55 protein-coding genes (2 of these 55 only partly in view) are annotated in these 56601 nt (G+C 68.4%); 32 read left to right on the top strand and 23 right to left on the bottom strand.

The window, feature by feature from the left end:
• The 3 genes in view from EV652_RS20385 to EV652_RS20375 are tightly spaced (at most 57 nt apart) and all read left to right on the top strand, a layout consistent with a single transcriptional unit that may run on beyond the window.
• On the top strand, positions 1–581 hold the final stretch of the coding sequence (locus EV652_RS20385) for an FtsX-like permease family protein (protein ID WP_158441200.1). 1060 nt of this gene lie to the left of the window's left edge; the window shows 581 of its 1641 coding nt (coding positions 1061–1641); the start codon falls outside the window, past its left edge; its stop codon occupies positions 579–581.
• Between the two features lie 57 nt (positions 582–638).
• Positions 639–1250, top strand: coding sequence for a DUF5998 family protein (locus tag EV652_RS20380; protein WP_132210742.1), 612 nt, complete (start codon positions 639–641; stop codon positions 1248–1250).
• A gap of 5 nt (positions 1251–1255) precedes the next feature.
• A complete protein-coding gene (locus EV652_RS20375) occupies positions 1256–2380 on the top strand; it encodes an alkaline phosphatase family protein (protein WP_132210741.1) in 1125 nt (374 codons plus the stop codon).
• Here EV652_RS20375 and EV652_RS20370 read toward each other — a convergent pair.
• Positions 2377–4038 carry a S8 family peptidase gene (locus tag EV652_RS20370; RefSeq protein WP_242001879.1) on the bottom strand — a complete coding sequence of 554 codons (1662 nt, stop codon included), beginning with the start codon at positions 4036–4038 and terminating at the stop codon, positions 2377–2379. The genes EV652_RS20375 and EV652_RS20370 overlap by 4 nt on opposite strands.
• 121 nt (positions 4039–4159) lie before the next feature.
• Here EV652_RS20370 and EV652_RS20365 point away from each other — a divergent pair, with 121 nt between their 5' ends.
• Together EV652_RS20365 and EV652_RS20360 are read left to right on the top strand one after the other, a co-directional pair.
• Entirely contained in the window at positions 4160–4813 is a 654-nt protein-coding gene (locus EV652_RS20365; RefSeq protein WP_132210740.1) for a thymidine kinase, read from the top strand.
• On the top strand, positions 4810–5628 hold the full coding sequence (locus EV652_RS20360; RefSeq protein WP_132210739.1) for a sulfurtransferase: 819 nt from the start codon (positions 4810–4812) through the stop codon (positions 5626–5628). The genes EV652_RS20365 and EV652_RS20360 overlap by 4 nt, the downstream gene beginning before the upstream one ends.
• Here EV652_RS20360 and EV652_RS20355 read toward each other — a convergent pair.
• Entirely contained in the window at positions 5625–6608 is a 984-nt protein-coding gene (locus tag EV652_RS20355; protein WP_132210738.1) for a zinc-binding dehydrogenase, read from the bottom strand. The genes EV652_RS20360 and EV652_RS20355 overlap by 4 nt on opposite strands.
• A 165-nt stretch (positions 6609–6773) precedes the next feature.
• On the opposite strand from EV652_RS20355, the gene EV652_RS20350 reads away from it, so the two are divergent.
• Entirely contained in the window at positions 6774–7424 is a 651-nt protein-coding gene (locus tag EV652_RS20350; protein WP_242001878.1) for a helix-turn-helix transcriptional regulator, read from the top strand.
• A 66-nt stretch (positions 7425–7490) separates the two neighbouring features.
• Positions 7491–8546, top strand: coding sequence for a glycoside hydrolase family 183 protein (locus EV652_RS20345; RefSeq protein ID WP_132210737.1), 1056 nt, complete (start codon positions 7491–7493; stop codon positions 8544–8546).
• Positions 8547–8558: 12 nt separating this feature from the next.
• On the opposite strand, the gene EV652_RS20340 is transcribed toward EV652_RS20345, so the two are convergent.
• On the bottom strand, positions 8559–9038 hold the full coding sequence (locus EV652_RS20340) for a GNAT family N-acetyltransferase (RefSeq protein WP_132210736.1): 480 nt from the start codon (positions 9036–9038) through the stop codon (positions 8559–8561).
• Positions 9039–9078: 40 nt separating this feature from the next.
• Positions 9079–10992: a YncE family protein gene (locus EV652_RS20335; RefSeq protein ID WP_132210735.1), complete on the bottom strand. Its 1914-nt coding sequence runs from the start codon at positions 10990–10992 to the stop codon at positions 9079–9081.
• Positions 10993–11101: 109 nt separating this feature from the next.
• Between EV652_RS20335 and EV652_RS20330 the strand changes: the two genes are divergently transcribed.
• The 8 genes from EV652_RS20330 to EV652_RS20295 all read left to right on the top strand — a co-directional run bounded on the left by EV652_RS20330 (position 11102) and on the right by EV652_RS20295 (position 19200).
• Entirely contained in the window at positions 11102–11884 is a 783-nt protein-coding gene (locus EV652_RS20330) for an alpha/beta fold hydrolase (protein WP_132210734.1), read from the top strand.
• Between the two features lie 131 nt (positions 11885–12015).
• On the top strand, positions 12016–13395 hold the full coding sequence (locus EV652_RS20325) for an ABC transporter substrate-binding protein (RefSeq protein ID WP_132210733.1): 1380 nt from the start codon (positions 12016–12018) through the stop codon (positions 13393–13395).
• Between the two features lie 4 nt (positions 13396–13399).
• On the top strand, positions 13400–14314 hold the full coding sequence (locus tag EV652_RS20320) for a carbohydrate ABC transporter permease (protein WP_132210732.1): 915 nt from the start codon (positions 13400–13402) through the stop codon (positions 14312–14314).
• On the top strand, positions 14311–15192 hold the full coding sequence (locus tag EV652_RS20315; RefSeq protein ID WP_132210731.1) for a carbohydrate ABC transporter permease: 882 nt from the start codon (positions 14311–14313) through the stop codon (positions 15190–15192). The genes EV652_RS20320 and EV652_RS20315 overlap by 4 nt, the downstream gene beginning before the upstream one ends.
• Positions 15189–16064: an NAD-dependent epimerase/dehydratase family protein gene (locus EV652_RS20310; protein WP_242001877.1), complete on the top strand. Its 876-nt coding sequence runs from the start codon at positions 15189–15191 to the stop codon at positions 16062–16064. Before EV652_RS20315 ends, EV652_RS20310 begins: the two co-directional genes overlap by 4 nt.
• Entirely contained in the window at positions 16065–17318 is a 1254-nt protein-coding gene (locus tag EV652_RS20305) for an enolase C-terminal domain-like protein (protein WP_132210730.1), read from the top strand. It abuts the gene before it with no gap.
• 74 nt (positions 17319–17392) lie between these two features.
• Positions 17393–18646: an ROK family transcriptional regulator gene (locus tag EV652_RS20300; RefSeq protein ID WP_132210729.1), complete on the top strand. Its 1254-nt coding sequence runs from the start codon at positions 17393–17395 to the stop codon at positions 18644–18646.
• Positions 18643–19200, top strand: coding sequence for a GNAT family N-acetyltransferase (locus tag EV652_RS20295; protein ID WP_132210728.1), 558 nt, complete (start codon positions 18643–18645; stop codon positions 19198–19200). The genes EV652_RS20300 and EV652_RS20295 overlap by 4 nt, the downstream gene beginning before the upstream one ends.
• Here the strand turns inward: EV652_RS20295 and EV652_RS20290 are convergent.
• The 3 genes from EV652_RS20290 to EV652_RS20280 all read right to left on the bottom strand — a co-directional run bounded on the left by EV652_RS20290 (position 19197) and on the right by EV652_RS20280 (position 25159).
• Positions 19197–20288 (bottom strand): Gfo/Idh/MocA family protein, encoded by a 1092-nt coding sequence (locus tag EV652_RS20290; RefSeq protein WP_132210727.1) that lies wholly within the window; start codon positions 20286–20288, stop codon positions 19197–19199. The two genes, EV652_RS20295 and EV652_RS20290, sit on opposite strands and share 4 nt — an antisense overlap.
• Before the next feature lie 7 nt (positions 20289–20295).
• Positions 20296–24111, bottom strand: a complete 3816-nt coding sequence (locus EV652_RS20285; protein ID WP_132210726.1) for a discoidin domain-containing protein — start codon at positions 24109–24111, stop codon at positions 20296–20298.
• 175 nt (positions 24112–24286) lie between these two features.
• Positions 24287–25159: a LysR family transcriptional regulator gene (locus EV652_RS20280; RefSeq protein ID WP_132210725.1), complete on the bottom strand. Its 873-nt coding sequence runs from the start codon at positions 25157–25159 to the stop codon at positions 24287–24289.
• 114 nt (positions 25160–25273) lie between these two features.
• On the opposite strand from EV652_RS20280, the gene EV652_RS20275 reads away from it, so the two are divergent.
• Positions 25274–25921: a dihydrofolate reductase family protein gene (locus tag EV652_RS20275; RefSeq protein ID WP_132210724.1), complete on the top strand. Its 648-nt coding sequence runs from the start codon at positions 25274–25276 to the stop codon at positions 25919–25921.
• 1 nt (position 25922) lies between these two features.
• Positions 25923–26894: an EamA family transporter RarD gene (gene rarD, locus EV652_RS20270; protein ID WP_132210723.1), complete on the top strand. Its 972-nt coding sequence runs from the start codon at positions 25923–25925 to the stop codon at positions 26892–26894.
• Between the two features lies 1 nt (position 26895).
• Here the strand turns inward: rarD and EV652_RS20265 are convergent, their stop codons facing one another.
• On the bottom strand, positions 26896–27720 hold the full coding sequence (locus EV652_RS20265; RefSeq protein ID WP_132210722.1) for an NAD(P)H-binding protein: 825 nt from the start codon (positions 27718–27720) through the stop codon (positions 26896–26898).
• Between the two features lie 101 nt (positions 27721–27821).
• On the opposite strand from EV652_RS20265, the gene EV652_RS20260 reads away from it, so the two are divergent.
• Positions 27822–28232: a winged helix-turn-helix transcriptional regulator gene (locus tag EV652_RS20260; protein WP_242001876.1), complete on the top strand. Its 411-nt coding sequence runs from the start codon at positions 27822–27824 to the stop codon at positions 28230–28232.
• 74 nt (positions 28233–28306) lie between these two features.
• Here EV652_RS20260 and EV652_RS20255 read toward each other — a convergent pair whose 3' ends face one another.
• From EV652_RS20255 to pepN, 3 genes are all read right to left on the bottom strand, one after another.
• Positions 28307–28720 (bottom strand): hypothetical protein, encoded by a 414-nt coding sequence (locus tag EV652_RS20255; protein WP_132210721.1) that lies wholly within the window; start codon positions 28718–28720, stop codon positions 28307–28309.
• 273 nt (positions 28721–28993) lie between these two features.
• Positions 28994–30367 carry a septation protein SepH gene (gene sepH, locus EV652_RS20250; RefSeq protein WP_132210720.1) on the bottom strand — a complete coding sequence of 458 codons (1374 nt, stop codon included), beginning with the start codon at positions 30365–30367 and terminating at the stop codon, positions 28994–28996.
• Between the two features lie 188 nt (positions 30368–30555).
• Positions 30556–33012: an aminopeptidase N gene (gene pepN, locus EV652_RS20245; protein ID WP_132210719.1), complete on the bottom strand. Its 2457-nt coding sequence runs from the start codon at positions 33010–33012 to the stop codon at positions 30556–30558.
• Positions 33013–33046: 34 nt separating this feature from the next.
• Here pepN and EV652_RS20240 point away from each other — a divergent pair, with 34 nt between their 5' ends.
• Both EV652_RS20240 and EV652_RS20235 read left to right on the top strand, forming a co-directional pair.
• Positions 33047–33991, top strand: coding sequence for an aldo/keto reductase (locus EV652_RS20240; RefSeq protein WP_199238285.1), 945 nt, complete (start codon positions 33047–33049; stop codon positions 33989–33991).
• Between the two features lie 115 nt (positions 33992–34106).
• Entirely contained in the window at positions 34107–34868 is a 762-nt protein-coding gene (locus EV652_RS20235) for a YaaA family protein (RefSeq protein ID WP_132210718.1), read from the top strand.
• A 394-nt stretch (positions 34869–35262) separates the two neighbouring features.
• Here EV652_RS20235 and EV652_RS20230 read toward each other — a convergent pair whose 3' ends face one another.
• Positions 35263–36591, bottom strand: a complete 1329-nt coding sequence (locus EV652_RS20230) for an acetamidase/formamidase family protein (protein ID WP_132210717.1) — start codon at positions 36589–36591, stop codon at positions 35263–35265.
• A 182-nt stretch (positions 36592–36773) separates the two neighbouring features.
• Here EV652_RS20230 and EV652_RS20225 point away from each other — a divergent pair, with 182 nt between their 5' ends.
• On the top strand, positions 36774–37589 hold the full coding sequence (locus EV652_RS20225) for an oxygen-binding di-iron domain-containing protein (RefSeq protein WP_132210716.1): 816 nt from the start codon (positions 36774–36776) through the stop codon (positions 37587–37589).
• Between the two features lie 113 nt (positions 37590–37702).
• On the top strand, positions 37703–38332 hold the full coding sequence (locus EV652_RS20220) for an HNH endonuclease family protein (protein ID WP_132210715.1): 630 nt from the start codon (positions 37703–37705) through the stop codon (positions 38330–38332).
• 1 nt (position 38333) lies between these two features.
• Here EV652_RS20220 and EV652_RS20215 read toward each other — a convergent pair whose 3' ends face one another.
• On the bottom strand, positions 38334–39290 hold the full coding sequence (locus EV652_RS20215; RefSeq protein ID WP_132210714.1) for an HVO_A0114 family putative DNA-binding protein: 957 nt from the start codon (positions 39288–39290) through the stop codon (positions 38334–38336).
• Between the two features lie 218 nt (positions 39291–39508).
• Positions 39509–40441, bottom strand: coding sequence for a DUF389 domain-containing protein (locus EV652_RS20210; RefSeq protein ID WP_132210787.1), 933 nt, complete (start codon positions 40439–40441; stop codon positions 39509–39511).
• 122 nt (positions 40442–40563) lie between these two features.
• Here EV652_RS20210 and EV652_RS20205 point away from each other — a divergent pair, with 122 nt between their 5' ends.
• Entirely contained in the window at positions 40564–41985 is a 1422-nt protein-coding gene (locus EV652_RS20205) for an APC family permease (RefSeq protein WP_132210713.1), read from the top strand.
• Here the strand turns inward: EV652_RS20205 and EV652_RS20200 are convergent.
• Positions 41927–43126, bottom strand: a complete 1200-nt coding sequence (locus tag EV652_RS20200; protein ID WP_132210712.1) for a Cmx/CmrA family chloramphenicol efflux MFS transporter — start codon at positions 43124–43126, stop codon at positions 41927–41929. The two genes, EV652_RS20205 and EV652_RS20200, sit on opposite strands and share 59 nt — an antisense overlap.
• A gap of 228 nt (positions 43127–43354) precedes the next feature.
• On the opposite strand from EV652_RS20200, the gene EV652_RS20195 reads away from it, so the two are divergent.
• On the top strand, positions 43355–43969 hold the full coding sequence (locus EV652_RS20195) for a rhomboid family intramembrane serine protease (protein ID WP_132210711.1): 615 nt from the start codon (positions 43355–43357) through the stop codon (positions 43967–43969).
• 9 nt (positions 43970–43978) lie between these two features.
• Here EV652_RS20195 and EV652_RS20190 read toward each other — a convergent pair whose 3' ends face one another.
• Entirely contained in the window at positions 43979–44899 is a 921-nt protein-coding gene (locus EV652_RS20190; RefSeq protein WP_132210710.1) for a threonine/serine dehydratase, read from the bottom strand.
• Positions 44900–44916: 17 nt separating this feature from the next.
• Between EV652_RS20190 and EV652_RS20185 the strand changes: the two genes are divergently transcribed.
• Positions 44917–46830 (top strand): propionyl-CoA synthetase, encoded by a 1914-nt coding sequence (locus tag EV652_RS20185; protein ID WP_255512611.1) that lies wholly within the window; start codon positions 44917–44919, stop codon positions 46828–46830.
• Between the two features lie 6 nt (positions 46831–46836).
• On the opposite strand, the gene EV652_RS20180 is transcribed toward EV652_RS20185, so the two are convergent.
• Entirely contained in the window at positions 46837–47613 is a 777-nt protein-coding gene (locus tag EV652_RS20180; RefSeq protein ID WP_242001875.1) for an alpha/beta fold hydrolase, read from the bottom strand.
• A 42-nt stretch (positions 47614–47655) separates the two neighbouring features.
• On the opposite strand from EV652_RS20180, the gene EV652_RS20175 reads away from it, so the two are divergent.
• Both EV652_RS20175 and EV652_RS20170 read left to right on the top strand, forming a co-directional pair.
• Positions 47656–48306: an SDR family oxidoreductase gene (locus EV652_RS20175; protein ID WP_132210708.1), complete on the top strand. Its 651-nt coding sequence runs from the start codon at positions 47656–47658 to the stop codon at positions 48304–48306.
• 30 nt (positions 48307–48336) lie between these two features.
• A complete protein-coding gene (locus EV652_RS20170) occupies positions 48337–48771 on the top strand; it encodes an OsmC family protein (RefSeq protein WP_132210707.1) in 435 nt (144 codons plus the stop codon).
• Positions 48772–48793: 22 nt separating this feature from the next.
• Here the strand turns inward: EV652_RS20170 and EV652_RS20165 are convergent, their stop codons facing one another.
• The 3 genes from EV652_RS20165 to EV652_RS20155 are packed head-to-tail and all read right to left on the bottom strand — an operon-like array spanning position 48794 to position 50884.
• Positions 48794–49570 carry an SDR family oxidoreductase gene (locus EV652_RS20165; RefSeq protein ID WP_132210706.1) on the bottom strand — a complete coding sequence of 259 codons (777 nt, stop codon included), beginning with the start codon at positions 49568–49570 and terminating at the stop codon, positions 48794–48796.
• Complete coding sequence (locus tag EV652_RS20160; RefSeq protein WP_132210705.1) at positions 49567–50400, bottom strand: hypothetical protein; 834 nt, start codon at positions 50398–50400, stop codon at positions 49567–49569. The genes EV652_RS20165 and EV652_RS20160 overlap by 4 nt, the downstream gene beginning before the upstream one ends.
• Positions 50401–50419: 19 nt before the next feature.
• Positions 50420–50884: an Lrp/AsnC family transcriptional regulator gene (locus tag EV652_RS20155; protein ID WP_132210704.1), complete on the bottom strand. Its 465-nt coding sequence runs from the start codon at positions 50882–50884 to the stop codon at positions 50420–50422.
• Positions 50885–50978: 94 nt separating this feature from the next.
• Between EV652_RS20155 and EV652_RS20150 the strand changes: the two genes are divergently transcribed.
• Together EV652_RS20150 and EV652_RS20145 are read left to right on the top strand one after the other, a co-directional pair.
• Positions 50979–51830: an LLM class flavin-dependent oxidoreductase gene (locus EV652_RS20150; RefSeq protein WP_132210703.1), complete on the top strand. Its 852-nt coding sequence runs from the start codon at positions 50979–50981 to the stop codon at positions 51828–51830.
• Complete coding sequence (locus EV652_RS20145) at positions 51827–52252, top strand: nucleoside deaminase (protein WP_132210702.1); 426 nt, start codon at positions 51827–51829, stop codon at positions 52250–52252. Before EV652_RS20150 ends, EV652_RS20145 begins: the two co-directional genes overlap by 4 nt.
• Positions 52253–52271: 19 nt before the next feature.
• Here EV652_RS20145 and EV652_RS45340 read toward each other — a convergent pair whose 3' ends face one another.
• Positions 52272–52835, bottom strand: a complete 564-nt coding sequence (locus EV652_RS45340) for an LppU/SCO3897 family protein (protein ID WP_242001874.1) — start codon at positions 52833–52835, stop codon at positions 52272–52274.
• Here EV652_RS45340 and EV652_RS45335 point away from each other — a divergent pair.
• Positions 52824–53744 carry a GNAT family N-acetyltransferase gene (locus tag EV652_RS45335; RefSeq protein WP_242001873.1) on the top strand — a complete coding sequence of 307 codons (921 nt, stop codon included), beginning with the start codon at positions 52824–52826 and terminating at the stop codon, positions 53742–53744. The genes EV652_RS45340 and EV652_RS45335 overlap by 12 nt on opposite strands.
• Here EV652_RS45335 and EV652_RS20130 read toward each other — a convergent pair.
• Positions 53726–54673: a helix-turn-helix transcriptional regulator gene (locus EV652_RS20130; protein ID WP_132210699.1), complete on the bottom strand. Its 948-nt coding sequence runs from the start codon at positions 54671–54673 to the stop codon at positions 53726–53728. The two genes, EV652_RS45335 and EV652_RS20130, sit on opposite strands and share 19 nt — an antisense overlap.
• A 135-nt stretch (positions 54674–54808) precedes the next feature.
• Entirely contained in the window at positions 54809–55348 is a 540-nt protein-coding gene (locus EV652_RS20125; RefSeq protein WP_242001872.1) for a DinB family protein, read from the bottom strand.
• Positions 55349–55400: 52 nt separating this feature from the next.
• Here EV652_RS20125 and EV652_RS20120 point away from each other — a divergent pair, with 52 nt between their 5' ends.
• Together EV652_RS20120 and EV652_RS20115 are read left to right on the top strand one after the other, a co-directional pair.
• A complete protein-coding gene (locus EV652_RS20120; protein WP_132210697.1) occupies positions 55401–56354 on the top strand; it encodes a helix-turn-helix transcriptional regulator in 954 nt (317 codons plus the stop codon).
• Positions 56347–56601: the 5' portion of a DUF1905 domain-containing protein gene (locus EV652_RS20115; RefSeq protein WP_132210696.1), read on the top strand. 48 nt of this gene lie beyond the right edge of the window; 255 of the gene's 303 nt are visible here — the first part of the coding sequence; it begins with the start codon at positions 56347–56349; its stop codon lies beyond the right edge, outside the window. The genes EV652_RS20120 and EV652_RS20115 overlap by 8 nt, the downstream gene beginning before the upstream one ends.

Genomic DNA, 56601 nt, shown 5'->3' with positions numbered 1-56601 from the left:
TACGGGTGATCGGGCCGTGGGCGGTGCAGGTGATCGGCAAGACGCTGGCGAACCTGGCGAACGGTCCCGTTGCGCTGCTGGCGGGGCGACGACTGGCTGACGATCCGAAGGGTGCCTTCCGGCCCGTGGCCGCGTTGGTTCTGAGTGGCTTCGTCACCGGCTTCATCTCGGTGTTTATGCCGGGTGAGAACGAGGATCCGTCGTACCAGGACATGCGCATCGGGGTGGCACTGCTCCTGGCGCTGGTGTTCCTGACCGTGGCTGCTTCGACCGCGGCCGGAGCGGTTGGTACGGCGCTGGACCAGGCGGGCCCTGCACGCGCGCTGCGGCGCTCGGGGGTGCCGCTGTCGGTCATCGAGCGGTCAGCTCGGCTGTCAGCCGTCGTACCGGTGATCGGCGTCGGGCTGCCCGTTGTGGGGTTCGGTGCCCTGTGTGGGCTGGCGTTGAGCGGCGGCAAGATCCTCACGCAGGGGAGTTCCGGCGCTTTCCTCCTGCTGGGACAGATCGTGGTGGGGCTGGTGCTGGTCGCCGTCGCGGGTGCCGCCGGGGCGCCGGTGTTGCGGAAGGCAAGTGCGAACTGATCGCGGTTGTCCACAAGGGGAAATCGCGCTGGGACCGCCACGTGCGAGGATGAGGGCATGCGTGACCTCAATCTGCCGGAACTCGCAGATGTCTCCTCCGCGCTCCGCGAGGCGATCGATCGGTGTGGCTACTACCCGGACGTGGTGACGGATTCGCTCGCGGTGGCGATCGCGGGCGAACCGATCACCGCGTTCGTGCTACAGCACGAGCCGACGTTCGACCGCGACGAGGTCCGGCGGCACATCACCATCCTTGCGCTGACCCCGACCCGGCTGATCGTCGGGCACACCGACGAGCACGCGGCCGACGAGCTGATCCGGGCGCCGTACGCGTCGACCTCGACCGAGGCGATCCCGCTGCAGCGGGTGAACGCAGTGGTGGTGAACCGAGTGGTGCCGAACCCGGCCGGCTACGCCTCGGGCAAGTCCGACCCGGCGGTGTCCGGCGGCGGCGAGGTCGTGCTGACGATCGGCTGGGGGATGGTGAACCGGATCGACCTCGAGCCGGCCGTCTGCGCGGACCCGAACTGCGAGGCCGACCACGGCTACACCGGCTCCGTCGCGGCCGACGACATCTCGCTGCGCATCAGCGCCGCCGCCGACGGCCCGGCCGGGATCCAGCAGGTGCTCGACTTCGCGCAGGCGCTGTCGTTCGCCACCAGCAGGTAGTGCCGATGTCTGCGGTGGTCAGCCCGCAGTACGGCGGTGGGGCGCTCGCCGACGTCCTGCCATCAGTGGCTGGTGCTCTCTCGGTTCCACACGAGCAGAACGTTCTCGGCCTACCGCCTGCGCCCAGGTACGCCGTACTGCTGCTCGACGGCCTGGGGTGGAAGCTGCTGCAGCGGCACGCGGACGTCGCGCCGTACCTCGCGTCGCTGCTGCCGACCGGTCGCAGCCTAACCGCCGGAGTGCCGTCGACCACCGCGGTCAGCCTGACCAGCCTCGGGACCGGTCTCCCGCCGGGTGCACACGGCATCGTCGGCTACACGTCGATCGTGCCCGAGTCCGGTGCGCTGCTGAACGCACTGCAGTGGGATGCACCGGTGGACCCGCGGAAGTGGCAGCCGCATGGGACCGTGTTCGAGCGGATCGCCGCGGCCGGCGTGGCCACTCGCAATGTCAGCAAGGCCCGCTTCGACACGTCCGGGCTCACCGCGGCGGCGTTCCGGGGGAGTAAGCATCGCGGTGCGGACACCGTGGAGGACCGGCTGGACGCGACCCGCTTCGCCAGTCGCGAGGGGACGTCGTCGCTGGTCTACGTGTACGACTCCCAGCTGGACTACACCGGCCACAACCAGGGCTCCGAGTCCTGGCAGTGGCGCAAGGAGCTGGCAGCGGCGGACGCGTTCGCCCTCCAGGTCCGGTCGGCGCTGCCGCGCGACGCCGTACTGGTCGTCGTCGCCGACCACGGGATGATCGACGTCGCGCCGGAGAACCGGGTCGACGTCGACGCCGAGCCGGCCCTGACCGACGGCGTTCGGCTCGTGGGTGGCGAGTCGCGCTTCCGGCACTTGTATTGCATCGAGGGCGCGGAGGCCGACGTACTCGCGACCTACCGGGAACGGCTGGGCGACAAGGCGCTGGTGCTCAGCCGCGACGAGGCCGTTGGACTCGGCTGGTTCGGCAGCGTCGAGGATCGGGTCGCGCCGCGGCTAGGTGATGTCGTGGTCGCTTCGCTCGGGCCGGTCGCGCTGGTGGCGAGCCGGCGCTACCCGCAGGAGTCCGGTCTGATCGGCCTGCACGGGTCGCTGACCGACGACGAGATGGCGATTCCGCTGCTCGTCGATCCAGGGGTCTAGAAGCTCCAGACGTTCCAGAAGAAGCTCGCCTGCGAGGTCTTCGCCTCACCGTCGCGTGCCGTGACGGTCACCTTGTACCGACCGGAGCCGGGCGTGAGTACGCCGGTGATCCAGCCGCGCTCGGCGTCGATGCTCAGGCCCGGCGGCAGTCCGGACGCCGAGTAGCTGATCTCACCCGTTCCGCCGGTGGCCTTCAGCAGCAGCGGAATCGCCGGTGCGCCGCCGAACCCGAGCTGGTCGGACGGCTTGGTGATCGACACCGCACCCTGCGGTTGCGCGGCCGCCGCACCGACCGCCTCGGCCGCGTCGACCATGCCTTCGCCGTAGTACGAGTTGTTCGCCTGGTTGCCGATGCACTCGCCGGACGCGCCGGGTGGGCAGGCCAGGTCATTCGCCTGCTGGGACAGCTTGGCGCGGACCTGCGCTGTCGTCAGCTTGGGGTCCATGCTGCGGAGCAGTGCGGCCACACCCGCGACGTGCGGCGACGCCATCGACGTACCGCTCATCGACTCGTAGCCGCCGCCCGGGACGGTCGAGTAGACGCCCTCACCAGGAGCGGCGACGTTGATCTTGTTCTCGCCGAAGTTGGAGAACCGCGACTTCGCGCCCGCTGCGTCGACCGACGCGACCACGACCATGCTCGGCAGCTCGGTCGGCAGGCTGATGCAGTCGTTCGTCACCGTGCGCAACGCCGGGGTCGAGTCGTTCGGGCTTGAGTCGTCGTCGGTCTTGGCAGCCAGGTTGTAGTCCTCGTTACCGGCCGCGGCGACGTTCACGACACCCTTCGAGTCCGAGTACGCGACGGACCGTCGGACCGCTTCCGCGATCGCGTCCTGGTCCGGGTCCGACGGGCAGAGGAACAGCCACGGGTCGACGTAGTAGCTGTTGTTGGTGATCGAGACGCCCTTGTCGGCGGCGAACATGAACGCGCAGACCGTGTTCTCCGGGAAGAACAACTGGCTGTCCGCCTCGGCGACGCGGATCGACGACACCTTCACACCCGGCGCGACACCGATCATGCCGGCTCCGTTGCGGGCCGCCGCGATCGTGCCGGCCACGTGCGTACCGTGCTCGCCGACCGGCCGCCAGGCACCGGGACGGGTGTCGGCCTTGCCGTAGGCGCAGGAGGCGGACTTGGTGGCGTCGAAGTTCGCCTTCAGGTCCGGGTGCTGGTCGTCCACCCCGGTGTCGAGGACACCGACGGTGACGGTCTTGGCGCCCGGGTTCTTGTCCCAGGCCCGGTTCGCACCGATCTGGGCCATATCGGGCCGGTCGGTCTCCGGCGTACTGCTCGGAACTTCCGGCACCTGCGCCGGGACGGCCGGTGCGCCGACGTCGGCGGGCAGATCGGAGGTGCGGGTGGCGCCGGCCTTCTGGACACCGTCGACCCCACGGATCTTGGCGACGAAGTCGGTCGCGGTCGAGTGCGCCACGATCACGCCGATCGCGTCGTACGTCGCGTAGACGGTGCCGCCGTTGGAGGCGATCGCGCCGGTGACCTTCCCGGTCTGGTTCGGCTCGGTGATGACGAGATACGCCCGCAGTCCCGCCTGCGCCTGGACCGGTACAGCGGCCTGGACCGGTACGGCGACCGCCGGAAGGGTGGCGGAGGCGGTCATCAGGCAGGCCGCGAGGAGCAGGACCAAAGCTTTGCGCACGATCCATTCAAACCGCACGGAGGCTCAGAACCCAAGCCGACCCCCGAGAACGGTACTGACCTGGTACGACGCGCCACCCCGAGGTGCGGTGTGATCCGCTGACTTGGCAGGATGATCGCCCGTGGCTGAGCTGCTCTACTTCACCGGGACCATGGACTGCGGCAAGTCCACCCTCGCCCTGCAGATGGATCACAACCACAAGGCCCGTGGCCGGCTCGGCCGGATCTTCACCAGCCACGACCGGGCCGGCGAGTCGGTGCTGTCGTCGCGGCTCGGGCTGGCGGCCACGGCGATCGAGGTACGGCCGGAGTTCGACTTCTGGGACTTCGTCGTCGGCGAACTGACCCAGGGCGGCCGGATCGACTACGTGGTCTGTGACGAGGCCCAGTTCTACAGCGCGCTGCAGGTCGAGCAGCTGGCCCGGCTGGTCGACGAGCTGCAGATCGACGTGTTCTGCTTCGGCATCCTGACCGACTTCCGCGCCACCCTGTTCCCGGGTTCGGCACGGCTGGTAGAGCTCGCCGACCGGATGGAACTGCTCCAGGTCGAAGCGTTGTGCTGGTGCGGTGAACGGGCCACGCACAACGCCCGTACGATCGGTGGGGAGATGGTGACGGAGGGCGAGCAGTTGGTGGTCGGTGACATCGTGTCGCACGACCACGAGGTCGCGTACGAGGTGCTGTGCCGCCGGCACCACCGGCGCCGCCTAACCCAGGCCCGCGCCCGCGCCACCCTGTCACCAGAAGTCCTGCCGTTCGGAGGAGCCGCGTCATGAGCGCATTGATCACTGTTGACGAACTGCAGGCCGCTGCCGAGCGTCCGGTGCTGATCGACGTCACCTGGAATCTGGCCGGCCCGCCCGGCCGGGAGGCGTACGACGCCGGCCACCTCCCGGGCGCACACTTCGTCGACCTGGAAACTGAGCTCGCCGGACCGCCCGGTCCCGGCCGTCATCCATTGCCGGCAGCAACTACCGTGACCGCGGCACTGCGTCGGGCCGGGGTCGACCCGAGTACGCCGGTGGTCGTCTACGACGCGGCCAACTCGACGGCGGCCGCGCGGGCGTGGTGGATCTTCCGGTACTTCGGCGTCGGCGACGTACGCGTGCTCGACGGCGGACTCGCCGCCTGGCAGGCGGCCGGGGGAGAGGTGACCACCGACGTTCCGGCCGACGGGGACGGCTCCTTCACCGCGACGGCAGGCCACATCCCACTGCTGGACGCCGACGGTGCGGCCGACGTCGCCGCGGCCGGGGTGCTGTTGGACGCCCGGGCGCCGGAGCGGTTCGCCGGCGAGGTCGAGCCGATGGACCCGGTCGCCGGGCACATCCCCGGCGCCGTCAACGCACCCACCACCGCCAACGTGGACGAGACCGGTCGCTTCCTGCCGGCCGACGAGCTCCGCGAACGCTTCGAGAAGCTCGGCGTGGACGGCACGACCCAGGTAGGCGTCTACTGCGGCTCCGGCGTCACGGCCGCCCATGAGGTCCTGGCCCTGGAAGTCACCGGCATCCCTGCCACCCTGTACGTCGGCTCGTGGTCGGAGTGGATCACCGACCCCACCCGCCCAGTAGCCACCGGCAAGGCCTAGGGCAGTACGACGACCTTTCCGGTGGCCTGGTTGGTTTCCATGTAGTGGTGGGCCTTGACGATGTCGTCCAGGGGGAAGACACGGTCGATGTTGGGTCGGTAGGTACCGGCCTCTACCTCGTGGACAATTCGCTGCAGCACGGGGGTGCCCGCAGTGCCCTTGAGGGAGTCGCTGTGGAAGGCCGTGAGCTTGGTACCGGGCGGGATCATCGCGATGGCCTCGAAGTTCGGGATGGTCCATCCGCTGAGCGAGCCTGCCACGCAGACTGTCCCGCCACGACGGACCAGGTGCAGCGAATCCACCGTCGTCCTCGCGCCGACGAGTTCCAGGACATAGTCGGGACCCTCGGGCCAGATCGAGTGCATGCTTCGCGCCAGTGGATCGCCGGTGTCCAGGAGTACGTGGTCGACGCCGGCCGCGGTCAACGCGGCGATCTTGTCGTGCCGCCGGGTCGTGGCCGCGGTCTCGAGGCCGTAGCCGGAGGCAATCGACGCGGCCGCCATCCCCACCGACGAGGTTCCTCCACGGATCAGCAATCGCGCCGGGCCGCCCGGCACGACGCCCAACGCGTCCAGCGAGCCGTGTGCGGTCAAGTAGGTCTCGGGTAGTGCGGCCAAGACGTCCCAGGACAGCGTGGTGCTGATCGGCATCAGCAGCGAGTTCGGCAACAGGGCGTACTCCGCATAACCGCCGTCGAACTCCCGGCCCATCTCACCCATCACCGCGGCAACGGTCGTCCCTTCGGGCAACCTGGGATCGGTCGAGGCGGCCACGACTCCGACACATTCGATCCCGAGCACCCGCGGGAAACTCACGGCCGGCGAATGGCCCTGACGGGTCCTGAGCTCCGACCGGTTCAAGCCCGCGGCCTTCACCTCCACCAGGCTCCAGCCCGCCCGAACCGCCGGCACCGGCACCTCACTGATCTCGAGTACCTCCGGGCCACCCGGCCTGCGACAAACCGCCGCTCGCATCATCATGCCTGCAGTGTTGCCAGCAGCCGCCGTGACCGGCCACCGGTAAAATGCCAACTTATGCCCGTTGGCCGCCAAGTTCCCCAGTCGCAGCTGTGGCCGTCCGCAGGGATGCATCTCTGGCCGTCGGGCGGAACAAGCTCAGTGCACTCCCATCCACGGGGACACCTGGTGTACGCAGCCCGCGGCGTCCTGTCGGTTCACACCGAACGCGGGACCTCGATCGTCCCGGCCAATCGAGTCACCTGGATCCCAGGCGGGTTCACGCACTACCACCGGGCGCACGGCAGCACGGATATGCGGATCCTGTTCCTGCCGGAATCCCTGGCCCGGCTCGTACCAGGCAAGCCGGCCGTGTTCATGGTCTCCGACCTCGCCCGCGACATCCTGCTCATCCTCACCGGCCCACCCGACCGTGACCAGGCCGCCCGCGCGCGCCTGCGTCGCGTCCTCGTTGACGAACTCCACGAGGCACACGAGCCGCCTCTGCAGCTGCCAGAACCACGCGACGATCGATTGCGAGCCGTCGCGCAGTTGCTGTACGAGAAGCCCGGCGACAACACCTCATTGGCCGAACTCGGGCAGACGATCGGAGCCAGTGGCCGCACTCTCAGCCGGCTGTTCCACGATGAACTCGGCATGACTTTCTACCAGTGGCGCACCCAGCTACGCATCTACCACGCGCTGGTGCTTCTCGCCGACGGGCACGACACCACCCACGTCGCCCACGCCTGCGGCTGGTCGAACCCCAGCAGCTTCATCGCAGCCTTCTCCAACCTCGTCGGTACTACGCCGGGTCGCTACCGGACAGCGAGGTCTTGACTTCGGAGGGTGAGTGCGGGATCGTCCTGAGAAATCGATTTCCAATCCGCCCCTGGGAGTCAACTGATGAAGCGATCCACGTTCCTTCGTGCTGTTCTCGGTGCCGGTGTGGTGGCCGCCGTACCCGGTCTGCCGGCCGTCGCCAGGAGCCAGGCCGTCCTGACGAACAAGGTGGCCGATCTGACCGGGCCGGGGTTGACGGACCGGTTCCGGATGGCGGCCACGGACCTGGGCGTTCCCGCGCGGACGCCGGACGGGCGGATGCTGTTCGTGTTCGGCGACACCTTCGAGCAGCCGGTGGTCGGCGGCGGCTGGTGGCGATCGCCGGTCGCGCTGTGGTCGACCACGACCGACCTGAACAGCGGGGTGCAGTGGTCCGGGGCGGTTGGGGGAGCGGCCGCGCAGCAGTTGTGGGAGTACGAGCACGACAACCCGGTGTTCTCGACCGTGCTGCCGTCGGACGTGATCACCATCGGCGGGTCGATGTACCTGCACGTGATGGTGAACAAGGGTCTCGGCAACGTGGTCTGGACAGAGATCTGGCGCAGCGACAACTCGGGCGCGAGCTGGTACCACACCGGCGCGAAGTTCGACCCGAACATCGACGGTGGACTGTTCCAGTGCCTGACCTGGGGTGAGGGCAACGACGGGTATGTGTACGTCTACTCGACCGGGTTCCAGCGCAACAAGCCGATCATCCTCAAGCGCGTCCGCAGCGACCAGATCGCCAACCCGGCGGCGTACGAACCCTGGGGCTATCGCGACGGTGTCTGGGCCTGGGGCAATCCGGCGACGCCCATCCTGAACGGCAGCTTCGGCGAGCTTTGCCTGCGGCCGCTCGGCGGCAAGTGGGTGCTCACCTGGTTCAACGCCGGTGACTACCGGATCGACGGCATCATCATGGACACCCCGACCTCGAACCTCTACACGGCGTACCGGCAGACGCTGATCTACGGCGGCGCGTGGGGCTCCGAGGACGGCAACCACGTCGCCCAGCTGTACGGCGGCTACATCATCCCCGGCTCCACGCTCAGCGACCTGCACCTGGCCGTCAGCCAATGGAAGACCGACGCCGGCTGGCCCTACCGCGTCATGCAATTCCGCGTCCAGGGCTTCGGGTAAAGCGCGCCGTGGCTAAAGCTCGAGGACCATCGTTTCCGAGGTCTCGACGGTGCCCACCGTCTCGAACCCGAGTGAGCGGTAGAGCTTCGCAGCGTTGTTCGCCGGATCGACGCTGAGGCTCAGCCGGGTGTACGGCGTACTGCTGCGCGCGACCGCGATGAGCTCGGTCATCACCGCGCGGGCGATGCCTTGGCGGCGGAACGCGGGGGAGACGCCGAGCGACAACTCCGGGACATCGTCGGCGATGTAGCCGTAGCCGGGTCGATCGGCGGTGAGAAGGCGGGCCCAGGCGGCTCCCGCCGGCGTGCCGTCGACCTCGGCGATCACTCCGAAGTCGGTCGAGCGTGGCCAGCCGGCCACGTACCGCCAGGCCTTGTCCTCAGCGCGCAGCTTGTCGAGGGTGAACCAGGACGTCCCGTCCCAGTTGTATGCCTCCAGCAACATCTCGGTCAGGAACGTGAAGTCGTCGGCGGTCGCGGGTCGGAGCTGCATGGCGTCATCCTCTCCGACCGGCGACCGCGCCTCCACTCGATTAGAGCTGGATGCGGACCAGGTTGCGGGCCTTCACCGCGAACAGGGCGGCACCACGCGGATCCACCCCGAGCTTCGGCTCTCCGCCGAACCACTCGCCGGCCAGATCGCTGACGAGCGCCGTCACCGTGAAGCTCTCCAGGTCGATCGCGTAGACCGAGTTCCCGTCGGTCGAGTAGGCGATCCCGTCGACGACATGCATATCCGAGCCCTTCGTGCCCGCCCTGACCGTCCGCGTCACGCGTCGGCGACCCGCGTCGTACTGGAAGACCCAGCCGCTGCTGGTGATGCCGTACAGGCTGCCGCAGAAGAAGGCGAGGCCAGGGATCACGACCGCGCCGGCAACGGGCTCGATCTGCCAGAGGAGCTTGCGCCGCCGCAGATCGAACGCGGCCAGCCGAGCGGTCGTCGTGGCCGGCGGCAGGCCGAGGCCCTCCTGGATGTTGGTGCCGAGGTAGGCCACACCGGCATGACACACGACGGCGTACGGGCTCTGTCGCGGCACGACACCTCGGTACGTCGTCCATTCGCCGGTGCGCGGCGAGTGCAGGGTCAGTGCGCCGTTGAGCTGGCCGGGCTCGGGTTGCGTCGACATGGCGATGAGCTCGGTCGCGTGGTCGTAGGCGAGGTCGCGTGGCCGGTCCTGCTGGTTGCCGGTCTTGCCGAGCAGCTTCGCCGACTCCTCGCCCGGTCGGTGCGCGTACAGCAGACCCTGAGTGTAGACGCCGAGGTAGGTCGTGTCCTTGACCGTCAACGCCGTCTTCGGCTCGCCTGGGATGCCGAGGCGGGACCTGGTGCCGGCGGCCAGATCGTGGATGTCCGCGCCACCCTTGCCGCCGACGTACACACGCTTGCCGTCGGAGTGCACCGACATCGGCTGCTCGGGAGCCGCCTTGAATCCGCGCTGGACCAGGTTGACGAAGTCCAGCGTGTGCGTGGCTGGATCGAAGACGAACACGGCTCCGTCCTGGACGCCGTACACCTTGCCGTCATGGGAGAGCAGCCGATGGGTGGCCGCCTCCGGCTGGGGCACGCCGAGCGGCTCCACGTCACCACCCGCGATCGGGGTCCGGTAGAGCATGCCGCTCGGCCGACCCGCGAAGTAGAGATGGTCCTCGTGCAGAAGGACCGAGGTGATGTACTTCTCGCCCGCTGCCGCGATCACCCGATGCTCGGCCGGCGTGGCCTTGGACAGCAGCAGCGCCTCGCCGTTGGAGGAGATGCCCGCGGCCAGATGAGTGTCCGAGATGTGCATGCTGGCGACGAAGTCCCGGGCAGCCAACTCGGCCGGCAGGATCTCGGTCTTCGCGCCGGTCGCCCGGTCGATCGCGATCAGGTGCGCGCGCGGCCCGATCCCGACGTACACCGTGGTCTCGTCGGCCGCGACGCTGCGCGCGTAGGCCTCGCCCGGCACGATCTCGCCGAGGTCGCGGCTGGTTCCGGTAGCCGGGTCGTACTCGACCACGCGGCCCGGGTCGGAGATGGCGAGGTAGACCTTGCCGTCCGGGGAGGAGGCGATGTTCCAGATGTACGGCCACGGGTAGCTGCCGACCTTCGTCACCTGACTGGTGACCGTGTCCAGCCGGTAGAGGTCCGACTGGCCGTGGGCGGCGATGTAGATGTCGGTCCCGACCGCGCACATCGCCCAGATCCCGATCCCGGTCGGAATGTCGAAGTGCGCGGTCACTTCGTCCTGGGCGAGGTCGTACGACCCCACCACATTCGGGGCCAGTCCGCGTGTCCCGGCGTAGAGCACGGACCCGGCGAAGTCGGCGTTCCCGAGCGGCGTGGTGACGCTGGCCGGACCGAGATCGGTGACGGTCCCACGTGGTGCCGTCGGTGCGGCGTGGGCGGCGGCGGGCGGTAGCAAGGTGGCGGCAGCGGCGAGCTGCAGCACTCTTCGGCGCGGGATCACACGTACCCCTTGCGGTCAGGACCGTAATTGCATCCCAACAGGCTAGAGCATCAATCGGTTTCGGTCATGGCCCAAATTCACAGTTGTTCCGCGGGCGGATGATGAGGGCATGGGCGAGTACATCGATGCCGGGGGAGTGCGGACGTACTACGAGGTCGTGGGCGACGGGGATGCCATCGTCCTGATCCACGGTGGCGCGACGACGGGTGAGAGCTGGGCGGCGCAGGTGCCGGCGCTGGCCGAGCACTATCAGGTGATCGTCCCCGACCGGCGCGGGCACGGGCGGAGTCCGGACGTCGAGGGGCCGGCGACGATGGACGGCTTCGCCGCGGACCTGGTCGCGTTCATGACGGCGCTGGGACTCGGGTCGGCACACATCGTCGGCTGGAGCGACGGCGGCAAGGTCGCGGTCCGGGCGGCGTTGAGCCGTCCGGACCTGGTCCGGAAGCTGGTGATGATCGGCACCGAACTCACCAGGGCCGGGGGAACGCCTGCCAACGACCGCCTGATGACGACACCCGAGGGCCTCGATCAGCTCTCGACGATCGCCCTTGCGGACTATGAGCGGTTGTCTCCGGATGGTCCTGAGCACTTCGGTGTGGTCTTCGCCAAGTGGACCCAGATGTGGACGTCGATCCCGGACATCGAACCCAGCGACCTGAAGCACTTGCCGATGCCGGTCCTGCTCATGCAAGGCGACGACGACTGTGTGCGCATCGAGCACAATGCCGCGGTCGCGAGGGCGATCCCGGACGCGCAACTGGCCATCGTCCCGGGCGCCTCGCACGCGGTACCGCTGGAGAAGCCCGACCTGGTGAACCGCCTCCTCCTCGAGTTCCTCGCCGACGCCCAGTCGCCCAAGTACATGCCGCTGGGCGACCTGAACAGCTGATCGGAAGTACTGCCGAAATCGGTCCGGCTCTACCCATTGAGAAAGTAACACGCTTGGTTTAACTTACTCGGGACTTAGTCGATGTGTAGCTCAGAGCACGTCGGCGGCATCCGGAAACCTGAGGAGTTCCGATGACGAGAGTGAGCAGGTGGGGCGCCGGACTGGGGCTGGCAGGGCTGGTGCTCGCGGTCGCCGGTTGTGCGGACGGTACGACGCCGGCCGCCGATGCCGGCGGGGCGATCGACGAGAACGCGCCGGTCACGATCACGATCGGGGACCGCCCGACCCCGGACAAGCCGAACGACATCGCCGCGTTCGAGCGCAATATCAAGAAGTTCACCGACGCCCACCCGAACATCACGGTGAAGTCCACCGAGACGAAGTGGGACGCGCAGACCTTCCAGGCGCAGGTGGCCGGCGGATCGCTGCCGACGGTGATGAACATCAGCTTCACCGAGCCGGCCAACATGATCCCGAACAAGCAGCTGCCGGACATCACCGACGAGCTGAAGCTGGTCGACCTGACCAAGGACCTCAACCCGGACGTGCTCAAGATCGTCCAGGACGACAACGGCCGCATCTACGGCGTACCGATCGATGTGTTCTCCGTCGGGCTGGCCTACAACCGGGCGCTGTTCAAGCAGGCCGGACTGGACCCGGACAAGCCGCCGACGACCTGGGACGAGGTCCGCCAGTACGCCAAGCAGATCACCGAGAAGACCGGCAAGGCCGGCTACGCGCAGCTGACCAAGGACAACACCGGCGGCTGGATGCTCACCACCATGACGTACAGCATGGGCGGCTCGGTGGAGAGCGAGGACGGCAAGAAGGCCACCTTCAACGACGCGCCGACCAAGAAGGCGCTGCAGTTGCTGAAAGACATGCGCTGGACCGACAACGCGATGGGCAGCAACTTCCTCTACAACCAGGAGGAGATCCGGCAGGACTTCGCGGCCGGCAAGATCGGCATGGTCCTGCAGGCGCCGGACGCCTACGACATGTGCGTGAAGAACTTCGGCATGAAACCGGCCGACTACGGTCACGCCGCGCTGCCGCAGGACGGCGGCCCGCACGGCACGCTGACCGGTGGCTCGCTGAAGATGATCAATCCGAAGGCGAGCAAGAACGAGATCGTCGCGGCGCTGAAGTGGATCAAGTCGCAGGAGTTCGACAAGTACACCACCGAGAGCCTCGCGGTGCAGAACGCCAAGGACACGATCGCCGACAAGGGCTTCGTCGGCAGGCCAGGCATCACGCCGCTGAGCCAGGCGACCTACGACCAGTACAACAAGTGGCGTGAGCCCTACGTCAACGTCCCGGTGAAGCAGTTCCAGGGCTACATCGACTCGACCAAGTCGCTGAAGCTGCTGCCCGAGCCGCCGAACAAGGGGCAGGAGGTCTACGCCTTGCTCGACCCGGTCGTCCAGCAGGTGCTGACCAAGAAGGACGCGGATATCGACAAGCTACTGGCCGACGCCGCATCGAAGATCGACGCCCGCCTGGCCCGGTAGCCGAATGTCCCTCCTCCGTACGCCGAAGTCCGGCCGGAGCGTTGCCACCTGGTACCGCTCCGGCGGACTCAGCGCCATCATCTTCGCCCTGCCCCTGGTGCTGACCTTCCTGTACTTCTCCTGGGGCCCGATCGTCCGCGGCCTGGTGCTCAGCTTCCAGAAGAACAACCTGGTCACCACCCCGGAGTGGGTCGGGATGGCGAACTTCAGCTATGTGCTGACCGATCCGCAGCTCCCGCAGGCGGCGGTCAACACGCTGTACTTCGCCCTCCTCGCCCTGATCTTCGGCTTCCCGGTCCCGCTGTTCCTGGCCGTGTTCATCAGCGAACTGCGCAGTACCGGCTGGCTCTACAACGTGATCTCCTACCTGCCGGCCGTGGTTCCGCCGGTGGCGGCGATCCTGCTGTGGAAGTTCTTCTACGACCCCAGCGGTTCCGGCGTGTTCAACGCCATCCTCGGCTGGTTCGGCATCGGGCCGTTCGCCTGGCTGAACTCGCCGGACCTGGCGATGCCGGCCATCGTGCTGGAGGCGACCTGGGCCGGCGCCGGCGCCACGGCGATCATCTACCTGGCCGCGCTGACCGGCGTACGGACCGAACTGTACGAAGCGGCCGAACTGGACGGAGCCGGGATCTGGAAGCGCGTCTGGCACGTCACGCTGCCGCAGATCCGCGGAATCATCCTGATCATGATGCTGCTGCAGCTGATCGGGACGTTCCAGGTGTTCACCGAGCCGTTCCTGTTCACCGGCGGCGGTCCGGACAACGCGACCACCACGATCCTGCTGCTGATCTACCGGTACGCGTTCATCAACGGCGACTTCGGTGCCGCGACCGCGCTCAGCGTCCTGCTGGCCGGGGTCCTGTGCGTGCTGTCCGTCGTCTACCACTTCCTCACCCGGCGCTGGAGCATCACATGAGCGACGAGCGCGGCATCATCTCCGTGGCCGACCGGAAGCGGTCGCTAATCCGGTACGGCCTGCCCGCGATCCAGGTGCTGCTGTTCATCGGCGTCGTCATCGCCGGTATCGGACCGCTGCTCTGGCTGCTGAAGTCGGGCCTGTCCACCAGCCAGGACATCCTGCGCGGCCCGATGCAGCTGTGGCCGTCCGGGATCCAGTGGCACAACATCCCCGAGGCCTGGACCCGGGTGCAGATCGGCTCGTACCTCGGCAACACCGCGATCATCGCGATCGGCTCGTTGCTGTCGACCTTGTTCGTGTGTACGACGGGCGCCTTCGTGCTGAGCGTGTTGCGGCCGAAGTGGGGACCGATCGTGACCGGCGCCGTACTGGCGACGCTGTTCCTGCCGGGTGTCATCTCGCTGGTCCCGCTGTACCTGACCATCCTCAAGATGCCGGTGCTCGGGGTGAACCTGCAGAACACCTTCTGGGCGGTCTGGCTGCCGCAGGCGGCCGGCGCGTTCAACATCCTGGTGATGAAGCGGTACTTCGACTCGATCCCGCGGGAGCTGATCGAGGCGGCCAGGATCGACGGCGCGAGCAATCTGCGACTGTTCACCTCCCTGGTGCTGCCGCTGTCGAAGCCGATCGTCGGGGTGGTCGCCCTGCTGACCGTGATCGGTTCCTGGAAGGATTACCTCTGGCCGTTGCTGGTGCTGCCGGATCCTCGGCTGCAGCCGATCTCGGTGGCGCTGCCGCGGGTGGCCGAGACCACGGAGATCTCACTGCAGATGAGTGCCCTGTTCCTGGCGGTACTGATACCTGTGGTCTTGTTCTTGGTGTTCCAGAAGCAGTTCCTGAAAGGTGTGGGGATGTCGGGAGGAATCAAAGAGTGACAGCACTCAACGGCCGGCGGGTGCTGGTCACGGGGGCGGCGGGGCGGATCGGGCTGGTCACGGTTCAGCACCTGACCGAGCTCGGGGCGCTGGTGACCACGCTGTCGAACGTCGAGCACCCGGATCTCAAGGCCGACCGGGTCCTGATCGGCGACACCCGGTCCGAGGCCGACGTCGCCGAGGCGCTCACCGACGTCGAGTACGTGGTCCATCTGGCCGCCCTGGCTCACCCTTCGGCCGGTACGCCGTACGACGTCTACACCATCAACGTGGTGTCGACGTTCAACGTACTGGCCCAGGCCGGTGCGCTCGGCATCGACCGGGCGGTGATCGCCAGCAGCATCAATGCGACCGGCATCCCGTTCAACCCGCACGAGATCCTGCCTGCCTACTTCCCGCTGGACGAGAAGATCCCGGCCGATGTCGGCGACGCCTATTCGCTGTCCAAGCAGAACGACGAGAACGCTGCCCGGATGGCCTGGCGGACGTGGGGGATCGACGTGGTCGCGTTCCGATTCCCCCACGTCAACGCGGTCGACGTACTGCAGAAGCAGGCCGACGGGGCCCGTCGTGATCCGCGTGGCGGACTGCGGGAGGCCTGGAGCTACCTGGATTCGCGGGACGCGGCGTACGCGATCGAGCTGGGGCTGACGGCATCGTTGTCCGGAGCCCACACCTTCTTCGTGGCCGCCGACACCACGAATGCGCCGTACGAGACCGAAGCTCTGCTGGACGCCTTCGCGCCGGACGTGCCGCGGCTGCGGCGGTTCATCGGACGCGAGGTGCCGATCGACCTGACCGCGGCCCGGACCGTGCTCGGCTTCCAGGCCCGGCACGAGCTCGACCTGCCGACTCTTCCCTTGGAGATCTGAATGCCCTCGAACTTCGACCAGCCCTGGCCGGTGCGGGACGACGTACGGATCCGGGAGGTGAAGGCGATCGTCACCGCGCCGCAGGGCATCCCGCTGGTCGTGGTGAAGATCGAGACCACCGAGCCGGGGCTGTACGGCCTCGGCTGCGCGACCTTCACCCAGCGGTGGAAGGCGGTGCAGACGTTCGTCGACGAGCACCTGGCCCGGCTGCTGGTCGGACGCTACCCGGGTGACATCGGCGACCTGACGCGGCTGGCCGGTTTCTCCGGGTACTGGCGCGGCGGGCCGGTGACGAACAACGCGATCTCGGGTATCGACCAGGCGCTGTGGGACATCGCCGGCAAGCGCGCCGGTATGCCGGTGTACGAGCTGCTCGGCGGCAAGGTCCGCGCCGCCGCCGACACCTACATCCACGCCAGCGGCCGCACGATCGAGGAGACGCTCGAGCAGGCGCACAAGTTCGTCGCACAGGGCTGGCGGCACATCCGGCTGCAGATGTCGACGCCAGGCGGCGGTGGGTACGGCGCCCCGCAGCTGGCGACTCTCTATCCAGATTCGCCGTACCACAACGGCTGGTCGGCGCGGGACTACCTGCGGACGACTCCGGACCTGTTCGCCGAGGCCCGCCAGGCACTGCCGGACAACATCGAGCTGCTGCACGACGTGCACTCGCGGCTCACGCCGAAGGAGGCCGTGCTGCTGGCCCGGTCGCTCGAGCCGTACGGGCTGTTCTTCCTCGAGGATGTGCTTCCGCCCGAGCACTGGGACCGGCTCCCCGAGGTCCGGGCTGCCTCACCAGTGCCGCTGGCGGTCGGTGAGCTGACCACGTCGATGGGCGACGCGGTCCGCCTGATCCGCGACCTCGGCGTCGACTTCATCCGGTCGCACGTGTCCGACATCGGCGGCCTGACCCCGGCCCGCAAGCTCGCCGACCTGGCCGAGCTGTGCGGCGTGCGTACGGCGTGGCACGGCCCGGGCGACACGTCACCGATCGGCGCCGCCGCGAACGTCGCGCTCGACGTCAGTTCCGTTGCCTTCGGCATCCAGGAGGGCCACCTCTACAACGAGGCGACGCACGAGGTGTTCCCCGGCACGCTGCGGATCGAGGACGGCTGGCTGAGGCCGAACGAGGCGCCCGGCTGGGGGATCGACGTCGATCTCGAGGCGGCCGCACGTTATCCCGCGCAACTGTCCGGACACGACGAGTGGGCAGCCGGCGTACGACGCATCGACGGAGCCCTGGAAGCGCCGTGACAACGATGGTCGCGCAGTACGATCTCGGCTAGTCACGGACGGCAACAGGTCAAGGAACGGGGAGGTGGACTGAGGTGCCGGAGAACGAAGAGTTACGGCGGGCCGGCGCGAACCAGTACGACCTCGGCTCCTTCAACGAGGCCGTGATCATCGAGACGATCCGGCTGGCCGGCACCATCAGCCGGACCGAGATCGCCCGCCGGACCGGCCTCACCCAGCAGTCGGTGTCGCGGATCCTGCGCATCCTGCTCCAGCAAGGCCTGCTGGTCGAGGAGGCGCAGGAGCGGGCCGAGCGACTGGGCAAACCGCGGACACCGGTGCGGATGCGGCCGAACGCGGCCCACGCGGTCGGCATCCACATCGACCCCGAGCTGCTCACGGTCGCGGTCGTGGACCTCGACGGCACGATCGTGCGCCGGGAGACCGTCGATCTGGCCGACGATCTGAGCGCTGACAAGCTCGTCGACCTGACCGCCGCGACCGTGACCGCGGCGCTCAGCATCAGCCAGGTCGGGCTCGATTCCATGCTCGGTGTCGGCGTCGCCGTACCCGGGCCGATCAACGCCGATGGCACCCTGCTCGCGCTCCCGCTGCAGCCCGCCTGGCGCGGCCTGAAGATCCGGCAGCTGCTCCAGGAGAAGCTCAACCACCCGGTCCTGGTCGAGAAGGACGGTACGGCGGCCGCCCTCGGTGAGTGGTGGATCGGCCGCTCCGCCCGGGCCCGCGACTTCGCCTACCTCTACCTCGGCACCGGTGTCGGCAGCGGCCTGATCCTGAACGGCTCGATCTACCGCGGCGGTACGGCGAACGCCGGGGAGTTCGGCCAGATCGCGGCGCTGCGGATGGGGGAGTGGGACACCGACGACGGGCCGCGGATGCTGCCCGAATGCAACCCGACCGCCTCGCTGCCGGTGATCGCGGCGGAGTACGGGTACGTCGAGACAGACCCGAGCGCGACCGACGAGGCCAAGCGGTACAAGGCGGTCTGCAAAGCGGCGGCCGACGGTGACGAGGCGGCCGTCAAGGCGGTCACCCAGGTCGCCCGGGTGATCGGTCAGGGCGCGGTCGGCCTGGTCGACCTGCTCGATATCGACCTCGTCGTCCTCGGCGGGCCGGCGTTCGGCAAGGAGATCTCGGAGATCTTCCTGACCGAGATCGGCCGGGCGGTGAACGCGCATCCGGTCGCCCGGGAGACGCGCCCGGTCGCGGTGGAGGAGTCGATGCTCCAGACCGACGCGGCGGCCGTCGGAGCCGCATCGACGATCTTCCACGACGCGTTCACGCCACGGGTCAGTGGATCGAGTCAGGCGCGTAGGCTGCCCAAGTGATTTCTTCCCACCCGCTGACCCCGGACGTTCAGCTCCGCATCGCCACCCTTGACGACGCCGCCGGTCTGGCCGACGCCTACATCCGCAGCTGGGACCACCTCAAGCCGTGGGAGCCGGATCGCCCCGAGACATGGTTCACGCCGGCCGGTCAGCGCGAAAAGCTGACCGGGTCGTTGGAGAGGTACAAGGACGGTCGGACCGTCCCTTGGGTGCTGACCGAGGGCGACCGGATCGTCGGCGCGATCACGCTGAACGACGTCGTCCCCGGTCCGTTCCGCAGCGCGAGCCTGGGCTACTGGCTCGCGATTGACGCGGTGGGTCGCGGTCTGGCGACGCGCGCGGTCGAGACGGTCGCCGAGATCGCCGACGCCGAACTCAAGCTGCACCGGATCGAAGCCAGCACGCTGACGAACAACGTCGCATCGCAACGGGTTCTTCAGCGCACCGGCTTCGCCCAGATCGGCCACGCCCCGACGTACCTGCACATCGCCGGAGCCTGGCAGGACTGCAACCTCTACCAGCGCATCCTCAACGACAGGGCGCCCGGAGCCTAGTCCGGCGGCAGCCGGACACCACGAGAGACGTCGACATCGTCGTAGCGGCCTTCCAGTACGTCGATGAACTTCACCGGGCGCTGGAGAGTCGAGGCGATGTAGACGGCGCGGACCGTGGCGAGTGCGTCGATCGCGTCCTGGACCGTGATGCCCGGCTGCCCGCCGTTCGCGATCGCGCCGAGGATGTCGTCGTACTGCGCCGTGTGGCGGCCGGGCTCACCCGGTTCGACGTCGACGTCATCGGTCGAGCCGTCGGCGTTGAACCGGCGGAGCCGATCGTTCTCCACCTCGGCGCCGCCTTCGGTCCCGTGCACCGACACCCGCGTCCGGCCACCAGGGAACGCCGCGGTCGTCGCATGCAGGGTGGCGACGGCCCCGGACTCGAAGGTCAGCGTGGCGACGACAGTGTCCTCGACCTCGATCGCGTGGTGTGCCGCACGGAGAGCCTGCGCCTGGATGTTCACCGGGCGGCCCATGAACCACAGCAGCAGATCAACGGTGTGCACGCCCTGGTTCATCAGCGCGCCACCGCCGTCTTGCGCCCAGGTGCCACGCCAGCCGGCCGAGGCGTAGTACTCGTCGCTGCGCCACCAGGCAACCGTCGCGACGGCGGACGTCATCTGACCGAACCGGCCGGCCTGGATCGCCTCGTGGACGACCGCGCTGCCGGCGTCGAACCGGTGCTGGCTGATCACGGACGACACCAAACCGTGGCTCGCCGCCCGGGCCGCGGCCGCGCCGAGGCGCCGCGCCCGGGTCAGTTCGACATCGAGCGGCTTCTCGATGACGACGTGCTTCTTCTCGTTGAGTGCCTCCTCGGCCAGCGCGGCGTGGGTGCCGCTGGGCGTGCAGATCGCGACGAGCGAGATGTCCGACCCGCTCAGCGCCGCGGTCAGGTCGTCGTACACCGTGGGCTCCGGCTGCCCGGCCTCCTTCAGCCGGGCGGCCAGCGCCTCACGGGCGGCGGCGTCACTGTCGACGAGTGCGGTCACGGTCGCGTCGGGCCGCTCCGCGATGGTGTCGGCGTGGGTGCGGCCGATGATGCCGCAGCCCACGATCGCGACCTGGTGCTGTGTCGGGTCAGCCATCTCGCTCCTACTTGGCAGTGAAGTTCGCGGTCAGGACCTGGTCCGTTGCGACGGTGAAGGTGTACGACGCCTCGGTCGAAACCACCGCACCATCGACGGTCCAGCTCTGGAAAACGCTATCCGATGTTGGCGTCGCCGTCACGGTCACCTGCGCGCCGACCTCGTATGTCCCCGGTTCGGACTCGTTGCCGGCGATCGTCGCAGTGCCCGGGCCGCTGGTGGCGACCTGGATGCTGCGCTGGACGACGTTGATCACCATCACGTTGCGCAGCGTGACCGGACCGGTGCTGGTGGCGCCGTTGTAGCGGGCGAGGTTGGTCGCCTCGACGTCACCGCCGACGACCTTCACGGTGTAGCCGTCGGCGCCGAGGTTGTCGGTGCCGAGGTTGAAGGCGTCCACCTGGCCGCTGTTCACCACCAGTCCGTCGTGGAAGCCATACGCGAACACGTTGAGCAACGTCAGCCCGGTGGCGCCGTCGACGGTGACGATCTTGGCGGTTTTGCGCATGTACTTGTCGATGACGAGTTCGAAGATGTTGCCCTCGTTCATCCAGTACGGCTGCTGGTAGCCGACCCGGGTGACTGCGTTCCCGTTCGACAGCACCCCCTCGATCCGGCCGTTGCGGCCCGGGCCGAGCTTGATCGCGTGGTCGAAGAACGCGCCGGCGAGCTTGCGGACGACGATGTCGTCGCCCTGCAGATCGAGTCCGTTCCAGGTGTTGGGGAAGCCGGCGTTGATGACGTAGTTGCCGCCGGCATGACCGCGGACAGCGAACGGGTAGGGCACGACACCTTCCGGCTTACCCGGGTTGTTGTCCGGGTAGAAGACGCGCAGTCCGCGCAGGCCCGCACGCGCTTGGAGGGTGAGCAGCGCTGTGGCGGTGTCTTTCTCGAAGGCGTGTAAGACCGTGCCGCCGCTCGCGCCGGACTGATCCCGGTTCGGTACGGCGGACGCCCCGCGCAACTCCACCTTCGCCGGCACCGTCAGATGCGTCGCGATCCGGTACCACCCGGCCGGCAGGTAGACGATCCCGCCGCCGTCCCGTCCCGCCTTGTCCAGCACCTTCTGTACGGCGGTCGTCGCGTCCGCGGCCGGTAGATACCCGAGTCCGTGCGGCGCGTTGGCGACGTACAAGGTCTGCTTCGGTGTGGGAAGCGGCTTCTGCTGGTACGTCGGCGCTGTACCGGACATTCGGTGGACGATCCCGTCGACCGCGCCGGTGAGTGTGGTGCCATTGACCTTCACGTACCCGCGGGAGTTGTTCTGGATCGCGTGGTCGCTGCCCTCGATCCGTCCGGCGGCCAGTGTCATTCCCCAGCGGTCGTCGATCACGTCCACGAGGATGCCGATATCGGTACGTCGTACGTCGGGCTGCAGGAAGCTGCCGGTGAACTGGGCGCGCTGACCGGCGACGACGTGGATGCCGACGCGGTAGTCGGTCAGCGTGATCCGGTGGAACTGGTCCCACTCGAGGTCGCCGAGGACGAGGCCGGTGCCGTGTGCCCGGGTCCAGGCGTCCAAAGCCTGGCGGGCCGGTGGGTTGTAGGCGGCCGGCGCGTCCGCCCAGTAGGAGTTGCTGAAAGCAACGTTCTCCCAGGTGCCGACATCGGCACCGTTGTAGGCGCGGGCGCCTTCGAAGAGCGCGGTGCCGCGGATGTTGCGGATTGTCGACGATTCGTGCACCTGGCCGGAGCTGGGTGCGTTGCCGCGATCGTTGGGCATCGTGCTGATGCCGATCCCGCGATAGGAGTTGAGCATGGTGACGTCGGCGACGGTGGCCATCATGTAGTTCTCGTTGCCGATCCAGGCGCCGCCGGGGATCTCGAAGGTGTAGTTGTACGGGACCGGGTCGGTGGCGTTCTGGTTCGGGTAGTAGGTGGTGACACCGAGGACGCCGGCGCTGCCGCCGATCCGGAACAGGCTCGGGCCGTCGTCGCCGGTCGTCAGGTTTGCGATGACGACGGTGCCGTAGTTGGGCGCCTGGCCGTGATCGCCGCGCAGGGTGCAGAAGGCGTGCACCTCGATCGTGTCGGACACCGTGTACCGCCCGGCCGGCAGCCAGATCGTGCCGCCGCCCGCGTCCTGGCAGGCGTAGATCGCCTGCTGGATCGCCTTGGTCGAGTCACGCCGGCCACTGCGATCGGCGCCGTACTCGGTGGCGTCGAAGTCCGCGATCACGCCGTCCTCGGTGGGGTGGACCGTCTTGACCAGCCGGGGCTTCGGGGCGACGACGGGGGACTCGCGGAGCTGGAGCTCTTTGACGATGAAGGATTCGGCGCCGGTCATCGCGACCCGGACGTACCGCGCGCTGGTCGTCGCGAAGCGAGTCTTGCTGAACTGGTTGGCGCCGGGCGATCCCGTGCGACCAACGGTGGTGAAGTTGGTCCCGTCGTTCGAGACCTGGACGGTGTAGTCGGGGGAGTAGGCCTGCGACCATTCGACGCGTACGTCGTTGACCGGTCGCCGCTCGCCGAGGTCGAGCTGCAGCCACGAGTCGCCTGGGCCGCTGGTCCAGGCAGTGCTGTGGTCGCCGTCGTTCACGTTGGTCGCGCCGGTGCCGCTGCTGGCGGTCGCCGTACCTTCCGGTGCGAAGTTCGTGTCTATGGGTGTGAACGCATCCAGCTTTCCCTGCAGGGTCTGCAGCGCTTCCTTCACCTGTACGTCGGTGACGCCTGGGGTGGCCGCGATCGCACGGGCGTCGTCGATCGCCGTACGAAGGATGGCTCGGCTGCCGGCCGGGTACTGGCCGTCGCGGGTGCCTTCGCGGGCAGCCTTCTCGGTCCGGGCCGCCTCTTCGATCAGGTCGACCAGGCCTTCGGTGACGTCGAGAGTGCTGGCGACCTTGGCGACGCGGACCGCGGCGACCTTGAGATCGACCGAACCGTCACCGTTGTGGATGCGGAAGTCGGCGCCGTTCGAGCGGTTCGTCATCACGGCGTCGGGGAGCGCGAAGGTGTGCGTCTTCCAGGTCTTGGTGTCGCCGTAGCTGACCAGTTCGGAGTTCTTGAACCGCTCCGGGATCGTCTCGCCGGGGGAGTCGTAGTGCAGGCCGAACTGACCGTTGCCCTCGTCGAAGTAGTCGACACTGATCAGAGTCAGACCGGTGCGATTGTCATACAAGTACGTGTCGCTGACATTCATGTAGAAGAAGTTCGTGCCGGGTGCCGGCGCGGTGCGGTCGGTCTGCCAGTACGGGCGGCCGTCCTGCACGCCGGTGATCAGGTTCTCCGGCCGGTCGCCCGCGCGTGGGCTGATGCCGTCCTGGATCGGCGACGCGCCCAGTTGGGTCGAGGCGCCCGCCGTACTGATCCGCAGACTCGCGACGGTGATGTCGGCGCTGCCGAAGAGTCTGAGGTCGGCGTCGCCGAGGCGGTTGGTGAAGCCGATGTCGGTGAGCGCGAAGGTGCCGGTCTGCCATCCGCCGGTGTTGCCGAGGCGGACATCTTCCGCGTCCGCCTGTGGATCGGTGGCGGCGTCGTACTGGAGTTCGAGGGTGCCGGTGCCGATGTCGAGATAGGTCACCGTCACCAGGACGTCGTCGGTGCCGATCTCGTCGACGTAGTCGCGGTCGACGTCGAACTCCAGGTAGCTGGTGTTCGCTGCCTGGTTGGTCCGCCAGTAGCTGCGGCCCTGCTCGGTGCCGGTCTGCAGCCCGGCTGGGTCGTCGCCGGCGGCGGGTTGCACGCCGAGTGTGGTCGGGGTGGGTCCGAGGTCGGCGCCGACGCCGCTCGGGTACATGGTGGCGGCCTGAGCCGGCGGCGTGGCGAGCACACCGGCCAGCAGTAGGGCAGGGAGAACCCCCGCGAGCAGGCGTCTGGTCATGCTGAAACCTCCAGGTGGCGGGCCGGAGTACACGCTGAGGCAGCTGCTGCGCGGATAAGTTAAACCAAGCGTGTTACTAATTCAAGAGCCTGTGCGTTCGCTGTCGAAACGGGTAGACCTCAGCGGTGGGCATGGCCAGGAAGAAGCACTGAATGCCTGCTCGAAGCGGCGGGAGTCAGCGCGGTTCTTGGATGGAGTTCCGGATGGCTTCGATCAGGGCGATGGTGGCGGGCGGGTCGGGCGGTGCGCCGTAGGTGACTGCGTAGATCCGGCGGTGGTAGCCGGTGATCTCGGTGGCGTGGACGTCGGGGCGGCGGTGGGCTTGGAGCGCCAGGCCGGGCAGGGTCGTGACGCCCACGCCGGCGGCGACGAGGGACTGCACGACGACCATGTCGTCGCTGAGTGATCCGATCCGCGGAGTGAAGCCTTCTTGCCGGCAGACGGCGGTCAGCTCGTCCTGACACCGCTCACAACCGCCGATCCACGCGGAGTGGCGATGGTTCGCGATGCTGTCGTCGGGTCGCCGGCTGATGAGGTAGATCTGGTCGTCGCCGACGTGGTCGAGGCGGAATCCCTCCTCCTCGGCCGCGGCGTCGGCGTACCGGAAGACGAGCGCGACGTCGATCTCGCCGTGGCGCAGCATCTGGAGCGCCTCGACCGGATGACGGTCGATCAGGATCAGCTCGAGTCCTGGGTGCGCCGCGGTCAAGATGGGGGCTGCCTTCGCCACGATCGTGCTGAGTACCGACGCATTGGCGGCCAAGCGCACCCGGCCGGACTGCAGGCCGACCTGGGCCGCCAGCTCGTTGGTCGCCGCGTCGACGCGTCCGATGATCTCAGCGGCCCGATTGGCCAGCAGTTGGCCTTCCGGCGTCAACCGGATCCCGCGACTGACGCGCTGAACGAGCTTGACGCCGGTGGCCGCTTCGAGGCGGGACAGGTGATGACTCACCGACGGTTGCGAGTAGTGCAGCTCTCGTGCCGCCTCGGTCACGGACTCGTGTCGCGCCACTGCGGCCAGAACCTTGAGGTGAACCAGATTGAGCATAGATCAAAGATATCAATACGTTGCCCAAGGAATTGGCATTAGACGTCATCTAGCGACTGACTCATGCTGGATCAAACGCGCGGCCGCCGCGGCCGCCCACTGAGGAGGCAGACGATGAGCAAGCTCAGGTGTCACATCTCGATCTCGCTGGACGGGTTCGTCGCCGGCCCGAACCAAAGCGTGGAGAACCCGCTCGGCGAGGGTGGCGAGCGGCTCCACGACTGGGTGGTTCCGCTGGCCACTTGGCGCGAGGGCCACGGCAAGTCCGGCGGCGAGGTGAACGAGAGCGCGCGGATCGTCGAGGAGGTGCGGGAGAACATCGGCGCCGCGGTGATGGGCCGGGGCATGTTCGGCCCGATCGGCGGTGGTGACTGGGGCGACGAGCAGTGGACCGGATGGTGGGGCGACAACCCGCCGTACCACTACCCCGTCTTCGTCGTCACGCACCACCCGCGTGAGTCCGTGGAGATGGAGGGCGGGACCACCTACCACTTCGTCACCGACGGAATCGAGTCGGCCCTCGAACAGGCGAAGATTGCCGCCGGCGGCAAGGACGTCATGCTGTGGGGCGGCGGCAACATCACTCAGCAGTACCTGGCAGCGGGACTGCTGGACGAGCTCGAGCTTCACGTCGTTCCCCTGTTGCTTGGCGACGGTGCTCGCATCTTCGGCGACCTCGGGGACAACAAGGTGCGGCTCGAGCAGATCCGGGCCGTCGAGGCACCCGGCGTTACGCATCTGAAGTACCGCGTGGTGACCTGACATGTCCGCACCCGCCGCAACAACCGAGCCGCAGGTCCAGAGTCCCGACGACGGTCGCGCGTCACTGAATCGAGGCCTGCTGTTCGGTGCCTCGACCTACGGGATCTGGGGGCTGCTGCCGCTGTACTGGCGGCTGCTCGATGGCGCCGGCGCGGTCGAGGTACTCGCCCACCGGTTCGTCTGGACGCTCGGGTTCATCGCGTTGCTGCTGCTGTTCCGTCCGCGGTCCGACTGCTGGCGCGCACTGAGGGAGCGGCCCGCCAAGCTGTGGATCCTCGGCGGGGCCGCGGTGGTCATCGCGTTCAACTGGTACCTCTACATCTGGGGCGTCAACCACGAGCGGGTGGTGGAGACGTCGCTCGGGTACTTCATGAGCCCGCTGATCACGGTCGTGATCGGGGTGGTGCTGTTCCGCGAACGGCTGCGGCGGCCACAATGGCTCGCGCTCGGCCTGGCCGTGGTGGCGGTGGCGTGGCTGACGTTCGACTACGGCCGAGTGCCGTGGGTGGCGGTCGGGCTGGCGCTCAGCTTCGCGACGTACGGCTTGCTGAAGAAGAAGGCGGCGACCGGGGCGTTGGAAGGCCTCGCCGTCGAGGCGACGTTCATCCTGCCGGCCGTGCTCGGCTATCTGGTGTGGCTGGAGATCGCAGGCCGGGCGACATTCGGGCACGACGGTTGGTCGACGACCATGCTCCTCATCGCCGCCGGCCCGGCCACGGCGGTTCCGCTCCTGTTCTTCGCCGGGGCGGTACGGCGGATTCCGCTGACGTACCTCGGCTTGTTGCAGTACCTGACGCCGACGGTGCAGTTCGTCCTCGGTGTGTTCGTGTTCGGCGAGCAGATGCCGCCCGAGCGCCTCGCCGGGTTCGCGCTCATCTGGGCCGCGCTGGCGATCTTCACCGGCGAGAACCTTCGCCACCTGCGCAAGCTCCGCCGCGAGACCCTCAGCGCTCAGCCATCCGGGACACGGTGAGCTACTTGAAGGCAGCGACGTTCCGGGCGGCCCAGTCCGCGAAGGTCCGGGCTGGGCGGCCGAGGACGCGCTCGACATCCGGATTGACGGCTTGCTCGTCGGCGGACGGCGTACCGAGGACAGCGAGGGTGGCGTCCACGACCGGCTCGGGCATGTAGCCCACCATCCGGCCGCGAGCCTCATCGCGACTCGACTCGACAAAACGTACTTGCTCGCCGATGGCCTGTGCGATCGCAGCAGCCTGTTGCCGCGGTGAGATCGGCTCCGGTCCGGTCAGCGTGTAGATGTTGCCGCCATGGCCGGGCTCGCGCAGCACCGCGGCCGCGACATCGGCGATGTCGGCCGGATCGACAGCCGGCAGTGCGACGTCACCGAACGGCGCCTCGAGCACCCGGCGAGAACGGACCGACTCGGCCCACTGGAAGGCGTTCGAGTTGAAGTTGCCCGGTCGCAGCATGGTCCATTCCAGGCCCGACTCCGTGACGACATCCTCCAGCGCCGAGGGGTGGCGTTGAGTGCCCACCCCCTGGGAGGACAGCAACACGACCCGCTGCACGCCGGCCGCCCGTACGACGTTCACAACATCAGCGAGATTGCCGTTCGCCAGGAAGTCTGGCGAGGTCAGCAGGAACACCGCCTCGGCTTCCTCGAGCGCCGGCTTCAGGCTCTCCGGTTCGGACATATCGGCCTGCTGGGACCGCACGCCGGCGGGGAGATCCCGCTGAGGAGTCCGTCGCGACACCGCCGTCACCTGCTCGCCGGCTGCTGCGAGCGCCTCCACCAGCGGCCGTCCGACGTTCCCCGTCGCACCAGTCACCACGATCATGGTCGCTCCTGTGTCTCAGTTCGTTTTGGTTGACTGACGAGGACGCTACTTGCGCTGGCATAGTAGGTACCTAGAGGAAAGTATTGGCAGAAGGGGTTGTTGTGACCGACGGCACAGTGGCTGAGTGGCGGGCTCGCGGTGGGGACGTCGATCCGGTGCAGGCGTGTCCGATCGCGCCGGTGGTCGACGTGGTGTTCAGCCGCTGGACGACGCCGATCCTGTGGACGCTGAACGAGTTCGGCCGGCAGCGGTTCGTGGAGCTCGAGCGGCGGATCGGGGTGATCACGCCGAAGGTGCTGACGCAGCGGCTGCGGCAACTGGAGCGGGACGGGCTGATCGGGCGGACGTACTACCCGGAGGTGCCGCCGCGGGTCGAGTACGAGATCAGCGACCTGGGTCGCAGCCTCGCGCCCCTGTTCCAGTCACTGGTCGAGTGGTCGCCCAACCTGGCGAAGGTCGAGGAAGCCCGCCGCCGCTACGACACCCACGAACCACCCCACCGCCGCCCCTGACCCTCAGCGACTTTCTGCACGGTTCGAGTACGCCGAGGCGCCCGGCGTACTCGAGTGGTGCACAAAGTGGTGCTTCAGGCGACGCCGACGAGGACTCGGTCGGGGGTCTGGACCTGGTCGAGCAGGGTGAAGAAGTGGGTGGCCGCGTCGGGGAGGCGGAGCAGGCCGGCCTCGTGGGCCTGCCAGCCGAACAGGAGCTCGCCGTCGATGGTGCGTTCGTCGAGCGGTACGGCGTACCGGCTGAGGGTGACCCGGGTCGGGCCGGTCTGCGGGTGGTGGTCACCGCAACCGCACTCGGCGGCGATGGTGATCGCGGTCAGCGCGTCGGGGGAGAAGCGGCTCATCCGCAGCGTCGTACCGCGCGCGGTGAACCGGGCGATTGTTGCGTCGGGCAACTGAACGAGCAGCTCCACCGGTACGGCGTGGGAGCCGGGCAGCAGGCGGAGGCCGCGGGACGCGAGCAGATCGGCAAAGGCCGGGAGATTCATGCGGAAGATCCTGTGAGTGCTGGTGTCGGCGGGCGGGCCACGGAAAGGGGCAGGGCCTCGTGCGCCGGGAGACGGCGCGCGTCAGCGACGACAACAACAACAGCAGCACAGAATCTGCATGCCGAAGATCATGACAGTTCGCTCCGTGGATGCCAAACACCGTCCGCCATCCGGGACAACTGTCCGTGATGTGTCAACAAGGCCGCCACCGAGTCGCGGATTTCTGCTCCGGATCCGGTCGTTCGACGACCGAAATCCACGACTCGACGAGGATCAGTCGGCCTTCTTGCCGAACATGATTTCGTCCCAGCTGGGGACGCTGGCGCGCTTGGCGTTGCGGCGGGCCGGCTTCTTCTTGGGCTCGGCGGGAGTCTCTTCGGTGGCCGGCTCAGCGCTGGCGGCGGGCTCACCAGCCGAGCTTGCCGCCGGCGAGGGTGCAGGCTCGGACGCGGGCTTGGATGCGGGCTTGGCCTGGACAGGCTCCGGCTCCGGAGTCGGCTGCGCGGGCGCTTCGACCGGCGCGGCCGGGGTGGCACGCTCTTCGGGCGCGCGCCGTGCCGGAGCACTGCGGTCGGGCGCCGGAGTCCGGTCGGGTGCGGCGCGGCGCTCGGTGAACGGGTTCTCCGGGGCGGCTCTTTCCTCCGGAGGAGCGAAGGTGGCAGCTTCCGCCGGAAGCTCACTGGGACGCTCCACGGCGCGGACCGCCGGACGCAGGGCCGGCGGCTGCTCGACCGGTACGTCGATCAGCGTCGGCTCGGTGTCCGGGTCGGGGACCGAGTGCACCCGGCGCGGGCCGCGCTCGGGCTCTCGGGGCGTGTCGCGGGCGGCGAACCCCTCGCGCTCACGCCCGGCATCGCGGGAAGGATCACGCCCGGTGTCGCGGGCGGCAGGGTTGTTTCTGCGGGGCAGGCTGACGGTGTCCTCGAAGCCGGCCTCGTAGCTGTCGGCGCCGTGGTCCGGCGCGACGGACAGGTCGATGTCGGCAACCGCGGACAGTCGGCGCTCACCAGGCTGATGGGTCGGCTGCACCGGCGGCGCCAACACCTGGGCCTGCTCGCCGACCAGCCAGCGAGCCTCGTCGTCGTCCGGGACCGCGTACCGACCGGGAGCGTCGTACGCGAACATCGCGATCTTTTCTTCCTTCTGCTCCGCCTCGTCGACGCTCTCGACGAAGTAGGAGACACGCACCGCCCAGCGGCCGTCGTCACGCCGCCACGCGTCCCACTCGGCCGACGCCGGGTCGACCTGGCGGGTGCGGAGCCGATCGGTGACCCAGGCACCGAGGTTGCGGGTCGGAGCGTCGGCACCGCCACGACGACGGACGGAGGCGCGCTGCGCGAGGCTGGCGATGTGGTCGCGCTCGGCCAGGACCGGGCCGGCGAACGCCATCACGCGTTCCATCGGCATCTGGGCGACGGCTGCGACCGCCTCGGGACTTTCGCCGGCGCGGATACGAGCCTGGATGTCTCGTGGGCGCAGCGCGCTCTCCATTTGAATCTCCAGCTGGCCGAGTCGGGCACGGTCGCCGCGGAGGGCCGCACGCAACCGGTCGTCGACCGGGATGGCGAACTCCTCACCCGTCTCTGCCAGCGCCAGGATGAGTTGCTTGCCATCCTGGCTCAGACCGACGAGCCTCGCCTCGCGCATTGCCTTTGTTCTCCTGTGCGGTTCTCGACAGTCTCTCCCGGGACGTGCTGCCTGACCAAGACCGGCGCGCCGTGCCGCCCGGTCATTGTGGAGGTTACGTCACGAAATCACATCTTGCCTGGTCACCAGGGTCCTCCTGATCACACCAGTCACAGTAGTCACAACACGGTGTGACCGCGACTCACTTGTCAGCTGCCGAACGCCGAACGCACCGCAAGAGCACGCTTCAGGTCGTCCACACTGTCGCCGACCGACCGCCGGATGCCGGCCGCGACCGACTCGTCCGCGACCAGGTCCGCGGCCCGCGAGACGGTCGGCTGCTCGACGGCGTACCGGGGGAAGGCGAGCTTCGCGCTTTGGGCGACCACCCAGCCGGATCGCAGCTTCTCGGTGCCGGCGATCTCGGCGAAGTACCGGTCCACGTACGGCGCGCTGAGCTCGACCTGACCGGGGTGCCAGAAGCCTTCGCACGCGGCGTAGAGCTCGTAGTTCGCGACGTCGGCGTCGGTCGTGATCAGCGTCCAGGCCCGCTCCTTGGCCTCCGGCGTCGGCAGCGCGGCACGGCAGCGGACCGCGTGGACGACGCCCTCGGACGACGTGTCGCGCTTGAGTTCGGCGTCGATCTCCGCGTCGCCGACGGCACCGAGCCGGGCGAGCTGGAGCAGAACCGTCCACCGCAGGTCCACGTCCATCGCGAGCCCGACCGGCACACCTTCACCGTTGAGCCAGCCCGTCAGCACGCCGACGTCGTCGGCGAACCGCACGTACCCACGGGCCACCGCCAGCTGCAGGCTGCTCCCGGCCGGCGCGGTCTGCAGCCGGGCACCGAGCGCCTCGGCCAGCTGACCGCGGTACGGCTCGTAGGGGAGGTAGACGCCGAGCAGGTGCGAGTTCGCCCAGCCGACCATCGTGCCGACTGCGATGTCGCTGGTCTCCTGCGGCAGCATCCCGATCAGGACGTCGAACCCGAGCTTCGGGTCGAGCTCGGCGTCGGCGACGGCGTCGCGGATGCTGTTGAGTACGACGGCCCGCGTCACGCCGTCCGAGATCTTCGGCAGCACCGACGCCAGGTTCGCCAGACTGTCCGCGTCGAGCCGGATCTTGGCCCAGGTGTCGTCACCCGCGTCCGGGATCACCACCGCGGCGGACGGGTCGAGGGGGACCTCCACCTCGTCCGCGTCCAGCAGTACGTCGACCGTCGTACCGCGGCCGTCCGCGTCGTACCCGCCGACCGTCAGCTTGTGCGGACGCTGAGCCGGGAAGGCGGCCGGGGCGACCCGGCGCAGCGTGATCCCGGTGTCGGTGCGCGACGCGCTGATCGTGTCGAGGCCCGGGGTGCGGAGCCAGTGCTGCGCCCAGTTGTCGAGGTCGACCGCGCCGGCCTCGGTCCACTTGGCGACCAGGTCACCGAACGTCGCATTGCCGAACTCGTTCGACTGGATGTGCGCCCGGACGCCTGCCAGGAAGACGTCGTCGCCGAGGTAGGCGGCGAGCTGCTTGAGGACCGCGGCGCCCTTGGCATAGGAGATGCCGTCGAAGTCGTCGAGTGAGGCGAGCGCGTCCTTGACCGGGTCGGCCGCGACCGGGTGAGTGGACGACCGCTGGTCGGCCTGCAGACCCCACCACTTCCGGATGAAGGCGAAGTCGATCCAGTTGTCGGTGTACCGCGTCGCATCGGTCGAGACCCGGTGGGCCATGTACTCGGCGAACGACTCGTTCAGCCAGAGGTCGTTCCACCACTCCATCGTGACGATGTCGCCGAACCACTGGTGCGCCATCTCGTGGACGACGGTCCGGGCCCGGCTGCTGCGCTCGCCATCGGTCACGGCCGACCGGAACACCATCGGGTCGCGGAAGGTCACGCAGCCCGGGTTCTCCATCGCGCCGGCGTTGAACTCGGGCACGAAGGCCTGGTGGTACTCACCGAACGGGTACCGGTAGCCGAACATCCGGTGGTACTCGTCGAACGACTGCTTGGACACCGTGAAGATGTCCTCGGCCTCCCGCTCCAGCGCCTCCTTCAGAGACTGCCGCGCCACCACGCTCAGCGGGATCCCGTCGTGCTCGTCGCTGATCTGGTGGTACGGCCCGGCCACGACAGTGACGAAGTACGTCGACAGCGGCGGCGTTTCGGCCAGCTCCCAACGACCGGGGGAGACCTGGGTAGCCGCGCCGTTCCCGAGCACCAGCCACTCCGGCGGCGCGGTGACCTTCATCCGGTACGGCGCCTTGAGGTCGGGCTGGTCGAAACACGCGAAGATCCGCGGCGCCGCGTCCAGGAACGACATCGCGTAGGTGTAGACGAGACCGTCGGCGGCGTCGACCGCTCGGTGCAGTCCCTCACCGTCGTGTGAGTAGAGCATCGACGCGACCACGACCAGTTCGTTGTCCGGCTGCAGGTCGGTCAGCTCGAGCCGGCCGTCGTTCAGCCCGGCGACGTCGACCGCCGTGCCGTTCAGGGTCACGGAGACGAGCTCGTCCGGTTTCACGTCCAGCCAGGTGGTCGTACTGGCGGCGGTGAACCTGATCGTGGTGGTGGATCCGAACGTTCGCTCGCCCTGGGTCAGGTCGAGGTCGACGTCGTAGGAGTGGACGGAGAGCGCGGCGGCCCGGGTACGGGCGCCGTCGACGGTGAGACTCGGCATGCTGGCAACTCTATGCCGTCACTAGGCTGTACACATGACGGATATGGAGTACCGGCAGCTGGGTGACTCCGGCCTCACGGTCAGCGTGGTGGGACTGGGCTGCAACAACTTCGGGCGGCGCCTCGACGCGACCCGGACGGACGCGGTGGTGAACGCCGCGGTGGACGCGGGGATCACGCTGTTCGACACCGCCGACATCTACCGCGGTGAGCACGGGTACAGCGAGGAGCTGCTCGGCAAGGCACTCGGCAGCCGCCGCGACGAGGTGATCGTCGCGACCAAGTTCGGCGGTGACATGCAGGGGGCGAACGGCCCGGACTGGGGTGTCCGCGGTTCCCGCCGGTACATCCGCAAGGCGGTCGAGTCGAGCCTGCAGCGGCTCGGCACGGACTGGATCGACCTCTACCAGCTGCACTTCCCGGACCAGGTCACCCCGATCGAGGAAACTCTCGCGGCCCTCACCGAACTGGTTGCCGAGGGCAAGGTCCGGTACATCGGCAGCTCCCAGTTCGCCGGCTGGCAGGTGATCGACGCCGACTGGGCCGCCCGGACCGCCGGTCTGGAGCACTTCATCAGCGCGCAGAACCAGTACTCCTTGCTCGATCGCGACGTCGAGGACGAACTGGTCCCGGCCTGTGAGCACCTCGGCATCGGTATCCTGCCGTTCTTCCCGCTCGCCTCCGGTCTGCTCACCGGTAAGTACAAGCGCGGCGAGGAGGCTCCCGAAGGCAGCCGGTTGGCGACTCAGCCGGAGCGGCTGGCGCGGGCGGACTTCGACAAGATCGAAGCGCTCGAGACGTTCGCGGCCGAGCGGGACCTTAGCCTGATCGACGTCGCCATCGGCGGTCTCGCGGCGCAGCCGGCGGTCGCGTCGGTGATCGCCGGCGCGACCAAGCCGGAGCAGATCGCGCAGAACGTCGCCGCCGGCCTGTGGGACCCGACCGCCGCCGACCTGGCCACTCTGGACGAGCTCACGTGACTGTGTTGAACGCCGCACCTCCGGCAGGGGTGTCATGGGGCTTCAACTCCCAGCCTTCCCTCGTCCCTCCGGTCGCTGCGCTCCCTCCGCTCCTCAGTCCAGGCAGGGAGGCCCCGTGACCCTAATCCTGCTGCCGCCGTCCGAGGGCAAGACCGGACGATCCCGCGGACGCGCCGTCGACCACGCGTCGCTGTCGTTCCCGGAACTGACTCCCGTCCGCGAGCAGGTCCTCGACACGTTGGCGAAGGTCTCGGCTTCCTCCGACGCGTACGACGTACTGGGGGTCGGCGCTTCGCTCCAGCATGAGGTCGACCGGAACACCCGCTGGCGCACCGAGCCGGCCGTTCCGGTGTCGGAGCTGTACTCGGGAGTGCTGTACGACGCTCTCGGCTACTCCACCTTGTCGGCCGGTAGCAAGCGCCGGGCCGGCAATCGTCTGCTCGTTGTGTCCGCCGCCTGGGGCGCATTGCGGATGGCCGATCGCGTCCCGCCGTACCGGCTCTCCATGGGTACGACGTTGCCCGGCCTCGGACCGCTCGCGTCGGTGTGGCGCGACCCGCTGGCCGCCGTGCTGGCTGAGACCGACGGGGTGATCGTCGACTGCCGCTCGTCCACCTATGTCTCCGCTTGGCGTCCGAGCGGCGTCCAGGCCGCCAAGTGGGTCTCGGTGAACGTCGTCCGCGAACGCGGCGGGGTGCGCTCAGTTGTCTCACACAACGCAAAGCACACCCGCGGCCTGGTCGCCCGCCAACTCCTTGAATCAGGCAAGGATCCGGGTACGCCGAAGTCGCTGCACAAACTGGTGAGCGAACGCTGGAACGCAGAGCTCGACCGTACCGGCGCCGGCTGGACCTTGACCGTGGTCGAACACGACTAGGACAGCTGTGGTCACGTCGTCAGACGACGAACGTGGTGGGCTGCTCGAGTGGGGCGCTGCTCCGGGCTGCTTGATCGTGCTGATCGCCGGAGGCTTGGACAGGTAACGGTGGGCCGGGACCTGCTATTTCTTGTCCCAGCCCACGACAGGGTGTCCCCACCCCCAAGTCCAGGCCCTCTCACCAACACCTACCCCCATCCGCGACCCGCTCACGGTGGTCACCCAGATCCACGATCTGTTCACCGTGATTGCTCAGGTGGGTGTGACCATTCGGGTGAGCTGCACCACGACTGGCACGATCGGGCAGCCCGGAACAGCGCCACCACAATTCGTGTTGCCGAACCACCCGCCCACATTTGTCGGGGGTAACCCACGCCCGGTCTGAAGGAGGCGACTAGTTGAAGTCGGACTTGCGGATGACGGCGTGGACGCCGGTGGTTCGGTCGACGACCTGGGAGACCTCGAAGTCGGCCGCAGCTGAGAGATAGGCGTACGCGGTTGCCCGGTCCATGCCCTGGTCGGTTTCGAGGAAGTCGAGGGCGTTCACGACCGCGCGACGCATGGCGATGTTCAGGTCGTTGCCTTGACCGTTCTGGCTGCCGTCGGGGTCAGACAGGCCGATCGGGACCCAAGCGTCCGGCGTCTCCGCGAACGGGTACCCGAATGCCACCGACGGCGCGTCACCCGAGCCCTTCTTGCAGACTGTCAGCCGGAAGGTAGCCCGCAGAGAACCCTCCAGCGCGGTGAGCGCGACCTCGCCGTTCCCCATCGCGAAGTGCGGGTCGCCGACGTGGAACAGCGCGCCCTCGGCGAACACTGGCAGATAGAACGCGGACCGGACGCCCAGCAGATTGATGTCGATGTTCCCGCCGCCGAGCGTCGGCGGGATCGAGTTCAGCTCCGGCGCTGTCGGCGACGCCGAGCCGGCGAAGGCGACACCCATCAGCCCCATGAACGGGTTCAGCGGGAAGGTCACCTCGCGCCGCTTGCCGCGCGCCATCACCCCGCGCCCGCCACGGACCGGCGTGAACACCGACACGTTGCCGTAGCGGGTCGGGTCGCCGGTCTCTCGGCCATCCGTCTCCACCGGCGGCATGATCTCGTCGATCGTGATCCCAGCTGGGACAGCGCCGCCGGCCAACCGGGGGAGTGCTCCCTTCCCGTGCCGGCTGGATACCACGCCGTACGGGACGCGCGGGAGCATCGACAGCATCTCTACCTTGAGTACGTCGCCAGGTTTCGCGTCCGTGACGAAGATCGGGCCGGTGACGACGTGCGGCCCGTCGACGTCGAAGTTCCGCGTGGTCCGGTCGTAGTCGCGGGCGATGGCGACGGCGTCGTCCAGCACCGACGACCGGGTGACACCGTGCTGGGCGAAGTACTCGACCGGGTCACGGCCTTGGTCCTCGAGGATGCCTTCGTGGGAGACGGTGTCGACGGTGACGGTCTCGCCTGACCTCACGCGCAGTACCGGGGCGCTGTCGATCGACGGGACATAGCCCCACCGGACCTGGTCGGGCGTCGACCGCAGGTAGTGACGGCCGTGGATCGGTCCCTTGCCCGGTTGCAACACCTCCCGCGGTACGGCGGCTTGCGCGGAGCTCGCCGTAGTTGTCGAAGCAGCGACACCGGCGGCGCCCACAGCGGCGGTTGCGCGCAGGAAGTCCCGGCGGCCGAGGCCGGAACGCAGCAGGGCAGCGGCATGCTCACCAATGGTTGCCATCGGCATCTCCTCACTGGATGGTGTCGCCTGTATACCGGAACGGCGTTTCGGCACCATGAAGCCTTGTAAACAGGGGATGTCGGCAGGTTCTTGACAGCGCGCGGCCCGCGGCGGACGCTCCGAAGAGCAGCGGTTTCGCCTTCTCGCCGTGGGTGACGGCGGGACTTCAACGGGGAGTCATCATGCGGATCAACCGTGTCGGCGCTGACATCAGCGTGCTGAGTGACCAACTGCCGGTGCCCGGAATCGGCTTCCTGCCGATCAACGCGTTCGTGTTGCTCGGGGCCGAACCGCTGGTCGTGGACACCGGCTTGAGTCTGCCGGACCGGGGCTTCATGGACGCGCTCGGTTCGGTGGTCGATCCGCAGGACGTCCGGTGGATCTGGCTGACCCACCCGGACCGGGACCACACCGGCTCGCTGTTCGACCTGCTCGAAGCGGCACCGCAGGCGCGCCTGATCACGACTTTCATCGGCGCCGGGATCATGTCGACCGAGCGGCCGCTGCCGATGGACCGGCTCTATCTGCTGAATCCCGGCCAGTCGCTCTCGCTGGGGGACCGGACAGTCACCGCCTTCCGGCCGCCGTTGTACGACAGCCCGGCGACCGTCGGCTTCTACGACGATCGCTCGCGCGCGTGCTTCAGTTCCGACTGTTTCGGCTCGCCGATGCCGACGTCGGAGCTCGCCGACTGCGGTGATGTCAGCGATGCTCCGCGCGACGCGCTCCGCGGTGGACAGCTTCTGTGGGCAACGCTCGACAGCCCCTGGGTGCACAACGTCGACCAGGACGCGTTCCGGCGTACCATCCAGCCGCTGAGGGAGATGGATCCAGACGTCATTCTCAGCACCCACCTGCCGCCCGCGCCGGGACACACGACGGAATTCCTGGATCTGCTCGAGACGGCACCGCAGTCCGATCCGTTCGTCGGACCGGACCAGCACGCCTTGGAGGAGATGCTGGCCGGCTTCGAGCCGGCGGCACCGACACCGGCCTGAGCGGGAGCGTTCACACGGCTTTCATCGGTGAGTGGTTTCTTACGGCGCGTGATCGGGGAAGGCTGAGGGCAGCACGTCAGGGGGGACCGCCCGACCCTTCGGAGGCCTGACTGATGCGACGTTTCACCACTTTGATGATCACTGCCGTCGCCATGGTGACGGCGTGGGCGCTGAGCGCCGGACCGGCGCTGGCCTACCCACCGACCCCGCCGTCGGCCAGTACGGCGGCCACTCAGTTGGCGGGGCTCACGGTCAAAGCCGAGGGCTCCACCACCGGCTACAGCCGGGACCTGTTCCCACACTGGATCACCCAGTCCGGCACCTGTGACACCCGCGACGAGGTGCTCAAGCGTGACGGCACCGGCGTCACGGTCGACAGCCAGTGCGAGCCGACGGCCGGCCGCTGGTACAGCGTGTACGACGCCACCTGGGTCGAGGACGACTCGTCGATCGACATCGACCACATCGTTCCGCTCGCCGAGGCATGGAAGTCCGGTGCGAACGCCTGGAGCACCTCCCACCGTCAGCAGTTCGCCAACGACCTGACCATCTCGCAGCTGATCGCGGTCACCGCGTCGAGCAACCGTTCGAAGAGTGACAGCGACCCGTCCGAGTGGAAGCCGACGAACGCCTCGGTGCACTGCATCTACGCACGCGAATGGATCTGGGTGAAGCACACCTACGGCCTCTCGCTGCAGTCGGCGGAGAAGACCGCCCTCCAGCAGATGCTCGGCACCTGCTGAGTCAGTCGTCGAGGTCTTCGAGCAGATGGCGGCGCTGGGCGTGGATCCCGGCCTGGAACCGGGTCCGCGCACCCAGCGTCTCCATCAGCTCAGCGACCCGGCGCCCGACCGTGCGGCTGCTGAGCGCGAGCTGCCGTGCGATCGCGTCGTCCTTGAACCCGGCGGCGAGCAACGTCATCAACCGCGCGTCCAGCGGATCCGTCTTGGCCGGCGGCACCACCGGCACGGCCTGACCCCACAGCAGCGTGAACATCTCGATCAGCGCGTCCAGCAGCGCACACGGATGGACGACGAGCGCACTGTCGACCAACTGGTCGACCGCCAATGGCAGCAGCGCCACCCTGCGGTCGAACACGGCCAGCTTCATCGGCACCTGTGGATGCACCCGTGACGTCTCGCCGGCATCGGCCGCGCTGAACGCCTCGTCCACACCGCCCGGCACGTCGAGGGAGTCGGGGGAGTAGATGCCCTGGACAACCACACCTTCGCTGAGCAGCCCACGGACCCGAGGGTCGGACTCGCCCGGCCGCGACGCGTACGGCGGCCGGTCCAGCACCAGCAACTGCTCACGCGTCCCGTTCAGCAACTGCGCGAACCGGGCCGCGATCGCCTCCTGCCCGACGATCACCTCGACCAGGTTCTCCGGCCGATGCTGTTCCTGCGCCCGCAGTTCGGAGAGCATCACCCGTGCCTCGGCGCGAACCCGGTCCAGCTCGGCACGCCGTACGGCGACCAACGCGTCGACCGCGACATCAGGGCGGGTCGGCAACAGGCGTGGCGGGAAGTCGGCGGTGGTCGTCAGCAACCCGAGCTCCTCGAGTCGCTCGACCGTCGCGAGGACCTCTTTCTCGTCCCGATCGAGACGCTTGGCGAACTCGGTCAGGTCGCACCCCGGAGCGGCAAGCAGCGCGCGGTAGGCCTGTTCGTCCGCCGGTTCCACCCCCAGCGACTCCAGCATCCATCCCTCCAGTACGACCGGATCCCGGACAGGCTATCTCGTCTCCCGAGCGACCGGGCATTCGTTTTCCCGGGTGTGGCGACTTCGCGCCATGTCCGACATACGTCAATCGAACTCGTGGTGCGGAGGGCCCCCGAATGGGGTACGACTAGCTGAGCAGGGCGCGCGCGGACCGGACAGGGGACGCCCGGTCAAGCCTCAACGCGCGCGCCCGCGCCTTACTTGCTCTTCACCCGCAGGTACATCCGCCAGATGCGCCGCTGCACCAGCAGCGTCGCCACGCCGGCCGCGGTCATCCCGGCGAGGTTGATCCCGAGCTGCGCCGCGGCGCCCCCGATATGCTGCGGCGCCCACAACGCGAGCGACAACGCCAGGTCCCCGGCGGCAGGCACCGTGGTCACCGAGATGAACACGCCGACCAGTGCGTTCGACCGCCCGGCCGTCTGCGACAGCACGCCCGCACATCCGGCCAGTACGGCGACCACGGCCGACCACTTGTCCGGCCGCCAGATGAACCCGGTCAACGGGCGCGCGCCCGTCACGTCACCGATATCGATCCAGCCGACCGCGCGGGCGAGCAGCGCCGCGAGGGTGGTGAGCAGGATCGCCAGCAGGAACCCCTGCGCCAGCAGCCGCGCCGATCGCCAGGTCAGACCGGCATTCCGCAGCGCGATGCCGACGGCCAGCGCCGCGACCACTCCGAACTCGGGGCCGACGACCATCGCGCCGACGACCAGGATCGCCGAATCGGTGACCACGGCAACGGCCGCGATCATCGTCGCGAGCGTGAGGAAGGCGTAGTACACCCACGAGCCCTTGGCCTCGTTGTAGGCGTTGTCGACGACCGCGTCCCAGATGACCGCGTCGTCCGGTGCGCCCGGCGCCGCTTTCTCGGTCTCGCGGGCGTTCCGGGAGGGGGCGGCGTCGACCAGCGCCATCGCGACCGAGCCTTCGTCGTACAGGCCCTGGTCCTTGAGCCAGCCGAGGATCTCCGAGGTCGCCTCCCGGGTGACGTCGCACTCGATCACGTCGCCCTTGGGCCGTTGTGCCGCCCCGGGGAGCCGGACGATGCTGGTCACCCGTGGGTCGTCGACGAGCGTGTCCAGGACGCGCTCGGTGCGATCCGGTGGGACGATGAGACGAAGGTGCATCACGGGCCACATGGTCGCAGGCCGCCGGTCACCTTCCGGTTACAGGCTGGCCGAGGTCACAGAAAGTGCTGGCTGATGCACCCCGGGTGTGGTCGACTATCGGACCGATCCAGGGAGGCAGCATGAGTGAGAGTACGAGCGCAAGCGCCGCCGCACCGAAGGCAGGTGAGCGCCCTGAACTGAAACGGGTGATGGGCCCGGGACTGTTGCTGCTGTTCGTGGTCGGCGACATCCTCGGCACCGGCGTGTACGCACTGACCGGAAAGGTGGCCGGCGAGGTCGGCGGCGCGGTTTGGCTGCCGTTCCTGTGCGCCTTCATCGTGGCGCTGCTGACCGCCACCAGCTATCTGGAACTCGTCACCAAGTACCCGCGGGCCGGCGGTGCCGCGGTCTACACGCACAAGGCGTTCGGGATCCACTTCCTCACCTTCCTGCTCACCTTCGCGGTGATGTGCTCCGGCCTCACCTCGGCGTCGAGCGCGTCGAAGGCGTTCGCGGCGAACTTCTTCTCCGCCGCGGACATCGACGCCGAGCGCGGCTCGCTGCTGATGATCACCTCGCTCAGCTTCATGGCGCTGATCGCGCTGGTGAACCTGCGCGGTGTCGGCGAGAGCGTGAAGGCGAACGTCGTGCTGACCTGTGTCGAGCTCAGCGGCCTGCTGATCGTGATCGCGATCGGTGTCTGGGCGATCGGCAGCGGCGACGGCGATACGTCGCGGCTGACCGAGTTCAACACCCCGTCGGGTGAATCCGCCTTCGGCTCCGTCACCGCGGCGACCGCGCTGGCGTTCTTCGCGATGGTCGGCTTCGAGGACTCGGTGAACATGGCCGAGGAGACCAAGGACCCGGTCCGGATCTTCCCGAAGGTCATGCTCATCGGTCTGTGCGCCACCGGCCTCATCTACGTCCTGGTCGCGATCTCGGCAGTCGCCTTGGTCTCGCCCGAGGATCTGAACGAGGGATCCACACCGCTGCTGAAGGTGGTCTCGGCCGGCGCCCCGGGCTTCCCGCTCGAGGTCTTCGCCTGGATCACCATGTTCGCGGTCGCCAACTCGGCGCTGATCAACATGCTGATGGCGAGCCGGCTGCTGTACGGCATGTCGCACGAGCAGGTCCTGCCCGGTCCGCTCGGCCGGGTGCTGCGCAAGCGTCGTACGCCGTGGATCGCGATCCTGTTCACCACGCTGCTCGCGTTCTTCCTGATCGGGTACGCCGACCTGGCCGCGCTCGGTGGCACGACGGCGCTCCTGCTGCTGTGCGTGTTCGCGATCGTGAACGTCGCCGTCCTGGTGCTGCGCAAGGACCGGATGGAGCACAAGCACTTCCGCGCACCGACCGCGCTGCCGGTGCTGGGCGCCATACTGTGCGCCTACCTGGCCAGCCCGCTGTCCGGGCGGGCGTCGGCCGACTACAAGATCGCCGGCTGGCTGATGCTGATCGGTGTTGGGCTGTGGGCGGTCACCTGGCTGCTGAACAAGTACGTGTTCAAGCGGCACGCCGAGTTCGACCCGAGCCATATCGACCCGAGTGGTCCGGTGAACTGACCGGCAGGAGGGCTGCCACGACGACGGTGCCGAGGGCCGTGAGCCCGGTGGGGACGGCGATCCAGCCGAGTGCGGAGTAATCCGCACCGGCGGCGATCGCCAGACCGCCGAGCCACGGCCCGGCCGTGATTCCGACGTTGAACGCGGAGAAGTTGATCGCCGTCGCCAGAGTAGGGGCGTCGCCGGCCAGGCTGAAGACGCGCGCGTTGAGGGCCGGGTTGGTCGCGAAGCCGAAGCCGCCGAGCAGGACGATGACCGTGATGGCGATGATCGGGTTGCTCGCGGTCAGGGCGAGGATCGTGGACAGCATGGTCAGGCCGGCGATGCCGGCGAAGAGCGTGTGAAAGGGCAGCGCGTCCGCTGTCCGGCCGCCGAGGGTGATGCCGATGAACGAGCCGAGGCCGTAGAGGGCCAGCACGCCCGGCACCGCGGCAGGTGTCAGCCCGGTCGTCTGGATCAGCAGAGGAGCGAGGTAGCTGAAGACCACCAGGATGGTCGTGGTGACCAGTGCGGTGGTGCAGAACGCCAGCCAGAGTCGCGAGTTGGCGAGAGCACGGACCTCGTTACGGAGTCGTGGCGTCTGCTCCGGGTCGGGACGCCCGCCCGGAATGGTTGCCAGGACTCCGGCCATCGCGAGGACGCAGAGTCCGGCGACGGTCCAGAACGCCGTACGCCAGCCGAGGTGCTGGCCCATCATCGTGCCGGCCGGGAGACCGACGATGGTGGCGATGGTGAGTCCGCCGGTAACGACGCTCATCGCCCGAGCACGGCTGTTCGCCGGCACCAGCGCGACCACCGTGACGGCGGCGACGGACCAGAAGCCCGCGTAGACGAAGGCGCCGACGATGCGGGTGGAGAGCAGTACGGCGTAGTTCGGCGTGAGCGCACCGGCGACGTGCGTGAGGGCGAAGATGGCGAGAAAGAGCAGCAGCGCCGTACGACGGGACCAGGTGAGCGTGACGACCGCCAGGACCGGTGCGCCGACCAGCATGCCGACGGCGAACGCGGAGATCAGCAGACCGGCCGCGGGGATCGAGACGTCCAGATCCGCTGACAGCTCAGGCAGCAGCCCGGCGAGCATCAACTCCGACGTTCCCTGAGCGAAGATGCTCAGGCCAAGCACATAGACGGCTACTGGCATCGCGGTTCCCCCACACCTCACTCGGCCTCTCGACTACGGCCCGCCCCATCACCCCGCTCAGGCACGGTGAGTATCCCAAAGATCACCCTGCGCTGTCGCCGCGCCTGCCACAGGTTGAGATTTGAGCGGATACGGCATCGTTGGGGGTATGAACGAGCGGAGCGAGTTCATCATCAAGCAGAGTGCTTGTCGTGCCTCATCCGCGCCCGCAGCGAAGCGAGGACGTGGATGAGTTTTCAGACCCCGGCGAAGCGGACGGGACGGACCGTTGATACGGCCCGGATCGGTAGTGGGCTGAAGTTGCTCGCCCTGCTGGTCGGGCTGATGTGGCTGAGCGAGATCGTCGATACGGCGATGAACGGGGCGCTCGATCAGTACGGGATCCTCTCGCGCGACCCGGAAGGGTTGATCGGCGTCGTCACCGCGCCGTTCCTGCACCTCGGCTTCGGCCACCTGATCTCGAACACGCTGCCGCTGGTCACCCTCGGCGCGTTGATCGCCGTCGGTGGTGCGGCCCGGCTGTTCGCGGTCACCGCGATGGTTACCGTCATCGGCGGCTTCGGCACCTGGCTGATCTCGCCGCCGAACACGATCACGATCGGCGCGAGCGGTCTCGTCTTCGGGTTCGCGTCGTACTTGATCGCGCGTGGGATCTTCAACCGCCGGCTCAGTCAGGTGCTGGTCGGCGTACTCGTGGTGCTGGTGTGGGGGAGTGCTCTGCTCGGCGGTCTCCTGCCGCAGGACGGCATCTCCTGGCAGGGCCACCTGTTCGGCGCGATCGCCGGTGTCGTGGCCGCGTGGGTCCTCGCCGACGACCGGCCGAAACGCAAACCTGTCGTCTGACCGCCCCGGTCAGCTCAGCGTCGACGGGTCTGTGTTGGCCCCACAGACCACGACGACCACCCTTTCACCACCGGCGGGTTGGTAGACGCCCGACGCCAGCGCGGCGTACGCGACCGCCGCTCCGTGCTCGACGGCCAGGTGGTACTGGTGCCAGAGCTCATTGCGAGCGGCAACGATCGCATCCTCGTCGACGAGCAGCGACGGTACGGCGTACTCCCGCGCGGCCGCGAAGGCCAGGTCGCCGAGGCGACGCGCGCCCAGTGAGTCCGCCGCGATGCCACCGACCGGGCCGTCGATCGGTTGACCGGCCGCGAGTGCGCGGTGGAGTGTGGGCGCCAGCTCGGGCTCCACGCCGACGACCTGGGCGTTGTCACCGAGTGCCGTCGCGATACCGGCGATCAGTCCGCCGCCGCCGACCGCAACGAGCACGGTGTCGAACATGCCGGCCTGCTCGAGCAGTTCCAGCCCGAGGGTGCCTTGACCGGCGACGACCTCCGGCTGGTCGTAGGCGTGCAGTAACAGCGCGCCGCTGGCGTCCCGTGCCTCCAGGGCGACTTGGTAGGCCTCGGCGTACTCGTTCCCCACCTGGATCACCTCGGCATCGAGCAGGTGCAGCTTGGCGACCTTCGGGGCCGGTGTAGTCACCGGCACGAAGATCCGTGCGGGCACGCCGAGCTCCCGTGCCGCGTAGGCCGCGGCCAGTCCGGCATTGCCGCCCGAGGCCGCGACGATGCCCTGACCGGTGAGCTCGCCCTTCTCCTTTGCGCTGAGCAACCGGTTGAACGCACCGCGCGGTTTGAACGAGCCGGTGTGCTGCAACAGTTCCAGCTTCAACGTCAGGCCCGGCGCCACCTGGATCACCGGCGTACGCCGTACCCGACCAGCGATCCGCTCCGCCGCTGCCCGCACCTCGTCGCCACTTACCGTCATGCCTCAACCCTGCCACGATGAGTGGAGCCGTCGATGAGGAGGCCAGGCAGATGGGTGCGTACAACGAAAGCTATCGCCGGAGTGTCGATGACCCGGAAGGGTTCTGGCTCGAAGCGGCAGGAGCGATCTCCTGGACGCAAGCGCCGACGCGTGCGCTCGACTCCGTCAACGCACCGTTGTATCGCTGGTTCCCCGACGCTGAGCTGAATACGTCGCACAACGCTCTCGATCGGCATATCGAGGCGGGCCACGGCGACCGGGCCGCATTGATCTACGACTCACCGGTCACCGCGACCAAGCGGACCCTGACGTATCGGCAGTTGCGCGACGAGGTCGCGGTGTTCGCCGGCGCGCTGAGGTCACTCGGTGTCGGCAAGGGCGATCGCGTCATCGTCTACATGCCGATGGTGCCGGAAGCCGCCATCACCATGCTGGCGTGCGCTCGGCTCGGCGCGATCCACTCCGTGGTCTTCGGCGGCTTCGCGCCGAAGGAGCTCGCGGCCCGGATCGACGACGCCACGCCGCGCGTCATCGTGGCCGCGTCCTGCGGTATCGAGCCGACCCGCGTGGTCGAGTACAAGCCGATCATCGACGCCGCCCTCGAGCTCTCCCAGCACCAGCCCGACCACACGATCGTGCTCCAGCGCGAGGCAGCTCTTGCGAAGCTCGGCGACCGCGACCTGGACTGGGCCGAGCTCACGGCCGGCGCGGAACCCGCCGACCCGGTCCCGGTGGTGGCGACCGACCCGCTCTACATCCTGTACACCTCGGGTACGACGGGGAAGCCGAAGGGTGTGGTCCGCGACAACGGCGGTCACGCGGTCGCACTGGCCTGGTCGATGCGCTCGGTCTACGACGTCGGTCCGGGTGACGTGTGGTGGACGGCCTCGGACGTCGGCTGGGTCGTCGGCCACTCCTACATCGTCTACGCACCCCTGCTGGTCGGCGCGACTTCCGTGCTTTATGAGGGGAAGCCGGTCGGTACGCCGGATGCTGGAGCATTCTGGCGGGTCATCTCCGACCACGGCGCGAAGGCGTTGTTCACCGCGCCGACGGCGTTGCGGGCGATCAAGAAGGTGGACCCCTCCGCGGCGGAGTTGGCGAAGTACGACCTCGGCAGCTTCCGCACGCTCTTCCTGGCCGGTGAGCGGCTGGACCCGGAGACCTACCACTGGGCACACGAGCACCTCGGCGTACCGGTGGTGGATCACTGGTGGCAGACCGAGACCGGCTGGCCGATCGCGGCCAACCCGCGCGGCCTCGAACCGTTGCCGACCAAACCCGGCTCAGCCACCGTCCCGATGCCCGGCTGGAACCTGCAGATCCTCGACGCCGCGGGCACCCAACTGCCGCCGGGCGAGGAAGGCGCGATCGCGATCAAGCTGCCGCTGCCGCCGGGCGCGTTGCCGACGCTGTGGGGTGACGACCAGCGCTACATCGACAACTACCTGAGCCGGTACGACGGCTACTACCTGACCGGCGACTCCGGCTACCTCGACGAGGACGGGTACATCTTCGTGATGGGCCGCACCGACGACGTGATCAACGTGGCCGGGCACCGGTTGTCGACCGGCAGCATGGAGGCCGTACTGGCGGCCCATCCCGCTGTGGCCGAGTGTGCGGTGATCGGCGTACACGACCCGTTGAAGGGTCAGCTCCCGCGCGGCCTCGTCGTACTGAAGGCCGGTGCCGACATCGCCGAGGACGTGCTGCGGGAGGAATTGGTGGCTGCGGTACGGCGGGACATCGGGCCGGTGGCCGCATTCCGGGACGTGTCGGTGGTGGAGGCGCTGCCGAAGACGCGGTCGGGGAAGATCCTGCGCAAGACGATGCGTGGGATCGCGGACGGCCGGGACGAGCCGGTGCCGTCGACCATCGAGGATCCCGCCGTACTCGAGGCGCTCCGCCCGATCCTGCGTCAGCCCGACTGACCTGCGTCAGTCCGACTGAGCGAGGAACTCCAGTGCGATCGGTCCGGCGGTGGTGTGGAACTCGTGGAAGTAGGCGTGCCGAGCGCCCGGGATGAGCTCGGCCCGGGCGCCGGGGATGCGATCGGCGAGCAGTGGCGCGTTCGCGGCCGGGCTGAAGACGTCGTCCGTCCCGTGCAGGACGAGCGTGGGAGCTGTGATCCTCGGCAGGTCGTCCCACGCGTCGTGCTTGTTGCTCGCGACCAGGTGCCGGGCCTTCGCGTACGACGGCATGTTCGGGTCACCCAGGACCGGGTGCGGGCCGGGATTCGCCGCTAGCCAGTCAGGCGTGTACATGAGGTCGAGCAGCACCCGGCCCGTCCGCTTGGGGTCGGCGAGCGCGCGGCGGAGCTCCCGGCTTCGCTCGTAGCCGTGTGCCGCGCCGGGTGAGGTGCACCCGAGCACGAGAGCGTTCACGCGGTCGGGGTGGTTGATCGCGACCCACTGCGCGACCCGGCCGCCCATCGACGCTCCATAGATGTGTGCAGTGGCCAGACCGAGGTCGTCCATTACGGCGATGACGTCGTCGGCGAACCCGGGCGTGCTGTAGACCTCGTCCGGCTTGTCGCTGTGCCCGGTGCCGCGCCAGTCGAGGGTGATGGTCCGGTACGACGCCTCGAAGTCGGGACGGACCGGGTTCCACCAGGCGTGGCTATTGGACTGGCCGGCCAGCAGAACGAGCGGTGGCCCGTCGCCCCGGACCTGGTAGGCGATGCGTTGGCCGTCGGCGGTTGTTGCGTGAGGCACGGGAGCAGTCTGCCTGATTCCGCGGCGGGTTAGGCTCGGGGTATGCGAGTCGTGATAGCGGGTGGACACGGGCAGATCGCGCTGCGGCTGACCAAGCTGCTGGCCGACGACGGGCACGAGGTGGTCGGGATGGTCCGCAACCCCGACCATGAGGGCGACATCACCGCCGCCGGCGGGCAGGCCGCCGTACTCGATCTCGAACAGGCTGATGCCGCGGCTGTCGCCGACGTACTGGCCGGAGCCGACGTGGCGATCTTCGCCGCAGGCGCCGGGCCGGGCAGCGGGAAGGCGCGCAAGGACACCGTCGACCGCGGAGCCGCCACACTGTTCGCGGACGCGTCCGAGCAGGCCGGCGTACGGCGGCACATCCAGGTCGGCTCGATGGGCGCCGACCGGGCCGACTCGTTGACCGACGACGAGGTGTTCACCGTCTACCTCAAGGCGAAGTGGGCCGCCGAGGAGGACCTGAGACGGCGCGACCTGGACTGGACCATCCTGCGACCCGGTGGGCTCACCAACGACCCCGGCACCGGCCAGGTCCGGCTCGAAGACAAGACCGGCAACGGCAAGATCAGCCGCGATGACGTGGCACTCGTGCTGGCCGGCCTCTGCGACACCCCGGCCGCGATCGGCCGGACCCTCGAACTCGTCGCCGGCGTGACCCCGGTGACCGAGGCTCTGAAGAATCTCTGACGTTGCCACAAGCAACAGAATGTGACGGTTATGGGCGACTCTCTCCGGCAGGTGCAGTTCGAGCGCCTCGCCAACAGCAGCTACGAGGTCCGCAACGCACGCGGCGGCACGATCCGGGTCGGCTCCGGCGGTGACGACACCGATTTCACCCCGGTCGAGCTGCTGCTGGCCGCGATCGGGACCTGCTCGGCGATCGACGTCGACGTCGTGGTCAGCCGCCGGGCCGAGCCGACCGAGTTCCGGGCGGTCGTCCGCGGCGACAAGCTGCGCGACCCCGAGGAGGGCAACCGGATGGAGAACCTCGCCGTCGAGTTCACCATCCGCTTCCCCGAGGGCGAGGCCGGCGACAAGGCTCGTGAGGCCCTCCCGCGCGCGGTGAAGATGTCCCACGACCGCCTCTGCACCGTCAGTCGCACCGTCGAACTCGGCACCCCAGTCACCACCACCGTCGACGAAACAGCCTGAGTCAGGCCAGCTGAGTCCCGCATCACGCGGCTAGGAACTCGTGCACACCTCGTAGTCGGGTGCGGAGCAGGGTCTGTGTTCTGGTGCTGTCGAGGCGGACGTCTGAGGGCGGGCCGGGTGTGAAAGGCAGGGCGTGCGGGTCCAGGCCGTCGCGGGTGGCGATCAGGCGGCCGAGGTCGAGGCGGGTGACCGCTTGAGGGCCGGCCACATGCGCGGGGCCTTTGGCGTCGGAGTCCAGGAGTTCGAGTAGCGCCGACGCCAGGTCGGTCACGTGGACCGGGCAGCGGATGTTTCCGCTGTACAGGGCTCCTGGCTCCCCGGCGGCCAACGCGTGCACGAATCGCTCGGACTGCGATTGGCCGTCGTACCCGATGATGAGCGACGTACGGGCGATGACGGCTGATGGGTCGATGGCCCGGATCGCCGTTTCGGCGGCTGCCTTCGCCGCACCGTACGGCGTGACCGGGCACGGGCTCGCGTCCTCGTCGTACGGCTCCGAGCGACCGCCGAAGACCACGTCGGTCGACACGAAGACCAACCGCGTGCCGCGGGCGGCGAGCGCGACGTTCGCCGGACCGTCCGCCGTCGTCGCCCAGTCGGACTGCTGGAAGGCCGCGTGGATGATGCCGTCCGGGCGCACCTTGCGAATGACGTCGTCGACCTCGCCCCGGTCCCGGACATCCATCCGGACGCCACCCGGAACTGGCTGGCTGTAGTAGGTCGGTACCACCTCGTGCTCGGCCAGGCGCACCACTTCGCTCCCCAGGAACCCACTGGCTCCAGTGACGAGCAGCCTCACCGGACCAGGCTACGCCGATGCAGCCGCCAGCCTGCAGTTCGAGTGGCGCGTCGCACCTCGGCGACCGTGCGGATCTTGCGCGGCGTCATCCAGGACTGCGAAGGCTTGTGCAGCATCCACCCGGTACCGATGGTGATCGCAGCATGCTGGACGGCGTGTGCCGTATCGCGCCAGACGAAGACGGTGCCTGGTACGTCGTCCCGTCCGCCGGCAATCGTGGCGTCCGCAAGCCAACGCTCGAATGGCTCGCGCAGCATCCAGATCTCGTCCGCCCCGTCGACACCGGCCGCGGCCATCACCGTGCCGAAGCAGTTGGGGCCGCTGCCGGATGGGAAGGTGCCGGCCAGTCGGCGTACAGGTTCGGACGGCCAGTCGACGACCTCTGCATGGCGGCTCGGGCCCAGGTCCTCGCTGACGATCCTTGGCAGCACAATCTCGGCCGAGTCGTGAAGCAGCGACTTCCACCAGACGAAGCGGTGACCGTCTGCTTGACGGCGGAGCTCCGGCCCGAGGACGGACTGCCAGCGGCGGACAGTCGGGACGGCGGCTCGGTTGTGGTTCACCTGGGCGCGGACCAATCGCGCTCTGATCGCCTTGGGCAGACTCAGGTACGCCGGTTCGTCGAGCCAGCTGACCAGCACAGCGCTGCTGTCGACGCCGTACGTCCGGTAGGTGTCGCGCTGCTCAGCCGTTGGTTGACGGTCGTCGACAGGCAGATCCCACTCGGTTGCCTGCTGGCGAGTGACGAAGAACGGCTGGACGTCGGGCGCCAGCCAGTCGATCCAGTTCTTGAGCAGGGCGGGGGAGACGTCGATGCCAAGAGCCTTCACCGGGGCAACGTTCCCACGGTCAGAGTGTGGACGTCGCCGGGTCTTGCTGCGGGCCGCGGTAGGGCTGGGTCTGGGAGTAGACCAGGTTCGTGGTGGTGCTGCCGAACTCGGTGAGCTCGTTGACCAGCTCCTCCAGATGCGGCATCGAGGCGGCGGCGACCTTGATGGTGTAGCAGTCGTCGCCGGTGGTGCGCAGGCATTCGAGGATCTCGAGGCGTTCCTTCAGCAGCCGATGCAGCGGCTCATGCTTGTTGCCCGGGTACTTCAGCCGTACGACGGCCAGCACCGGATAACCCACCTTGGTCAGATCCACCTCGGCGCGATACGCGGTGATGATCCCGGTCGACTCCAGCCGGCGGACCCGCTCGGTGGTCGCCGACGCGCTGAGGTTCACCCGGCGGCCCAGTTCGGTCAGCGACATCCGGGCGTCGTTCTGCAGCTCGACCAGGATGGCCCAGTCGGTCTGATCGAGACTCTCGGTCATATCGCGAATATACCGGCGATTCCACGGCGGAACCCATCGGACGCCGGGAGCATTCCCTTCAGAATCCACCATCGGGATGGATAGCCTGAATGGCGTGGAACTCGGTGTGAACGTCCCCAACTTCGGCCCCGGCACGGACCCGGGCCGGCTCCGCGACTGGGCCCGCACGGTCGAAGGCCTCGGCTACGACCTGCTGATGGTCTCCGATCACGTAGCCATCACCCCCGATGTCGCGGAGCAGTACCCGGCGCCCTTCTACGAGCCGTTCACCACGCTGAGCTGGCTGGCCGGCATCACCGATCGGGTCCGCCTCGGCACCACCGTGCTGATCGCGCCGTACCGCCACCCGTTGCTGGTGGCAAGGATGGCCGCGAACCTCGACCAGCTGAGCGGCGGCCGGCTCGTCCTCGGGGTCGGTGTCGGCTGGGCCCGGCAGGAGTTCGAGGCCCTGGGTGCCGACTTCGACCGGCGCGGTCGCGTGACCGACCAGACGCTGATCGAGATCCGTCGCGCCTGGGCGAACGACAAGGACTACGGCGGCGGTCACATCCCGCTCTGGGTCGGCGGCCGCAGTACGGCGGGACTCCGTCGGGCCGTCCGCCTCGGCGACGCGTGGCACCCACTCCGGGAACGCGTCGACTGGTTGCGAACGGCAATGGATCGGCTGCGGGTGATCGCGGCCGAGGAAGAACGCCCGGTGCCCGAGTTCGCGCCCCGCATCCTGCTCCGGCTGACCCCTTCGGCGCTGCCCGACGACGAGCGGGTCGCGGGTGAGGGCTCGCTCGACCAGGTGCTGGCCGATATCGACGCACTCCGTGATCTCGGCGCGCGGAGCGTCGTACTGGATCCCTTCGTAGGTGATCCCGCCGAGACCGAGCGGCCCGAGGTGGCCTGGCAGGCGCTGGCGACGATCGCGGCGCACCGACGATGGGAGAAGGACACGTGACCCCCGAAGCAGAAGGCTTCCTCCGCCGCGCGATCGAGCTGGCCGCGGCCGCGCGCCGATCCGGCAACCCGCCGTTCGGCTCGCTGCTGGTCGGCCCGGACGGGACGGTACTCGTCGAGGAGCAGAACTCGACCATCACCGACGCGAACATCAGCTTCCACCCGGAGTTGAAGCTCGCGGTGTGGGCGGCCAGTCAGCTGGACGCGGAGACGGCTGCGGCGACGACGATGTACACGAGCTGCCAGCCGTGTGAGATGTGCTCGGGCGCACTGGCCCGGTCCGGTCTTGGCCGGGTGGTCTACGCGCTGTCGGGTGAGCAGCTCAACGGCCTCAAGACCGGAGGCAGCTTCCCGGCCGTACCGCAGGAAGGCCCTGCTCTGTACGACGAGGCAAAGGTGCCGGTCTACGGGTACTACCCGTAGACCGGCACCCCCTGGAGCCTCAGACCGGGGCGAGGCAGAGGGTGTACTTCTGCGAGCCCACCTCGGAGGTGTACGCCGCCTCGTAGCCGGCGAACTGCTGACACTTCGCGTCGTCGACGGTGTCGTCGAGCTTGCCGACGACCTTGTACTCCGCGTCGGACGAAGCGCAGTCGACGATCTTGACCCTCGGGCTGGCCGCGGTGCCCTCGTTCACCACACAGGATCCGACCTCGGCTTCGGACGTCGTGGTGATGTTCAGGTTGATCACCACGATCGCTGCGATCAGTGCGATCGGGAGCAGCAGCATGGCCATCGCCGGGCGCTGGACCAGCGGCTTGCCCGGGTTCATCGGCCGGCCGGGCGCACCTGGAGCCGGCTCGGGCAGCTTGCGGAACTTCGCCCAGGGCTCGATGTTCATCAGCATCGTGATCGGGTTGACGATCATCGATCCGATACCCCACCAGCCCTGCCACAGGCTCTTCGCGGTCATGTCCCGGACGGTCGCGATCCCGCAGGTGCGGCAGAACGGCCCCTGCAGCTTGAGGAACCGCATCACCACGATCATGCCCTGGTGACCGCGCACGGTCGCCTGCTCCGCCGGGACGGCACCGCAGAAGCGGCACTGCAGCGCACCCTGCGGCATCGGCTGCCCCTGCTGCTGCGGGAACTGGCCCTGGTGCTGTGGGTGCTGACCCTGCTGCGGGTGCTGGCTTTGCTGAGGGAACGACTGCCCCTGCTGCGGGAACTGCTGACCTTGCTGGTGCGGCGCCTGCTGCTGAAACGGCTGCTGGGCGTACGGCGCCTGCTGCGGCTGGCCCTGATGCTGCGGCTGACCCTGGGGCTGACCGTGCGGCTGGCCCTGTTGGGTGTACTGCGGGAACTGCTCCGGCGGCGGTCCGTAACCACCCGGCTGACCGGGGTACGGGTTCTGCGGGGGCTGGGGAGGAGATGTGGTCACGGACGCTTCCTGAAAGACGTTGACGGAACAAAACGAACCACCGCACCTTACTCACCCCAGTGGTCCATTCGGCCCTCCCGGTGTGAAACCGTGCTGCCCATGCTCACCATCGGCCCGCTGGAACCGTCGGATCGCGACACCTGGCAGCAACTGTTTGCCGGGTACAACGAGTTCTACGGCCGGACGATGCCGGCCGAGTTCTACGATCAGGCCTGGACCAGATTCGAGCAGGGCCACGAGATCCACGCCCTCGGCGCCCGCCTCGACGGCCAACTGGTGGGCATTGCGCACTTCCTCACCCACGCCAGTACGACGGCACCCGACTCCTGCTACCTGCAAGATCTCTTCACCGCTCCCGAAGCCCGCGGCCAGGGCGCTGCCCGAGCGTTGATCGCCGCCGTCACCGACTGGGCGAAGGAGCGCGGTTGCGGCCGCGTCTACTGGTCCACGCACGAGTCCAACGAGACCGCCCGGCGCCTCTACGACCAGGTCGCCGAGAACCGCGGCTTCATCCTCTACACGATCCCGCTGTAACGAGCCGCCAGCTCACGCCCGAGGCGGGCCAGCTCGGCCTGCACCGACGGCGGATCGATCACCTCGATCGACCCACCCCACCCCGCGAGGTGCTGCGCGATCATCAACGGTGTCGGCGCCGTCACCTTGATCCGCACCCGGTCGCCCTCCATCCCGTCGACCTCGCAGTGCCGGCCGAGCCGGTCCTGCATCACCCACAGGTGCCGTTCGTCCATCAACACGGTCGCGGTCAGGCCGGAGCGCCGTACCTCCATCTGTTCGACGATCTCGTTCCACGCCGCGGACAGGTCGAAGTCGGCCGGCCGCTCGAACGCCTCGTCGGTCAGCTCGGCCGACACCACCCGCTCGACCCGGAACGTGCGCTGCCCTTTCGGGGTCCACGCGATCAGATACCAGATGTCGTCCTTGTCCACGAGCCCGAGCGGATCGACCAACCGCTCCGACCGCTCCCGCCCGCGTCCCGCGTAGACCAATCGGACCTTCAGACGTCGTACGACGGCATCCTGCAACCGACGCACCAGCTCCGGACGCTCCTTGGTGTGTTCCCCCCAGCGGGCCGGGTCGATCACGACCGCCTCGGCCGCCGCCTCCGCGTGCTCGCGGAACGTCTGGGGGAGTGCGCGCACCAGCTTCCGCAATGCGGCCTTCGCGTCCGGCGCGATCAACGCCGCCGGGCCGACCAGCAGGAACAGCGCCTGCGCCTCCGGAGCGCTGAGCCCAGTGAGATCGGTCCGCGCACCACCGATCAGCTGCCAACCGCCGTTGCGCCCCGGCTGTGGATAGACAGGGATGCCGGCCGTCGACAACGCCTCGAGATCGCGCCGTGCCGTCGCCACCGAGATCTCCAGCTCGGCCGCCACGTCGGCCGCGGTCACCCGGCCGCGCGACTGCAACAGCAGCAACACCGCCACCAATCGATCCGCGCGCACCCGACCATGCTCGCAGACAAACCGCTCACCCGCTGAGCACTTATCCGACCACGCAATCTGATGTCGTACGCGTGTTCTCCTACCTGGCCGACGACGACTGGCCGACCAGCCGGGCCTAGCCGCCCTTGCTGGTGATCAGCTTGGTGGTGCGCCCTCGCCGACGAGGCCGTCGATGGACTCGCGGATCAGGTCGGCGTGGCCGGTGTGCCGGGCGTACTCCTCGATCAGGTCGACGAGGATGTACCGCAGACTCGCCGACCGGCCGTTGCGCGAACGCTTCGCGAGTTGGTCGATGCCGCCGGTCGCCAGCGCCTCTGCGACCGCCTTGCGTGAGCGCTCGACAGAGGCCTGCCACAGCGCCATCAGTTCCTCGGGGGAGTCGTCGGCTGCTGAGCTCCATTCCCAGTCGGGGTCCGCGTTCCAGTCGACGGCGTCCCACGGCGCAGGGAGCTCCCGGTCGTGCAGCCGGCCGGTGAAGTATTCGTCCTCGACCAGCGCGAGGTGCTTGAGCAGCCCACCCAACGTCACCGTCGACGGCGGATGCTTGGCGGCGAGGCCGTCCGCGTCAAGGCCGCCGCACTTCCACGCGAAGGTCCGGCGATTGCGCTCGAGCGCGCCCACGAGCGTGTCGACCTCGCTACCGGCAAAGGGGGGCTCTTGTAGTTCCGTGTCCATGGGCATCAGGTTAGTGTCGGTTCCGGACGATTCACTTCCGGAATGGTGAGTTATGGCGTACGACGTGAGTCCGACGGCCCGGACGTTGATGGTGCTCGAGCTGATCCAGAACAGCCCGGGCATCACGGCCGAGCAACTGGGGGAGAAGCTCGGGGTCTCCGAGCGGGCGGCCCGACGGTACGTCGCGATCCTGCGCGAGGCCGACATACCGATCGAGTCGGTCCGCGGCCCGTACGGCGGCTACCGGGTCGGCCGTGGATTGCGGCTGCCACCGTTGATGTTCAGCACCACGGAAGCACTCGGTCTGGTGATGGCGATCCTCGAGGGGCCGCGTGGTGCGGACGATCCGGTCGACGATGCCCTCGGCAAGATCATCCGCGTGCTGCCGGAATCGATCGCCCGTGCGACAGACGCCGTACGACGAGTGAGTGCGCGCGGACCCGATCCGGGTGCTCGTACTCCCGATCCCGAGATCACGGCTCAACTGGTCTCCCACAGCACCGCCCAGCGCCGCGTGCTGCTGGACTACGAACGCTGCCCGGGTGAGGGCTGGACCATGGACGTCGATCCGTGGGCGGTCGTCGTACGCCGGGGTCGGTGGTACCTCCTGTGCTGGTCGCATTCCAAGTCGGCCAAGCGGGTGCTGCGCGTCGACAAGATCAAACGGGTCGACCCTTCTCTTGACGCGACCTTCACGCCGCCTGACGATCTGGACCCGCTGGCGGCGCTCGAGGAGCACCTGGCGCTGGGCTGGAAGTACAAGATCGAGGTCGTGATCGACGCATCGGTCGCCGACTCGGCCTGCTGGATCCCACGGAGCATGGGCCGGCTGGAGGAGATCGACACCAACCACACCCGCCTCGTCGCCAGCACCGACGAGCCGGACTGGTACGCCGCCCAGCTCACCGCGATCAAGGCGCCGTACCGGATCCTCGGCGCCCCCGAAGTACAGGAAGCCGGCCGCGCACTCGGCCGACGGTTGCTGGAGGCAAGTGCCTGTGACTGAGATCGAGTTCGCCGGGGAGATCTGGTTCTGGCGCGGGCCGGCGCCGTGGTACTTCATCACCGTGCCGGAGGACGAGAGCACGTACTTCGAGGCCGAGGCGAACTTCGTCACCTACGGCTGGGGGATGATCCCGGTCCAGGCCGAGATCGGGGACAGCGTCTGGGACACCTCGATGTTCCCCAAGGACGGGCGGTACATCCTGCCGGTGAAGGCGGCGGTGCGGCGGGCAGAGGAGCTCGACGACGGC

The organism is Kribbella steppae (genome assembly GCF_004342025.1).
GTDB lineage: Bacteria > Actinomycetota > Actinomycetes > Propionibacteriales > Kribbellaceae > Kribbella > Kribbella steppae.
Note: the sequence above shows the minus strand (reverse complement) of the source record. Positions and strands in the feature narration are given on the sequence as shown.

Excerpts from the sequence above, each read along its gene's own strand:
- EV652_RS20380 (WP_132210742.1), top strand. The coding sequence starts at position 639 with ATGCGTGACCTCAATCTGCCGGAACTCGCAGATGTCTCCTCCGCGCTC.
- EV652_RS20375 (WP_132210741.1), top strand. The coding sequence starts at position 1,256 with ATGTCTGCGGTGGTCAGCCCGCAGTACGGCGGTGGGGCGCTCGCCGAC.
- EV652_RS20360 (WP_132210739.1), top strand. The coding sequence starts at position 4,810 with ATGAGCGCATTGATCACTGTTGACGAACTGCAGGCCGCTGCCGAGCGT.
- EV652_RS20355 (WP_132210738.1), bottom strand. The coding sequence starts at position 6,608 with ATGATGATGCGAGCGGCGGTTTGTCGCAGGCCGGGTGGCCCGGAGGTA.
- EV652_RS20345 (WP_132210737.1), top strand. The coding sequence starts at position 7,491 with ATGAAGCGATCCACGTTCCTTCGTGCTGTTCTCGGTGCCGGTGTGGTG.
- EV652_RS20340 (WP_132210736.1), bottom strand. The coding sequence starts at position 9,038 with ATGCAGCTCCGACCCGCGACCGCCGACGACTTCACGTTCCTGACCGAG.
- EV652_RS20330 (WP_132210734.1), top strand. The coding sequence starts at position 11,102 with ATGGGCGAGTACATCGATGCCGGGGGAGTGCGGACGTACTACGAGGTC.
- EV652_RS20325 (WP_132210733.1), top strand. The coding sequence starts at position 12,016 with ATGACGAGAGTGAGCAGGTGGGGCGCCGGACTGGGGCTGGCAGGGCTG.
- EV652_RS20320 (WP_132210732.1), top strand. The coding sequence starts at position 13,400 with ATGTCCCTCCTCCGTACGCCGAAGTCCGGCCGGAGCGTTGCCACCTGG.
- EV652_RS20315 (WP_132210731.1), top strand. The coding sequence starts at position 14,311 with ATGAGCGACGAGCGCGGCATCATCTCCGTGGCCGACCGGAAGCGGTCG.
- EV652_RS20305 (WP_132210730.1), top strand. The coding sequence starts at position 16,065 with ATGCCCTCGAACTTCGACCAGCCCTGGCCGGTGCGGGACGACGTACGG.
- EV652_RS20290 (WP_132210727.1), bottom strand. The coding sequence starts at position 20,288 with ATGGCTGACCCGACACAGCACCAGGTCGCGATCGTGGGCTGCGGCATC.
- EV652_RS20285 (WP_132210726.1), bottom strand. The coding sequence starts at position 24,111 with ATGACCAGACGCCTGCTCGCGGGGGTTCTCCCTGCCCTACTGCTGGCC.
- EV652_RS20280 (WP_132210725.1), bottom strand. The coding sequence starts at position 25,159 with ATGCTCAATCTGGTTCACCTCAAGGTTCTGGCCGCAGTGGCGCGACAC.
- EV652_RS20275 (WP_132210724.1), top strand. The coding sequence starts at position 25,274 with ATGAGCAAGCTCAGGTGTCACATCTCGATCTCGCTGGACGGGTTCGTC.
- rarD (WP_132210723.1), top strand. The coding sequence starts at position 25,923 with ATGTCCGCACCCGCCGCAACAACCGAGCCGCAGGTCCAGAGTCCCGAC.
- EV652_RS20265 (WP_132210722.1), bottom strand. The coding sequence starts at position 27,720 with ATGATCGTGGTGACTGGTGCGACGGGGAACGTCGGACGGCCGCTGGTG.
- EV652_RS20255 (WP_132210721.1), bottom strand. The coding sequence starts at position 28,720 with ATGAATCTCCCGGCCTTTGCCGATCTGCTCGCGTCCCGCGGCCTCCGC.
- sepH (WP_132210720.1), bottom strand. The coding sequence starts at position 30,367 with ATGCGCGAGGCGAGGCTCGTCGGTCTGAGCCAGGATGGCAAGCAACTC.
- pepN (WP_132210719.1), bottom strand. The coding sequence starts at position 33,012 with ATGCCGAGTCTCACCGTCGACGGCGCCCGTACCCGGGCCGCCGCGCTC.
- EV652_RS20240 (WP_199238285.1), top strand. The coding sequence starts at position 33,047 with ATGACGGATATGGAGTACCGGCAGCTGGGTGACTCCGGCCTCACGGTC.
- EV652_RS20230 (WP_132210717.1), bottom strand. The coding sequence starts at position 36,591 with ATGGCAACCATTGGTGAGCATGCCGCTGCCCTGCTGCGTTCCGGCCTC.
- EV652_RS20225 (WP_132210716.1), top strand. The coding sequence starts at position 36,774 with ATGCGGATCAACCGTGTCGGCGCTGACATCAGCGTGCTGAGTGACCAA.
- EV652_RS20220 (WP_132210715.1), top strand. The coding sequence starts at position 37,703 with ATGCGACGTTTCACCACTTTGATGATCACTGCCGTCGCCATGGTGACG.
- EV652_RS20215 (WP_132210714.1), bottom strand. The coding sequence starts at position 39,290 with ATGCTGGAGTCGCTGGGGGTGGAACCGGCGGACGAACAGGCCTACCGC.
- EV652_RS20210 (WP_132210787.1), bottom strand. The coding sequence starts at position 40,441 with ATGCACCTTCGTCTCATCGTCCCACCGGATCGCACCGAGCGCGTCCTG.
- EV652_RS20205 (WP_132210713.1), top strand. The coding sequence starts at position 40,564 with ATGAGTGAGAGTACGAGCGCAAGCGCCGCCGCACCGAAGGCAGGTGAG.
- EV652_RS20200 (WP_132210712.1), bottom strand. The coding sequence starts at position 43,126 with ATGCCAGTAGCCGTCTATGTGCTTGGCCTGAGCATCTTCGCTCAGGGA.
- EV652_RS20195 (WP_132210711.1), top strand. The coding sequence starts at position 43,355 with ATGAGTTTTCAGACCCCGGCGAAGCGGACGGGACGGACCGTTGATACG.
- EV652_RS20190 (WP_132210710.1), bottom strand. The coding sequence starts at position 44,899 with ATGACGGTAAGTGGCGACGAGGTGCGGGCAGCGGCGGAGCGGATCGCT.
- EV652_RS20185 (WP_255512611.1), top strand. The coding sequence starts at position 44,917 with ATGAGTGGAGCCGTCGATGAGGAGGCCAGGCAGATGGGTGCGTACAAC.
- EV652_RS20175 (WP_132210708.1), top strand. The coding sequence starts at position 47,656 with ATGCGAGTCGTGATAGCGGGTGGACACGGGCAGATCGCGCTGCGGCTG.
- EV652_RS20170 (WP_132210707.1), top strand. The coding sequence starts at position 48,337 with ATGGGCGACTCTCTCCGGCAGGTGCAGTTCGAGCGCCTCGCCAACAGC.
- EV652_RS20155 (WP_132210704.1), bottom strand. The coding sequence starts at position 50,884 with ATGACCGAGAGTCTCGATCAGACCGACTGGGCCATCCTGGTCGAGCTG.
- EV652_RS20125 (WP_242001872.1), bottom strand. The coding sequence starts at position 55,348 with ATGGACACGGAACTACAAGAGCCCCCCTTTGCCGGTAGCGAGGTCGAC.
- EV652_RS20120 (WP_132210697.1), top strand. The coding sequence starts at position 55,401 with ATGGCGTACGACGTGAGTCCGACGGCCCGGACGTTGATGGTGCTCGAG.